Consider the following 53,710-nt stretch of genomic DNA (forward strand, 5'->3'; position numbering starts at 1 on the left):
TGGCCTGGGCCAGCATGGCCGTACCGGCCTGCTGCAGGATCTGGGTGCGGGTCAGCTCTGCGGTTTCCTTGGCGAAGTCGGTATCGCGGATGCGGCTGCGCGACGCCGACAGGTTCTCCGTGGAGGTCTGCAGGTTGGCCACAACCGAGGTGAAGCGGTTCTGGATGGCACCGAGGTCGGCGCGGGTGTTGTTGATCGAACCCAGCGCCTTGTCGACGATTTCCAGCGCCTGCTGTGCGCCCAGCACCGAGCTGACATCCAGCTTCTGTGCATTGGCATCGGTGGCGGTGCCGGCGGTGTACGCGCTGGTGGCCGCAGCGGTGCTCCAGTCGGTGGTCGCCGCCTGGTAATTGCTGCGGGTCAGTGCGATGTCTGCGGCAACGACAGCCTTGCCTTCCTTGACCGACGACAGCTTCAGCGTGCCGTCGGTGTTGGCTTCGGCGTAGATGCCGGCTTCGCCGATCTTGCCGTTGATCGCGGTGGCGATCGCCTTGGCGGCGTCACCGACGGTGGCGCCATTCTTGACCTCGACCGTGCCGATATCCACGCCCATCACCTTGCCGCCGAAGCGCACGTCGGTGGCGACCGCGGCAACGGCAGCCGTGGCGCCGGTGGCGAAGGTGCTGGTGCCCAGGGACTCGACGCGGGCATCCACGACCTTGTCGATGGCGATCGCCTGGCCGGCGTTCGCGCCGACCTGGAACAGCTGGCTGGAGAACGAACCGTCCAGCAGCTTGGTGCCGTTGAAGTCGGACTGCTTGGCGACGCGGTCGATTTCGCTGACCAGCTGGGTCACTTCCGCCTGCAGGGCCTTGCGGTCGCTGGCCGAGTTGGTGGCGTTGGACGCCTGCACGGCCAGTTCACGGACGCGCTGCAGGTTGTTGCCGATTTCGGTCAGCGAACCTTCGGCGACCTGGGCCAGCGAGATGCCGTCGTTGGCATTGCGGATGGCCACGTCGGTGCCGCGGATCTGGGTGCCGAAGCGCTCGGAGATCGCCAGGCCAGCCGCGTCGTCCTTGGCGCTGTTGATGCGCGAGCCGGACGACAGGCGCTGGATGGTGGTGGCCAACGAACTGCCGGAGGTGCTCAGGTTGCGCTGAGCATTCAACGACATCGTGTTGGTGTTGATGACTTGTGCCATGGGAGTTCCTTCAGGCGTGGGTGGAACACGGGACGTCGGGGTCGACGCCGGTCAGACCGGCGCCGACGCGGCAGGCGTGGATCAGCGCAGCAGGCTGAGCACGTTCTGCGGCACCTGGTTGGCCTGGGCCAGCATGGCCGTACCGGCCTGCTGCAGGATCTGGGTGCGGGTCAGTTCTGCGGTTTCCTTGGCGAAATCGGTATCGCGGATGCGGCTGCGCGATGCGGACAGGTTCTCCGTGGAGGTCTGCAGGTTGGCCACGACCGACGTGAAGCGGTTCTGGATGGCACCAAGGTCGGCACGGGTGTTGTTGATCGAGCCCAGCGCCTTGTCGACGATCTCCAGTGCCTGCTGCGCGCCCTTGACGGTGCTGACATCCAGGTCGCTGGCGAACTTGTTGGCCGGTGCGGCGGTCGCCAGGGTGGCGACAAACGTCGGCGCCGTGGCGCCGCCGGTCCAGGTGCCCGGAGTCGCGGTGATGGCCTTGAAGGTGCCGTCGGTGTTGACGCTGTCCTTGACCGAGGTCAGGGTTACTGCGGTGCCTGCACCGTTGACCTCTGCGAATACGCCCGTTTCACCGATCTTTGCATTGATCGCGCTGACCACGGCTTCACGCGAGGCTTTGCCGGTGGCCGCAAGATCGGCACCCTGCTTGACGTCGATGTCAGCGATGTCGACCCCATTGATCTTCATGCCCGTGATCTTGAAGTCCGCATTGGCAGTCGGATTTGCCAGCGCCAGCGAGTTGCTGTCGAACTTTGCGCCGCCCAGCGCGTTGGCCTTGGCATCCACCACCTTGTCGATGGCGATGGCCTGGCCGGCGTTGGCACCGACCTGGAACAGCTGGCTGGAGAACGAACCGTCCAGCAGCTTGGTGCCGTTGAAGTCGGACTGCTTGGCGACGCGGTCGATTTCGCTGACCAGCTGGGTCACTTCCGCCTGCAGGGCCTTGCGGTCGCTGGCCGAGTTGGTGGCGTTGGACGCCTGCACGGCCAGTTCACGGACGCGCTGCAGGTTGTTGCCGATTTCGGTCAGCGAACCTTCGGCGACCTGGGCCAGCGAGATGCCGTCGTTGGCATTGCGGATGGCCACGTCGGTGCCGCGGATCTGGGTGCCGAAGCGCTCGGAGATCGCCAGGCCAGCCGCGTCGTCCTTGGCGCTGTTGATGCGCGAACCGGACGACAGGCGCTGGATGGTGGTGGCCAGCGAGCTGCCGGAGGTGCTCAGGTTGCGCTGAGCATTCAGCGACATCGTGTTGGTGTTGATGACTTGTGCCATGGGGTTTCCTTCAGGCGTACGTGGAGCGTGTTGCGGTGGAAGCGGCGCCGGTTGCCCGGCGCCTTCGGATCAAACGGGATCAGCGCAGCAGGCTGAGCACGTTCTGCGGCACCTGGTTGGCCTGGGCCAGCATGGCCGTACCGGCCTGCTGCAGGATCTGGGTGCGGGTCAGCTCTGCGGTTTCCTTGGCGAAGTCGGTGTCGCGGATGCGGCTGCGCGAAGCGGACAGGTTTTCCGAGGAGGTCTGCAGATTGGCGACGACGGAGGTGAAGCGGTTCTGGATGGCGCCGAGGTCGGCGCGCACGCTGTTGACCGATTCCAGTGCCTTGTCGACGATTTCCAGGGCCTTCTGTGCGCCGACGTAGGACGAGACGTCCAGGTCCTGCACGAAGCTGGAGGTCGCGGTGGCGGCAACCGAGCTGGGCGCGGCGGCGGTGGAATCGGCCAGGCCGAGCTGGGCGGCGCCGTCGATGACCAGGTCGCGGTCGGCCTGGACCGAGGTCAGCTTCAGGCGGTGGGTGTCCGGGGTGCCGGCGGTGGTGACCACTTCGGCATAGACACCGGCTTCGCCGATCTTGCTGTTGATCTGGGCGGCGGCGGAGGCGGCAAAATCGGCGGTGGTCTTGCCGGTAATGGTGCCGATGGCCGCGCCGTTGATGGTGACGCCGGCCAGGTCGGTGATGGTGCCGACGTCGGCGGTGCTGTCGACCGGTGCGGCAAACTTGGCGTTGCCCAGCGAGCTGGCCTTGGCATCGACGACATTGTTGATGGCGATGGCCTGGCCGGCATTGGCGCCGACCTGGAACAGTTGGCTGGTGAAGCTGCCATCCAGCAGCTTGGTGCCGTTGAAGTCGGACTGCTTGGCGACGCGGTCGATTTCGCTGACCAGCTGGGTGACTTCGGCCTGCAGGGCCTTGCGGTCGCTGGCGGAGTTGGTCGCGTTGGACGCCTGCACGGCCAGTTCGCGGACGCGCTGCAGGTTGTTGCCGATTTCGCTCAGGGAGCCTTCAGCGACCTGAGCCAGCGAGATGCCGTCGTTGGCATTGCGGATCGCGACATCGGTGCCGCGGATCTGGGTGCCGAAGCGCTCGCTGATGGCCAGGCCGGCGGCGTCGTCTTTCGCGCTGTTGATGCGCAGGCCCGACGACAGGCGCTGGATGGTGGTAGCGAGCGAGTTGCCGCTGGTGCTCAGGTTGCGCTGAGCGTTGAGCGACATCGTATTGGTGTTGATTACCTGTGCCATGGGTCGTCTCCCTTAATGGAATCCCGGTGCTGAATGGAACGAAGCGCCGCCGTTTTTTTGTTTTTGGCTGTGTGCTTCGCTGTTGCCAAATCAATAACGGCGCTTTGTCAACAACCTTTAGGCGGAGATTCACGCGGATTTGCAGGGGAGCGGGAGGCGCCTGGCTTTCAAGGGTCGCAGCGGGGCCGGGCGGGGCGTTCGGCCGCCGCAGGTCTGGAAATGCCGGGCAGGTCTCCCGCGGAGACCGGTGCCAAGGGCGTTCCGGCAGTGCCACGGGACGCCGGGCAGGCGGCGCGCCCGCCCCAGAACGCAAAAAGGCCGCGATGCTCAAAGCATCGCGGCCTTCAGGCCAAACCAGGTTGTAGGAGCGATCAGCGGATCGTGTTGAACAGCGACATCGACTGCATCTGCGAGAACAGGGTCTGCGCCGCCTGCAGGGCGGTCTTCTCCAGCTGGTACTGGCTCAGTGCGTCCGCGTAATCCAGGTCGCGCATCTGCGAGAGCGTGGTCTTGAGCGTGACGACGTTCGATTCGCGCATGTCGGACGCGTTGTCCAGCGCCTTGAGCTGGGCACCGCCGGCGGCGCGCGAGTCGATCATGCGCTCCGAGGCACGGGCCACGTCGCGCAGGCCGCTCTGCAGCAGGTTCTGCTGGGCCGCCTGCTGGGCGGGGGTGCCGGTATCCATCTTCAGTGCGCCGATCAGTGAATCCAGCGTGCCGAAGATGTCGCGGCTGGCGGCCGGACTGACCTCGAAGGTGTCGCCCGCCGCCGGCGCACCGTCGATATGCAGGCGCACGCCGTTGACCACCACGTCGTCGCCGGCCTTCAGGGTGCCGCTGGACACCACGTTGCCGCCCGCATCGAGCAGGTCGTAGGCATCGGCGGCGGTGAAGCGCACGCTGAAACCCTCGCCGTTCCAGCTGCCATCGCTGTCGCGGGTGACGTTGGTCAGCACGCCGCTGCCGGTGTTGCCAGTGCCGGCCTTGCCGTCCACATGCCCGTCGCCGGTGACGATGCGCATGAAGATCTCGCTGCCGGGCAGGGCATCCTGCACGTAGGTGTCCGGACCGACTTCGACCTGGCGCTGGTTCTGGTCGCCGTTGTAGACGACGCGACCATCGACCTGGCTGAACGGCGGGCTGCCATCATCCGTACCACCGAACAGATAGCGGCCGGTGCCGTCGGTACTGTTGGCCACCGCGAGAAGATTGCCGCGGATCGCCTCGATTTCCGTGACCAGGGACTGCTTGTCGGCCGCAGCCAGGCCGGGGTTGTTGGCGTAGATGGTCAGCTCGGTGATGCGGCCCATCATGTCGCCGACCTGGGCCAGCGCGTTTTCCTGCAGGCCGAGCCGGTTCTGCACGTTGCCGGCATTGAGCTGCATGCGGTCCAGCGAGGCCAGGGTGCGGTCCAGCCCCACTGCGCTGCCGGCCGAGACCGGATCGTCCTTGGCCGACACGATCTTGCTGCCGGTGGCGATCTGGCGCTCGAGGTGGCTCATCTTCGCCTGCGAGGCAAGCATCAGGGACACCGACTGATTGAACATCATGCCGGTGGAAATGCGGTTGTTCATCGCGAGACGGCTCCGAGGATGGTCTGGAACATGTTGTCGGCGGTGGAGATCAGCTGCGAGGCGGCCTGGTAGGCCTGCTGCAGGCGGAGCATGTCCGAGGCCTCTTCATCCAGGTTCACGCCGGAGATCGAGTCGCGTGCGGCCTGGGCCTGGTCGGTGATCACCTGCTGTGCCTGCAGGGAATACTCCGCGGAACGGGCGGCCGCACCGACCTGGGTGGTCAGGCCGCCCAGCGCGCCACTGAGCGTGACCGTGCCGTCATTGAAAGTCTTGGCCTGCTCGACCTTGGCCAGCAGCAGGGCGTTGCTGTTGTCCGAGGAGCCGGCCGGGGTCGGCCCGATGTTGAAGGTGTCGCCCAGCTTGGGCGCGCCATCCAGGACGAAGCTCCAGCCGTTCGCGGTGATGGTCTGGCCGGCGGTGTAGGTGTTCGGGCCGACCCCGTTGATGGTGTATTCGGTGGCACTGGTGAACACGATCGCCGCCGGAGTGCGCAGCGCGGCGTTGTCGGGATCGGTCACCTTGACGCCGGTCAGCTTGCCGCTGCCGGTGTTGGCCATCGCGGCGGTGCCCTTGATCGGGGCGGCCGCGGCGATGCGGGAGGTGTCGGTGATCGCCACTTCCATGCTGCCGGCCACGCCTGCGGTGGGCTGCAGCAGGAAGCGGTCATCCTTGGCCGGCGTGCCGCTCATGACCAGCGAGACGCCATTGAGGACCAGCGGGTCTGCCGCGGTGCCGCTGCCGGTCATCGGAATGCTGGCGCCGGTGTCGGCGCGGGTGGCCTGCCACTGGGTGCCATCGAACTTCATCACGATGTTCTGGCCGTCCAGCTTGGACAGATCACCGAAGCTGGCGCTCATGCTGGCCGTGCCGGTGTTGGCGCTGTTGGCGGTGATGCGCGGGTTGCCGATGGTGAAGAAGTCACCGCCCATGTTGCCGTACAGATCCGCGCCCTGGCGGTGGACATCGTTGAAGCTGCTGGCCATGCCGATCGCCAGCTTGCCCAGCTCGGCCTGGGCCGGGGTCAGCACCGTGTCGCGGAACTCCAGCAGGCCGCCGATCTGGCCGCCGAGCGTCTTGCCCTCGATGGTGATCTTCTGGCCCTGGCTTTCCAGCGCCAGCTGCAGCCGCTCGGGCTGGTAGGGGTCGGTGACGGTGGTGACCTTGGAGGCCGTCGTGCCGACCACCAGCGCCTGGCCACCGGCGGTGTAGACGTTCATCAGCCCGCCGTCCTGCATCACCGCGGTGCCGCCGGTGTAGCCGACGAGATTGGCGATCAGCTGGTCGCGGCGGTCGAGCAGGTCCGGTGCGGCGGTCGCCGCATTGCCCCCGATCGCGCCGTTGAGCTGGGCGATTTCCTGGGCCAGCCGGTTGATCTCGGTGGCACCGGCGATCAGGCCGTTGTTGACCTCGCCGTTGAGGTTGTTGAGCTGGGTATTGAGCTGCTGGAAGCGGTTGGCCAGGGTCTTGCCGCTGTCCAGCATGTTCTGCCGGTCGGCGCTGCCGGAGGCATTGGAGGAGAGCCCGCTGACCGAATCGAAGAAGTTCGACCAGACCCCGGCGACGTTGGTGGCTTTGTCCGAGAACATCGCATCGACACGGTCGGCCATGGTGGAGAGCTGCTTCAGGCGCGCGAGTTCGCCGCTGCCATCGAGCAGCCGCGAGATCGCCAGCTGATCGGCGACGCGGCGGACATCGGTGATGCGGGTGCCATTGCCCACGTCGCCGTACCCGTAGTTCTGCGGGTCGGCCGTGGCGAAGTCCACCTTCTGCCGGCTGTAGCCCGGCGTTTTGATGTTGGCGACGTTATGGCTGGTGGTCGCCAGCGCCCGCTGGAAGGCGAGCAGGGCGCTGGTGCCGGTGGAGAGTACGCTGGACATGGATTACCTCAACGACGGATGACACCCAGCCCGGTCGGACTGGCGGTGCTGGCAAAAGTGCGGCCCAGGCGCTGGCCGGCATCGCTCACCGCCGCGACGGCGCGCTCGATGGTCGGGCCGCCGGCGATCGCGGCGATCTTGGCTGCGTAGGTCGGGTCGGTGGCATAGCCGGCGCGCTGCAACCCTTGGGCGAAGCTGCGCACGTCGCTGCCGGCCTGCAGGGCGTTCTGGTAGCGCGGGCTGGTTTTCAGCAGGCGCACGTAGTCGGCGAAGCTCTCACCCACCGAGTTGTAGGCGCGGAAACTTGCGGTTTCGTTGCGGCGCACGCCGTTGACGTACTCGTGGGTGCCGCTGGTGGCGCGCTCGCCCTGCCAGCCATTGGCCTTGATCCCGAACAGGTTGTGCGAACTGTCGCCACCACTGCGGCGGACCAGCTTGCGGCCCCAGCCGGTTTCCAGTGCGGCCTGGGCGACCAGCGCCTTGGCATCCACGCCCAGTTCGCGCGCGGCCTGCTGGGCGTGACCCCAGATGCTGGCGACGAAGCCGGCCGGGGTGTGCGGACCGAGTTCAGCGGCCGCGGTGGAGGCGGCCAGGCTGTCGACCGCACTGGGGCCGGCCGTCGCGGTGCGGTTGACGCCGCTCCAGCGGTCATCGGCCATCGCCCAGTCGGCCGCGGCCGGATCGGTTTCCGCGACCGCCGCGTACGGATCATTGCGGCCGATGGCCTCATGCATCTGGCTGCTTTCCCGGCCGGCAATCAGGTCCAGGGCGCGTTCCATCGGCTGCAGCACGGCGGAAGGCTCACCGCCACCCAGTTGCTGCAGCAGATCGACCTCGCGCGGCACCGACGGCGCGGCGCTGGCCGGCAGCGGCATGGCCGCGGCGGGTGCATTGAGGCGGTAGGCGCGCAGGGCGGCGGCCGGGTTGAGCGTGGTGTCGACCGGCTTGGCCGCGTCGCCTTCGGCGCCGCCCAACTGGCGCGCGATCATGCTCGACAGGCCGAGGCCACGGCCGCGGGTCATCGCGTCGGCGATCTTCTGGTCGTACATCTCGCGGAACATGGTGTTTTCGCCGGGGAACAGCGAATCGCCGAAGCTCGCCTCGCGCATGCTCTTGATCAGCATCTGCGCGAACTGGCCCTCCAGCTGGCGGGCGACCTTGTCGACCTTGGCCGGGCTGTTGGGCTGGGCGGGATTGAGTTCCAGGGCCGGTTGGATGCGCATGTCAGATCACCTCGAGTTCGGCGCTGAGCGCGCCGGCCTGCTTGAGGGCTTCCAGGATGGCGATCAGATCGCCCGGGGCGGCGCCCACGGCATTCACCGCGTGCACGATTTCATCCAGCGTGGTGCCGCCGTTGAACTTGAACATGCGGCTGCCATCGTTGGTCGCGGTGATGGTCGACTGTGGCGTGACCGCCGTCTGGCCGCCGCTGAACGCTCCCGGCTGGCTGACGTTGAGGTTCTCGTTGATGGTCACCGTCAGCGAGCCATGCGAGATCGCGGCCGCGCCGACGCGCACCTGCGAACCGATGACCACCGTGCCGGTCCGCGAATTGACCACCACCTTGGCCGGCGCGCTGCCGGGGGTGAGTTCCAGGTTTTCGATACGGGCCAGCAGACCGATGCGGGCGCCCGGATCGGACGGCGACTGCACCGACACGGTGACGCCATCGATGGCGCGCGCAGCGCCGTCGCCAAAGGCATTGTTCAACGCCGCCACCATCCGCGAGACCGTGGTGAAGTCGTTCTTGTGCAGGTTCAGGGTGATGTCGCCGCCGCCGCTGAACACATCCGGCAGGGCACGCTCCACGGTGGCGCCGTTGGGAATGCGGCCGACGCTGGGCACGTTGACCGAGACCCGCGAGCCATCCTTGCCCTGCACCCCGAAGCCGCCGACGATCAGGTTGCCCTGGGCGATCGCATAGACCTGTCCATCGGCACCGCGCAGCGGCGCCATCAGCAGCGAGCCACCGCGCAGCGAGACCGCGTTGCCCACCGATGAGACGGTGATGTCGATCGGCTGGCCCGGCTTGGCGAAGGGCGGCAGTTCGGCGTGGATGGCCACGGCCGCCACGTTCTTCAGCTGGGGATTGACGTTGGCCGGCACATTGACGCCCAACTCGCCGAGCAGGTTCTTCAGGCTCTGCACGGTGAAGGGCGCCTGGCTGGTGCGGTCGCCGCTGCCATCCAGACCGACCACCAGGCCATAGCCGACCAGCGCGTTGCCGCGCACGCCGCCGACCTGGGCCAGGTCCTTGATGCGCTCGGCGGAAGCAGGCGCAGCCAGCGCGAACACGGCCAGCAGCGCCAGCACCGCCCGCGTCGTGTTGTAGCGCGACGCCATGCGTCGCTGCCCGAACAGGGAGAGAAAGAAAGTCATGTCAGGCTCAGTACGGCGACAAGGCCGAGTTGAAGAAGCGGCTCAACCAGCCCATCGCATTGGATTGGGCGATCGCGCCGCGGCCGCCGTAGACGATGCGGGCATCGGCAACACGGCTGGAGGGAATGGTGTTGTCCGGGAAGATGTCCGCCGCGCGAACGATGCCCTGCACCTGCACCAGCTCATCCCCACGGTTCAGGCGCAGGTTCTTGGCGCCCTGCACGACGAGGTTGCCGTTGGGCAGGCGCTGGATCACGGTGACGGTCACGCTGCCCTGCAGGCGGTTGCTCTGCGCGCTGGTGCCCTTGCCGGTGAAATCGCGCGAACCGGCGGCACTGGCGCTGAGGATGTCCTTGCCGCCCAGCGTCACCGGTGCACCGAAGATCGTCGGCGTGCCGATGCTCAGCTCCGACTCTTTCGAGGTGGAGGTGTTGGCGGTGGTCTGCGCGGTGGTGTTCTCGGTCAGGGTGATCGTGAGCAGGTCACCGACATCGCGTGCGCGACGGTCCGAGTACAGCTGCAGGCCCGGGCCGGCGGCGTAGATCGCGCCGGCCGTGGCTTGGGCCGACGGTGGCATGACCGGTTCGACCGGGGCCATGGCCGGGTAGGGACGCACATCGCCGGCGATCACGCAGCCACTCAGGGTGGCGACGATGACGGCGGCGGCGAGCAGGCGGAGGGTAGGGGCAAGACGCGACATGGCAGGTTCCCGGGTCGACCGATCAGACGTTCTGGTTGAGATAGCCGAGCATCGCGTCGGTGGTGGAGATCGCCTTGGCGTTCATTTCGTAGGCGCGCTGGGTTTCGATCATCGAGACCAGCTCTTCCACCACGTTGACGTTGCTGCCTTCCAGCGCGCCCTGCACCACGGTGCCGAGGCCGTTGAGGCCGGGATTGCCGTTCTGCGCGGGGCCGGAGGCGGTGGTTTCCAGGAACAGGTTTTCACCACGGGCCTGCAGGCCCGCGGGATTGACGAAATCGGTCAGGGTCAGCGCGCCGATTTCCACCGAGGCGGCGTCATCGGCCATCTTCACGCTGATGGTGCCGTCGGTACCGATGGTCAGCGACTGCGCGCCTTCCGGAATCTGGATGCCCGGCTGCACCGGGTAGCCGCTGTTGGTGACCAGCTCGCCATCCTGGTTGCGCTGGAACGAGCCGTCACGGGTGTAGGCCGAGGAACCGTCCGGCATCTGCACTTCAAAGAAGCCGCGGCCATTGACCATCACATCCAGCGCGCGGCCGGTCTGCTGCTGGCTGCCCTGCTCGAAATTCTTGGAGGTGGCCACCACGCGCACGCCGGTACCCAGCTGCAGGCCCGAGGGAAGCTGCGTCTGCGCCGACGAGGCACCGCCCGGCTGACGGACCTGCTGGTACAGCAGGTCTTCGAAGCTGGCACGGTCCTGCTTGAAACCGGTGGTGTTGGTGTTGGCGAGGTTGTTGGAAACCACCGACATGCGCGTCTGCTGCGCATCCAGTCCGGTCTTGGCGATCCACAATGCCTGGTTCATGGCGTCATTCCTGTGTTGTAGCGGATGGCCGCGTGGTGCGGCCCTTGCGAAGGGCAATGCATGGCGCGTGCCACAACTGCGCCGGGATTACGTCACCGGGGCGATCAGCTGCCGAGGCGCAGCAGGCTGTTGGCGCTGCGGGCGTTGTCGTCGCCGTGCTTGATCACCTTCACCTGCATTTCGTACTGGCGCTGCAGCTGGATCATCTGCACCAGCGCACCGGCCGCATCGACGTTGCTGCCTTCCAGCTGGCCGCTTTCCAGCGACTTGCCCTGGGCCTGTACGAACGCCTGCTGCGGGTCGGTGTTGCGCATCAGCCCGTCCAGGCCGCGCTCCAGTCGCGCATCCTCGGCCTGCACCACGCGGATGCGGCCGATGTTGGCCATCGTCTGCGGGCCTTCGCCCAGCGGAATGATCGAGATCGTGCCGTCGTTGCCGATGTCCATCGCCTGGTGGGGCGGGATCGCGATCGGGTTGCTGTTCTCATCCAGGACCGGATGGCCGCCGGCGGTCACCAGCTGGCCATTGGGCGTGATCGAGAGGGCCGCACCGCGGGTATACGCTTCGCCGCCATTGGCGCCGGGCGCCTGCACGGCCAGCCAGTTGCCGGCCTGCAGGGACAGATCCAGCGGGTTGCCGGTGATCTGCTGTGCGCCCATGCGCCGGTTGAAGCCGGCGTCCACGTGCAGGGCATCCACGCGCGAGGCGTAGCCGGTCCCCTTGATCGGGAAAGCCTCGGTATTGGCGAGCGCCTCCTTGAAGCCGGGGGTGTCGGTGTTGGCCAGGTTGTGCGACAGCGTGCCCTGCGCCTGCAGGGACGCACGTGCACCGGTCATCGCGACGTAGAGTGCCTTGTCCATCGGTGTTTTCCCGTGTTGCGGTCAGTGGCTCATCAACGCAGGTTGATGATGGTCTGGGTGATCTGGTCCTGCGTGGAGACCATCTGCGAGTTGGCCTGGAAGTTGCGCTGGGCGGTGATCATGTTGACCAGCTGCTCGGTCAGGTCGACCGTGGAGGCTTCCAGCGAACCGGCCTGGATCTTGCCCAGGTTGGAGCTGTCCGGCGAACCGGTACGCGGCGTGCCGGAGGCGAAGCTCTCCGTCCACAGGTTGTTGCCCTTGGCTTCCAGGCCCTGCGCGTTGTTGAAGGTGGTCAGTGCGACCTGGCCCAGCGGCTTGTCGTCGCCATTGGAATAGCGCGCGTAGACGATGCCTTCCTCGGAGACGGTGATCTCGTTGAGCTTGCCCGCCGCGTAGCCGTCCTGCTGGGTGTTGCGCAGCGCGAACTTCTCGCCGTACTGGGTCGAACCACTCAGGTTCAGCGACATCGACAGCACGCCGGCGCCGGTGGTCGGGGTGAACGGATCCATCACGATCTGGCCGTTGGCCGGGCTGGTCAGTGCGCCGCCGTCGGAGAACTGCAGCGTGGTCGGGGTACCGGCCGCCTTGCCGTCCACATAGTTGTAGACCTGCCACTCGTTCGGGTTTCCGGTCTTCACGAAGTAGGAGGTCTGGGTGTGGCTCACGCCCAGCGAGTCATACACGGTGATGCCGCCGGTGGAGTGGTTGTAGCTGTTGGAATCGGTCGGGTCGAAGGTGTCGACCGTCGGTTCCTTGGCGTTGGCCGGCAGGGTGAAGCTGACATCGACCTTGCCGGTCTGCTTGGGCGGGCTGTCGGTGGTCAGCAGCTGCAGGTCGGTCAGGCGGCCGGCATCGAAGTTGGTGCCGTCGGCGTTCGGGGCGAACACCTGCAGGCGCGCACCCTGCGGGTTGGTCACATAACCGGCCTGGTCGGTCTGGAAGTTGCCGGCACGCGAGTACACGCGCGCACCGTTCATGTTCAGGGTGAAGAAGCCCTCACCGGAAATGGCCATGTCCAGGCTGCGCCCGGTCTGTTCGTTGTTGCCCTGCGAGAACTGCTGGGCGACGTTGGTCAGGCGCACGCCCGAGCCGACCGCATTCTTGGAGAGGCCGTAGCTGGTGGCCGAGAACAGATCGGCGAACTCGGCGCGCGACTGTTTGAAGCCGGTGGTGTTGACGTTGGCGATGTTGTTCGCGGTGACGTTCAGATCGGCATTGGCTGCGTTGATGCCGGACAACGAGACGTTGAAGCCCATGGGATGCTCCTGTGGATGCGGGTGGGGCGGCTCAGCTGATGCGGAGCACGTAGTCGATCGGGGCCGTGCCCAGACCCTTGAGGTTGAGGTACAGGCCGTCCGTACCGACCGTGACGCTCTCCACCGGGGCCTGCACGTAGGTGTTGAGCTTGGTCTTGGTGCCGGCGGTATCGGTGTGCGAGGCCGCGATGGTGTAGGTGCCTTCGGCCATGCGGTTGCCGTTGGCATCCTTGCCGTCCCAGTCGAAGGTGACTTCGCCGGAGGCCTTGGCTTCCACGCTGATCTGGTTGACCTTGACGCCGTTGGCGTCGGTGATGTCCACCGTCACGAAGCCGGCGCCGGGCGCGGCGACCATGCCGGTGACATCGCCTTCCTTCTCCAGCGCGAGCTTCTCCGACGGCACCAGCACTTCGTGGCCGACCAGGGCCGCGCCGCGCAGGATCTGGTCGCTGGACATCGAATCCTGGAAGCCCTTGACCGTGTTGTTGAGGTCGGTGATGCCCTGGACCTGCGACAGCTGCGCCATCTGCGCGACCATCTGGGTGTTGTCCATCGGCTTGAGCGGATCCTGGTGGCGCAGCTGCTCGGTCATCAGGCGCATGAAATCGGCCTGGTCCAGGGTGCTCTTCTTCTTGCTGGTATCGCTGTTGGGTGCGTTCAGGCCCAGCGCGGTGTAGATGTCGCTGCTGTTCTGGCCAACGCCGTTGGTGCTGCTCATGGGAGTGGATTCCTGCGGTAAGAGGGTCAGCGACCCATGGTCAGCGTGGCCAGCGCCAGTTCCTTGGCGGTGGTCAGCATTTCCACGCCCGCCTGGTAATTGCGCGAGGTCGAGATCAGGTTGACCATCTGCGCGACCGGGTCCACGTCGGGCTGGTAGATGTAGCCGTCGGCATCGGCCAGCGGGTGGCCGGGCTCGTAGCGCTGGATCGGCGCGGCGTTGCTCTGGCTGATCTCCTTGACCTGCACCGTGGTGATGTTCGGGTCGGTGCGGCTGGTCACCGACTGGAAGATCGGCTCCAGCGGCTTGTAGACCGCATCGGCCGAGCCGGCGACGGTATCGGCGTTGGAGAGGTTGGAGGCGATGGTGCTCATGCGCACGGACTGCGCCTGCAGCGCGGAGCCGGCGATATCGAAGATGGGCAGGTTGCTCATGGCTTATTGCCCCGTGATCGCGGTGAGCATGGAGCGCACCTTGGATTCGACGAAGCTCAGCGAAGCGCGGTATTCCAGCGCGGCGCGGCCGTAGGCGGCACGTTCGGCATCCGGGTCGACGGTGTTGCCGTCGATGCTCGGCTGCACGCCGTCCTTGGCGATCTGGAACGGGTTCAACCCGCCGCCGATCTCATAGTGCTTCTCGCTGGTGGTCTTCATCAGACCATTGGCATCCAGTCCCTGGGCGTTGCGCAGGGCGGCATCGAAGTCCAGGTCCTGGGCCTTGTACCCGGGGGTGTCGGCGTTGCTCAGGTTGCTGGCGATCAGCTTCATCCGCTGCTCGCGCAACGGCATGGCCTGGGCATGGACACCCAGATAGTTCGAAATCAGATTGGGCATGACGCACTCCCACGGGACGATGCCTGGGGCAGTGCAAGCGGCGTGCCAGAGGGGAGGGGCCGGGTAAATCCACGCCAAGCGTGGATGACGCAAACCAACCGGGGACGACGGACCGACGGCCAGTCGACCGCCGGTTACGCCGCCATCGCCACCTTGCGCAGGCGGTCCAGCAGGAAGTCCGCCAGCTCATGCGGGGAGTACTTGGCCACGAAGGCGTTCGCCCCGACCCGCTCGACCATCGCGTTGTTGAACACGCCCGACAGGGAGGTGTGCAGCAGCACGTACAGGCCGGCCAGGCCGGGGTGACGCCGGATTTCCGTCGTCAGGGTGTAGCCATCCATCGCCGGCATCTCGATATCGGAGATCACCATGGCGTAGCGCTCGGCGGGGTTTTCGCCCGACGCGTGGATCTGCAGCAGGTGGTCCAGCGCCTGCTTGCCGTCCGAGAGCAGGGTCGCCCCGACCCCCAGCTGGTCGAGCACGCTGCGGATCTGCTGGCGGGCCACGCGCGAATCGTCCACCACCAGCACCTGCATCGGCGGGGCGTCGGCGGGCAGGGCCATGGAGGGGTCCAGCACTGCCTCGCCGCGGATCTCGGCGATGTCGGCCAGCACGCTTTCCACGTCGATCACCTGGATCAGTTCGCCCTGGAAGCGGGTGACCGCGGTCAGGTAGCTCGATTCAGCGCCCAGTTCCGGCGGCGGGTGGATGTCCTCCACCGCGATGTTGACGATGCGTTCCACACCGCTGACCAGGAATCCCTGGATCGAACGGTTGAACTCGGTCACCACCAGATAGCCCGGCGCCTTGTCGGCATCGGGCTCACGCTCGGGGTGGCCGATCGCCAGGCCCAGGTCCAGCACCGGCACCGAACGGCCACGTACATCGGCCACACCGGCGAACTGGCTGGGCAGTCCGGGTACCTGGAACAGGCCCGGACGGCGCAGGACTTCCTGCACCTTGAAGACATTCACGCCAAAAAGCTGACGTCCACCCAGCCGGAACAGCAGCAGGGCCAGACGATTGTGGCCGGCCAGTCGCGTACGCTGGTCGATGCGGTTGAGCAGGTCATGGGACATGGGCTTGGTATCGGCGGCGGTGGCGATGACTTGAGCGCGGCGTGCGCCCCGGTTCGGCATGCGGCTTGCATCGTGCTGCGCATGTTCCTTGCCCTTGGAGTGCCCATGCGTTCTCTTGTCTTTGCCGCGCTGCTGCTGGCGGCACCCGCCTGGGCGGCCGGTGCCTGGCAGCCCGTGGACAGCATCCGCCAGGCGGCGCTGGGCACCTTGCCGGCCGGCAGTGAAGGCGACACCACGCTGGACTCGGCCTTGCGCCTGCCCGCCTGTGGCCAGCCGCTGGCAGCCCAGCCGACCGGCACCAGCACCGTGGAGGTCAGCTGCCCCGATGCGGGCGGCTGGCGCCTGTTCGTGCCGGTCAAGGTGCGCCGCAACCAGACCGTACTCATTCTCAACCGGGGCGTGGCCGCTGGAGAAACCCTGTCGGCGGCCGATATCACTACCGGCCAGCGTGATGCGGCCCGGATCGCCGGTGCTGCGTTGGCCGATCCGGCCGCCGCCGTCGGCCGCGTGGCGCGCAGGACCCTCAGCGCCGGCAGCCTGCTCTCGGCCAATGATCTGGTCGCGCAGCGGCTGGTGCGCCGGGGCGACAGTGTCGCGCTGGTGTCGCGGCGGGGCGGGGTGGAGGTCCGGGTAGCCGGACGCGCCATGGCCGATGCCGGCGAGAACGAGCGGGTCTCGGTCGAGAACCTTTCCTCGCGCAAGATCGTGCAGGGCACCGTCGCGGCCAGCGGTGACGTTTTAGTGACGCGCTGAACACGATTGTGAATACGGGCCACATTTCCCGTAAAACCTGCAATATTCCCCTAAAGATGGCGCCCGACCGGCCGTTATCCCTTGTGAACCGCATTCCCAGGACAACTCCATGAGCCAGAAAATCGACGGCAACCTGCAGGCCACCGCCCATCTGCGCAGCGTCGCTCCGGGCAACAAGCCGAGCGTCAGCACCGATGCACCGGCCCGCCCGGTGGAAGCCGCTGACAGCCTGCGCCTGACCGGCGAAGCCACCAGCCTGCAGGCGATGCAGCGCGAACTGTCCACGGCCCCGGCGATCGACGCGGCCCGTGTCCAGGCCGTGCGCGATTCGCTGCAGAACGGCACTTACAAGATCAACCCCGACGCGATCGCGTCGCGCATGCTTGAGCTGGACCAGCAGCTGCAGGGATGAAGCTGGCGATGAGCGAGCCGCTGCAGCGCCTCAGCGATGCCCTGGACGTCGAACGCCAGGCATTGGTCGAGCATGATGTGCAGGCCCTGATCCGCGCGACCGGCGCCAAGCTGGAGGCGCTGCGGGCCCTCGAGGCGGCCCTGCCGCTCGGCCAGGCCGAGCGCGTGCAGGAGCTGGCCGAGCGCAACCGCGCCAACGGCGTGCTGCTCTCGCGGCGCCGCCGTGAGGTCAACTGGGCGCTGCGCCAGCTCGGCCGCAGCGAAGATGCTGCGGCGTACGATGCCAAGGGCCAGTCGCACACGCTCAACACCCGGCGGCCGCTCGCGGTCGCCTGATCTCCCCCGTCTGGCGGCCCCGTGCTGCCGATGTGAACGTCACCGCGTATATTGAGCGCCTGTTTCCTGCTGCCTCGATGTGACCGTGACCGTAACTTCCGCCCTTGTCACCGCGCCGTTGCCTCCGCATCCGGTCCTGCTTGCCCTGTTTGAACGGATCAAGGAGGGCGTGCTGCTGTTCCGCGAAGACGGCAGCGTGGCCCTGGCCAACGCCGCGGTCAGCGAAATCCTCGGCCAGGCCGAGCGCGACGCCGAGCTGACCCCGGCGCAATGGCTGCGCCAACTGCTGCCGCCCGACGCGCTGGAACAGGCGCGCCTCAACGGCCACTGGAACGGCAGCCTGCCGGTCGGCGAGCGGATGGTCATCGCGCATGTCTACCATCACGACGATGGCGGCCAGCGGCATTACCTGGCGCTGTTCCGGCGCATCGAAGGCCAGGAAGACTACGAGCGCGAGCTGCAGCAGCGCCATGCCGAGCTGCGCCAGGCCTACCTGCGCCTCAATGGCACCCAGGAAAAACTGCTGCAGTCGGAGAAAATGGCCTCGATCGGCCAGCTCGCCGCCGGCGTGGCGCACGAGATCAACAACCCGATCGGTTACGTGCACTCCAACCTGGGCAGCCTGCAGGAGTACCTGCGCAGCCTGTTCACCGTGATCGAAGCCTACGAGCGGGCCCTGCGTGCGCCGGACCCGAAGGCGCTGATCCCGGAAATCGACGACATCCGCCAGCGCTTCGACATCGACTTCATCAGCCGCGACCTGCCGCAGCTGATGGCCGAATCGCGCGAGGGCATCGAGCGGGTGACGCGCATCGTGCGCGACCTGAAGGACTTCTCGTATTCCGGCCGCGATGAGTCGTGGAAGCTGGTCGACCTGCATGCGGGCCTGGAATCCACGATCAACATCATCTGGAACGAGCTCAAGTACAAGGTGACCCTGCACCGCGAGTTCGGCCAACTGCCACTGGTGGAGTGCCTGCCGTCCGAGTTGAACCAGGTCTACATGAACCTGCTGCTCAACGCCGGCCACGCCATCGCGGACCGCGGCACGATCAACGTGCGCACCGGGGTGGACGGCGATACGGTCTGGGTGGAGTTCGAAGATACCGGCGGCGGCATCTCGCCGGACCTGCGCCAGCGCATCTTCGATCCGTTCTTCACCACCAAGCCGGTCGGCAGCGGCACCGGGCTGGGCCTGTCGATCTCCTACAGCATCATCAACAAACACCACGGCCGCATCGACCTGGACAGCACGCCAGGCGTGGGTTCACGGTTCCGGCTGGTGCTGCCGATCAAGCAGCCGCGCTGATAAGACACGGGTAGTGCCGGCCGCTGGCCGGCTCCTCGCAGACATCGGAGATCGCCTGGAGCCGGCCAGCGGCCGGCACTACCATCAGATCGCCTGGAGCCGGCCAGCGGCCGGCACTACCCGGGTTGCGCGCACCTTTCAGTCGGCGGTCGGTGCGGCCGCCACCGGGGCGGTGTTGGCACGCCGCTGTTCTTCGTGCGTGCGGAACGCCTGGTGGATGTGCTTGCGCAGTTCGTCGTCGTTCCACGGCTTGGTCAGGAAGCGATAGATCGCGCCGCGGTTGATCGCGTCGGTCACCGTGTTGAGGTCGGTGTAGCCGGACAGCACCAGCCGGATCGTATCCGGATAGAGCATCTTCACCCGGCCCAGGAACTCGGTGCCGCTCATGTCGCTCATGCGCTGGTCGGACAGGATCACCTGCACGTCGTTGATCGCCAGCAGGTCGAACGCATCGCGCACGTTGCCCGCGGCCAGGATCCGGTAGCCATCGCGACGGAACAGGCGTACCAGTGAGCGCAGCACGTTCTCTTCGTCGTCCAGCAGCAGCAGCGTCCGGTCCGGACGCGTCTCGGCGAAGGCCTCCGGGCGCAGGTAGCGCCGGCGCAGGGTCATGCCGGCCGCATCGGCCGACATCGGTTCACCGAACAGATAGCCCTGGAACACATCGCAGTCGTTGCGGCGCAGGAAACCGAGCTGTGCCTGCGATTCCACCCCGTTGGCGATCACCGTCATGCCCAGCTGGTGGCCCATCGCGATGATCGCGCGCGCGATGGCCGCTTCGCGGTTGCCGGCGGGCGCGCTCTTGATGAAGCTGCGGTCGATCTTGAGCTTGTCCACTGGATAGCGGACCAGCGCGCTGAGGCTGGAGTCGCCGGTGCCGAAGTTGTCCAGGCTCAGGCTGATGCCTTCATTGCGCAGGTTGACCAGGGTTTCGTGGACGAAGTTGACGTTGTTGGTCAGCGCGCTTTCGTTGATCTCCAGCGTCAGCATCTGCGCCGGGACGCCGGCGGCCTGCATCAGCGACATCACCTCGGCGAAGAAGTTGGGCCGCAGCAACTGCAGGGTGGAGACGTTGACCGCGATGGTGAAGTCATCGAAGCCCTGGTCGCGCCACAGCTTGGCCTGCTTGAGCGCGCCTTCCAGCACCCAGGTGCCGATCTGCACGATGATGCCCAGGCGTTCGGCGGTGCGCATGAAGCGCTCCGGCACCAGCATGCCGAGGGTCGGGGACTGCCAGCGCAGCAGCGCCTCCATGCCGACCACGTGGCCGTCGCGGGCACTGACCAGCGGCTGGTAGCGCAGCTTGAGCTCGCCATTGGGAATGGCATCGACAATCTGGCGCGCGATGATGCTCTCGCTGTGCGCGCTGGAGGGCGTGTCCACCGCATGGATGCGCACCGCGTTGCCGCCTTCGCGCGCCGCCTGGTACAGCGCGTCCTCGGCATGGTCGAGCAGGCGCGACACCCCGGTGGCATGCTCAGGGCACAGGCTCACGCCCAGCTTGCCGGTCATGAACAGCGTGTACGGCAGCACCGAGAGCGGCAGCTCCAGCTGCTGGCGGATCTCCTCGGCCAGGTCCTCCGGCAGTGGCATGTCGGCCGTGCGTGGTACCGCCAGCAGGAACTCGTCGCTGCCATGCCGCCATAGCTTGCCGCGGCCGCGCAGGTGGTGCTGCAGCCGCTGGGCGACCAGCACCAGTGCCTGGTCACCGACCTCGGCGCTCATGTTCTCGTTGACAGAGGCGAAGTGGTCGATATCCACGTGCATCAGCATCAGCGGCGTTCCGCCCGAGGCGGCTTCGGTCACCATCGCCTGCAGTTCGGGATTGCCGGCCCCCAGGCGGGGCGGGGCATCTTCGATGCTGACCAGGGGCAGAGAAGGGTTCCACATGAGCTCAGTGTTCCAGTGCGTCGTGAGCCGTCGCGCCGGTGGCGCGGTACGGCAGGTAAAGGTCGATCAGGGTACCGGCACCATGCGCCGATTCGATGCGCAGCGTGCCACCCACGCTCTGCGCGCGTTCGCGCATCACGATCAGGCCCAGCCCGCGCGGGCCGTCCGGGTCGAAGCCCTCGCCGTCGTCGCGCACCTGCAGGTGCAGGCCATGGTCGTCGACATCGCGCAGGTGCAGGTTGACCTGGCTGGCGCGTGCGTGGCGCAGTACGTTGGTGAGGCTTTCCTGGGCGATGCGGAAGCAGGCCTGTTCGATGTCGCCGGCCGGCCGCCGCGGGAGTGACTGGATATCCGGCAGCAGCTCGATCGCCGCCGAGCGGAACAGCACGCCGGCCTGCCAGCGCAGTGCCGCTTCCAGGCCCAGCGCGTCCAGCTGCGGTGGGCGCAGCAGGGTGGAGATGTCGCGCAGCTTGCCGACGGTGGCGTCGGCCAACTGGATGATCTGGGCCAGGTCCTCGTCGCGGCGGGCGGCATCCTGCTCGTCCTGCGCGGCATATGCGGACAGTTTCATCGCGGTGATCGCCTGGCCGATGTCGTCGTGCAGATCGCGCGAGATGGCCCGGCGCTCGTCTTCCTGCAGCGAGAACAACCGCCCGGCCATGGCCTGCAGCTCGCGGTTGCTGGTTTCCAGCGCCTCGCGGATGCGCTCGGGCTCGCTGAGGTCGCGCACGATCAGCAGCTTGCAGTCGCGCCCGCCGTAGCGCACGTCGCCGACCGCCAGCCCGGCCTGGAAGGCGTGGCCGTTGAAGCGCCGCATGCCGATCACCTCGCCAGCCCCCGCGCTCTGCGGCGGCAACTGCGCGAACAGCTGGGCGCGCACGCGGGGCAGGTCATCGGCGGTGACCAGTGCGGCCAGTGGCTCGCCCAGCAATGTGTTGTGGCCATAGCCGAACTGGGTGGCCGCGCACGCGTTGGCATACAGCACGTGCTCTTCGGACAGGATCACCACGCCGTCGGGCAGCACCCGTACCAGCTCGCGGAACTGTTCTTCGCGCTCGCGCAGCAGGCGCCGCGACTGCTCACGCTCGGTGACGTCCTGCAGCGTGCCCAGCACGCGCGGGCGCCCCGCATCATCCTGGCCGCTTTCCGCGCGCAGGTGCACCATCAGGGCGCGCCCGTCCATCGCCAGCAGTGGCAGCAGCACATCGATCTGCACCGGCTCGCCGGAGCTCATCTCCTGCAGCAGCTGTTCGCTGAGCGCCGCCGTGGCCGGATCGGCCGGGACCAGCAGCTCGTCGAAGCGGTGCCAGCGCCGGGCCTCGGGCGGGCGCCGGCCGAGCAGGCGATAGACCTGGTTGGCGTAGCGGCCCAGGCCCGTGGCCGGGTCGATTTCCCAGGCACCGATGCGCGCCATTTCGTGCGCTTCCTCGACCCGGGCCAGGGCCTGGTCGCGGCGCAGCAGGGCCTGGTCTTCGCGGGTGCGGTCGATCGCGATCAGCAGGCGCGCGGGGCGGCCACCGTAATCGATGAAGTTGCTGCGCATCTCCATGCGCCTTGTGCTGCCATCGCTCAAGCGCAGATCGGCGGTGATCACGCACAGCTGCTCGGGATGGGCGCGGATATGCTCCAGCTTGGCTTCGAGCATCGCCTCGTGGCCGGGCGGCCACAACGCGGTGATCGGCATCGCGGTGAAGGCCTCGCGGCTGAAACCGAAGAACCCTGCGGCAGCCGGATTGACGTCCAGGATCGCCAGCGATTCCAGGTCATAGACCAGGATCGGGCCGGGGTTGCCCTCGAACATCTGCCGGTGGCGCGTTTCCGAATGCTCCAGCCGCGCGTGGGTATGCAGCACGTGCTGGGCCAGCGGGCGCAGCAGCAGATAGATCAGTGCGGCGCTGGCGACCACGAAGAACGTGCCCTTGATGGTCTGCCACTGCGCGGCCGTCTGCAGATTACCGGCCACCATCTTGACCGCCGCGTCGCTGCACAGGATCCAGACCAGGGCCAGGACCAGGTAGGCCACGACCACGCGCCACCGGTCGCGGCGCAGATCGCGGGCGAGAGGGGGTTCGGCAGCGCGTTCGGAAGGGCCTGGCAAAGGGGTGGACATGGGGCAGGGCGGGGCCAATCGGACAAGGCAAGCGTCATCTTACCTGCCCCGGGTGAGGATGCAGGGCGCGAGGGAACTCAATAATCCGCGGCGCCCGCCGTTAACGATTGCGTTCCCCGGTTGTCGGGTGCGTTATCGGAGTTACAGGGCGTGGACCAAGGGATTATCGCGAGTCTGCTGCAGCACCCATTGGCCTCGGCGCTGGTGATCCTCGACCGTGCCGGTCGTCCGATCGCCGCCAACCCGGCCGCGCGCGAGCATGGCCTGCCGGCCACGATTGCTGCATACGGCGAGGTACTGGAAGACCTGCGCCTGCTCGCCGCCGACGGCGGCCTGGTGCCCTGCCAGCTTCCCGGTGGGCCCGGCGGCCGGTTCGATGGGTGGATGCGCGCCGTGCACGATCCGGATGGGCACCTGCTGGCCTTCACCCTGAGCGTGCCCGAGCCGGTCGCCGCCTACGCGGGCAGCCGCTGGGAAGTGGCGCTGGACCATGCCGGGCATGGCCTGTGGGACTGGGACCTGCCCAGCGACAGCGTGCGCCGCTCACGACGCTGGGACGGCCAGCCCGTGGAAGACTCCCATGTCCGCGCCGAGGGCGTCAGCGCGCTGCTGGAGAACGTCCACCCGGATGATCAGCCGACGGTGCGCGTGGCGATGGACGCGCACCTGCGCGGCGAGAGCGACGCCTATACCGCCCAGTTCCGCGCGCGCCACCCGGACGGCGGGTGGCGCTGGGTCCTGGACCGCGGCCGGGTAGTGACCCGCACCGCCGACGGGCAGCCGCTGCGCATGGTCGGCACCCATACCGACATCCAGGCCCAGAAGCAGATGGAAGCCCAGCTGCGCGAGCAGCAGGTGCACCTGCGCGAAGCCCAGCGCATCGCCAGCATGGGCAGCTGGTCGTGGGATCCGGAAGCACGCCGGTTCTGGTGGTCGCCCGAGTTCCGGGCGCTGCTGGAGATGGGCGAAGATTCCATGCACGGCCGACGTCACTGGCTGCGGCAGCTGGAGCCGCAATCGCGTGGCCGGCTGCGCGGCGCCTGGCGCCGGATGTGGCGCGATGGCGCGGCGACCACGCTGGAGCTTGAGCTGGTCCGTGGCACGGGCGCGCTGCACCTGCGCGTGTGGATGCAGCCGCTGATCGGCCCCGACGGACGCATCCAGCGCCTGCTGGGCCAGGTCCAGAACATCACCGAACAACACCAGACCGACGCGCTGATCCGCTGGCGCACCGAGCTGCTCAACCGGGTCTCCGCGCTGGGCCGCATTGGCGGCTGCGAGATCGAGGTCGGCACGCGCCACATGCAGTGGACCGAGGAGTGCTACCGCATCCATGGGCTGCGCAAGGAGCCGATCAGTCTGGACCAGGCGCTGGGCCTTTACACCCAGGACTCGCGCGACGCCTTCGAGGCGGCCCTGCTGCGTATCGCCGACGGCGGGCTGCCCGAGCAGCTGGACCTGTGCTTCTACCGCCAGTCCGGGCTGCGCATCTGGGTCCAGGTGCTGATCGAACTGGACAGGCGCGATGGCCTGCCGACGCGCTTCGTCGTGTTGTTCCGTGACATCACCCGCGAGCGCGAGGCCAACGAGCGCATCGAACTGCTGGCCCATTACGATCTGCTCACCGGCCTGCCCAACCGGATGCTACTGCGCGAGCAGACCGCCGACGCCATCGAGGAAGCCCGCGATCGCGGCAGCCCGCTGGCGATGCTGTTCATCGATCTGGACGGCTTCAAGACCATCAACGACACCTTCGGCCACGCCACCGGCGATGCGCTGCTGAAGGCGGCTGCCTCGCGCCTGCACCAGAGCCTGCGCAACAACGATCTGTTCGGCCGCTTCAGTGGCGACGAGTTCATCGTCGTGCTGCGTGACCTCGCGGCGCCGGAAGATGCAGGCCACGTGGCACGCAAGCTGATCGCCTCGCTGGCCGAGCCGCTGCACCGCGGGGAAAGCACGCTGAAGGTCGGTGCCAGCGTCGGCATCGCGATGCTCGACGACAGCCGCCAGGATTTCGAATCACTGCTGCGCGCCGCCGATGCGGCGATGTACGCGGCCAAGGAAGCCGGGCGTAATACCTACCAGTATTACAGCCAGGACGCGCTGGCCAAGATCCAGCGCAAGCTGGAGATCGAGCACGCGCTGCTGGGCGCGATCGAACGCGAAGAGTTCACCCTGGCCTACCAGCCGTTGCTGCATGCCGAGAACGACCAGCCCCCGGCGATCGAGGCGCTGCTGCGCTGGCATCGTCCCGGCATCGGCTACTGCAGCCCGGCCGAGTTCATTCCGATTGCCGAGAAGTGCGGCGAGATCGTGCGGATCGGCGACTGGGTGCTGGCCGAAGCCTGCCGCCAGGCCGCCGCGTGGGACGCCGCCGGCCTGAAGTTCGACCGCGTGGCGGTCAATGTCTCGGCCGTGCAGCTGCGCGACCGCGGCTTCGCCGAGCGCGTGATCGATATCTGCCACGCCCACGGTTGGCCACCGCAGCGCCTGGAGCTGGAGCTGACCGAGTCCGCCCTGATCCGCGACACCGATGTGCTGCGGCATTGCTTCGATGTCCTCGAGCGCCACGGCGTGCCGCTGGCGGTGGACGACTTCGGCACCGGGTTCTCGAACCTGCACTACCTCAACCGCTTCCCGGTCGGTCGCCTGAAGATCGACCGCAGCTTCGTCCAGGGCATGCTGCACGACGCCGGCACCGCCGAAGTCACCCAGGCGATCGTGCACCTGGGCCACGCGCTCGGCATGAAGGTAGTCGCCGAAGGCGTGGAGACCGAGCAGGAAGAGGCGATGCTGCGCCGCCAGGGCTGCGACGAGATCCAGGGCTACCTGTACTCGCGTCCGCTTGCGCCGCGCGATCTGGCGCAGTGGTTGAAGCTCGGTACCCAGACGCCCTCGCGCGAGAGCTATGTGGCGGTGACGCAAAGCGTCTGAGGATGGCCCGCGTCGCCTCCTGACGGGCCATGCGCCTGGCATGGCACTGCCGGCCAGGCGGGGGCGGCGCCAAGGGTGTCGCTAGCCCCGTTGAGGCGCCCTCGGCCGACCTGCGCGCTTCCTCAGGGCAGCGTCATCGAGCGTGGTACAGCCATTGAACCTGGCGAAGCGCTGGAGCTCATTGGCGAGATGCGGCAGGACCTCATTCCGATCCGCGGCCGCTTCCCAGTGTGCGCTGATCACCTCGAACCGCGCTTCTCCGCGATGGGCCTTGCAGTCGACCCGCGCCACCAGCCTGTCTCCGAACAGGACGGGCAGGCAGAAGTAGCCGAACGCGCGTTTAGGGGCGGCGGTGTAGCACTCGATCCGATAGTCGAAGCCGAACAGCGCACTGAGGCGATCACGGTGGATGACCAGGTTGTCGAAGGGCGAGAGAATCGTCACCTCCTCGCGGGAGGCAGGTGCGGATTCCAGCACAGCACTGTCGACGTAGACGTCCAGACCCTTGAGATCTTTCAGCCGTTGGATGCTGCCTGCAGTGATCCGATCATGGACAACGTCGCGCATGGCGACGCGGAGCGTCTTGCCGCTCCGGAGATGCAGCAGTTGGGACGGGGTGAAGACGCCGTGTGCCCTGAGCGTGGTATCGAAAAGATGGGTGGCGTACTCGTGATCATCGGGGATGCTCAGGTCCAGATCATCCGGCAGGCAGCGCTCTGCAAGGTCGTAGCGCTTCTCGGCGCCGCGGCGCTCGCAGACCATCAGATCGCCGCGCATGAAGAGCGTTTCGACGGCACGACGGCCCGGGCCGGTGCTCCACCAGCTGCCGCTGCTGGTGTCACCCGTCTCAAGGTCCCGCAGCCTGAGCGGACCCTCTGAGCGGATCCGCGCCAGGATCTCCTTCATCAGGCGTGGATCGCCGTTGCAGAAGTAACGGCTTTCCCCCGTGCGTATCGAGGACATTCGCGGCAGCGCGAAGCGATAGTCGTGCATCGGCAGGTACGCAGCGGCGTGGAACCAGTACTCGAACAGCTTTTTCTCGCCGATGAGCTGGTTCAGGCATGCCGGGTCGTAGCCAGGAACCCGATTCCACAGCACGTGGTGATGCGCGCGCTCGATGACCGACAGGGTGTCGATCTGCACGTAACCCAGATGCGAGACGGCCTGAAGCGCGCCATCGATCCCCGCACTGAAGCGAGAGGAGGATCCCAGTCCCTGGGCGTGCACTGCTAGCCGTCTCAGCCGAACCTTCATACGCTCTCACCCGATGCAGGGCTGGAGGATATCGGGTTGTCGTGCCTCAGCGCGCAGCCGCGTCCAGATCATCACCGCTCAAGCCCAGGTCCCACGCCAGGCCGGCGATGGCGGGATCGATGGCGGAGGGCAGGGTGGCAACAGCGTGCGAGGGATGCCTGGCCAGCTGCGCCAGTTCCTTCAGCGCAAGCTGCTCCAGCCGTTCAATCAGGGCGCGCCCCTGCAGCGGGGTGGCCGGCACCGCGGGGGCGTCAGGCAGGGCGACGGGAATTGCGCCGTCACTGCTCTGCACCGCCGGTTCCAGCTCGGCGGGGACAACGGATGCAACGGACAACACGGACGCATTCAACATCGGACCATCATCTGCAGCCAGGGCGGGGAGTGCAAGCGCAACGGCCCCGGGGGTACCGGGGCCGCAGGGTGTGCCGCGTGCGGCACGTTACCGCTGGATCAGAACAGTTCGACCGCGCCTGCGGCCATGCTCTGCTGGGCGACCGCCTTGTGCGGCGGGCGCTCCCACTCGGTGCGCATGTCGCGCAGGCGGGCGCCGGTGCGCTGCAGGGCGGTCACGACCTCTTCGTCGAACACGCCGCCACTGCGGTGCAGCAGTTCCTGCAGGGCCACGGCTTCGCGGTTGATCGCGGTCAGGCGATCCAGGTGGGTATGCACGCCGCCCAGGGCCTGGGTCGCGATGTCCTCGAACTGCAGGGCGCGGACCGCTTCGGCGACGCTGCTGTCGATGGCACGGCCGCACTCGGAAATCTCGCGCATCCCATCGCCCAGCGAGGCGTTGATCTGGGCCACGTTGTCCAGCATCTGCGCGGCTTCGTGGCGCGCTTCGCGGGAACGGTCCATATCGCGGGAGGCCATGTGCGAAACCGTCTCGCGGACCTTGGCGATGGCGTCCTTGGAGCTGTGCGCCAGCTTGCGGATCTGCTCGTTGAAGGTGGTCGAGCGCTCGGACAGGTTGCGGACCTCGTCGGCAACCACCGCGAAACCGCGACCGGCTTCACCGGCACGCGCTGCTTCGATGGCGGCGTTCAACGCCAGCAGGTTGGTCTGGTCGGCGATCGACTTGACGTCTTCCAGCAGCGCGAAGATGCCATCCAGGTGCTGCGCCATCTGGTCGATGTGCTGCACGGTGTTGCTGCTCTGGCCGCTGACCTGCTCCAGCGCTTCGACCAGCTGCTCCATGCGCTGGCTGGCATGCTGGGCGAAACGGGCCACGTCCACGCCGGCACCGCCGTCTTCACCGGCACGGTCGACGATGCGGGCCAATGCCTGGCTCTGCTGGCGCGACTTGCGGTTCATGGCATCGAAGCTGCTGCCCAGGCCGCTGACCGCGTGGCGGATCAGGTCGCGGGCACGTTCGACTTCGCCACGCGAGCCGTCGATTTCGTTGCCGACGAACGAGCGCAGCTCGGTCAGCAGCTGGTCCTGCTCGCGCAGGATGCGGGCCTGTTCAGGCGAACGCTGGGTCTGGGCGCGGGCCGACCACCAGGCAAACCCGAGCCAGCTGAGCGTCATCGTGGTCAGGATCGCCCAACGCAGGGCGGCTGGCCACTCGAAGCCGATGGCAAACGGAAGCAGAAGGGTCAGGACCAGGGGGGCGGCCAGGCGGATGAAGAGGCGTGAGTACATGGACGTTCTCGGGGAGGTGCACGGATGCTGTATCGGCCGTACCCCGGTTTGCTTTAGTCCTGCACCACACATTCGATCAAAAACCGCACGTTCCGGCCCCCATGTAGAGCCACCCCATGGGTGGCTGCACAGGTCAGCGCAGCTGGCGGGCGATCGCTTCCAGCATGGTCTTGCGGGAGAACAGGAAATCCCAGTACTGGCCGCCGGTCTGGCGCCAGAGCACCGCCGAACGGACCGCGGCGAGCAGCAGGGCGCGGATCTCGGCAACCACGCCGGCCTGGCCCAGGTAGTGCGGGTTGCCCTGGACCATCACGCGCGGCTTGAGGTTGCTGATGGTGTCGGCGTACAGGCCGCCCAGCGCGGCGAGCACGTCGGGATGGGCGCTGTCGCCCAGCTCGCTGGCCTGCGCCTGGGCACGCTCGATGCCGGTGCTGACCTTGGCCACGATCTCGTGCTCACGCACGAAGCGGCGCTCCAGCTGCAGGACCGAGAGCGCCAGCCGCGGCACGTGCTCGTCCTGGCCCTGGCTGCTCAGGTAGTTGTGCAGCAGGCGCAGGCCCGGGGCGACATTGCTGGCGCTGCCGTAGATCTCCTGCGGGCTGGCCGCGTCGATGCGGAACACACTGTCCACCGCGGTACGGACCACGGCGGCTTCGGAGTGGCCGGTTTCGGCGATGCGGCGCACCTGCTGCAGGGCCTGGGCGATGCCGGCCAGAGCAAGAACGCGGTCGTCGACGGAAAAACTCATGCAGCAGATACCTCGAAAGGAGAAGGGGTGGCGCGCAGGCGCTGTTCCAGTGGCGCATCGGTGGCGGCGATGACGGCGCCTCCAAGGCAGACCTCCTCGTCATACAACACCAGCGATTGACCAGGGGTGACGGCACGCTGCGGCCGGGCGAAGCGCACCTCCAGGGTGCCATCGTCGCGCACGGTGACCGTGCACGGTTCATCCGGCTGGCGGTAGCGGGTCTGGGCGGTGCAGTCGAACCGGCGCGCAGGCGGAGCGCCGGCGATCCAGTGGGCGACTTCAGAATGCAGCCGGGTCGACTGCAGCCAGGGGCTCTCGCGGTCCTGGTCGACGTACAGCACGTTGCTGGCGACATCCTTGCCCACCACGTACCACGGCGCGGCCGGCCGGCCACGCACGCCGCCGATGTTCAGGCCCTCGCGCTGGCCCAGCGTGAAGTAGAACACGCCGGGATGTTCGGCGATCAGGGCGCCATCAGGATCGCGGATCTCGCCCGTCTTCGCCGGCAGGTAACGGCCGAGGAACTCGCGGAAGTCGCGTTCGCCGATGAAGCAGATGCCGGTCGAATCCTTTTTCGCATGGGTCGGCAGCCGCGCGTCGCGGGCGATCCGGCGCAGGTCGTTCTTCTGCAGGTCGCCGATCGGGAACAGCGTGGCGGCCAACTGTTCCTGGCCCAGCTGGTGCAGGAAGTAGCTCTGGTCCTTGCTGCGGTCGGCACCGCGCAGCAGCGCCCAGCGCCCGCCGACCTGTGCGATGCGGGCGTAATGCCCGGTCGCGATGCGCTCGGCGCCGAGCTCACGCGCGGCGTCGAGGAAATGCTTGAATTTCACTTCGCGGTTGCACAGCACGTCCGGGTTGGGCGTGCGCCCGGCCGCGTATTCGGCCAGGAAGTGCTCGAACACGCCCTGCCAGTACTCGCCGGAGAAATCCCGGAAGTGGAACGGGATGCCGAGCAGGCCACAGACCGCCACGGCGTCGCGACGGTCATCTTCGGCGCGGCAGTCGCCGCTGCCGTCGTCGGCCCAGTTCTGCATGAACAGGCCGGCCACCGGCTCGCCCTGCTGGACCAGCCGCCAGGCCGCGACCGAGGAGTCCACGCCGCCGGAGACGCCGACCATGATGCGTGGGGTGCTCATGCGACCTCCTTCACGAGCGACAGCGGATGGCGCTGGCCGGCGAGGTAGTCGGCGACCACCTGCCATACCAGCGGGCTGCGCAGGCGGGTCGGATCGGCCTTCAGCTCGGCCGGGGTCAGCCAGAGCGCGCGCAGGATCCCGGCGTCGAGGCGACGCGCGGGATCGTGCGAGAGCGCTTCGGCCGCGTAGGCAAAGCGCAGGAACGGCGTGCCGTCCGGGGCGGTCCACTGGTAGGTGCCGATGAAGGCGCTCAGGCGCACCGTCCAGCCGGTTTCCTCCAGCGTTTCGCGGACCGCGCCAGCGGCCAGGCTTTCGTCCGGCTCCAGGTGCCCAGCAGGCTGGTTCAGCACCTGGCGACCGTCGATCGCCTCCTCGACCAGCAACAGACGCCCGTCATGGGCCACCACGGTGGCCACGGTGACATGGGGCGTCCAGCGCGGTTCCTGCACGGCGCTCACCTCAGTACTCGTCCTGCTCGGTCAGCTCGAGCTCCATCGCATCGGCGGTGCGGACCGCGGCATCGATCGCGTCGCTGAGCGCCTCCGGCGTGGCGTTGGCGTCGACCTTGACCACGAACATCGCCAGCTGGTCCTGCTTCACCCAGGCGCCCATCTTGGCGTCCTGGGAATCCTCGAGCAGCCGGTTGGCCACCGCGGCCGGGAACTGCTTGCCCGGCGCGTTGTAGGCCGGCGACCAGATCTCACGGATCGTGTGCTTGCCGAACTCCTCGACGGTGGAGCGCACGAAGGCCAGCTGGCTGCGGCCATCGTCCATGTCGAAGACCATCTTGTAGTCGCCGTCCTCGTCCACCTCGTAGGTGTAGTCGAGCGTGTCCAGTGCACGCCCGACGGCCTTGTCCGGCTCGGCCGCGTTGGCGCCGGTGGCAGTCACGGCCAGCAGCAGTGCGGCAGCAATCCTTTTCATGAAATCCCTGTGAACGTCGGTTGGAGAGTGCAGATTGTGAAGGGCCGCAGGGGGCGACGTCCAATCCGGGGGAGCGGGGCCCTATAATGTGGGGATGCCCCGCGAGACTTCCCACGAAACTCATCACGACCACGGCGTGCTGCTTGAGCCTGCACGTCCCGAGGTCGCGCCGCCGCCGCTTTACCAGGTGATGCTGTTGAATGACGACTACACCCCGATGGATTTCGTGGTGACCGTCCTGCAGCACTTCTTCTCCATGGACCTGGACAAGGCCACCCAGGTGATGCTCCACGTGCATACCCGCGGCCGCGGCGTGTGCGGGGTGTTCACCCGCGAGGTCGCCGAATCCAAGGTTGCCCAGGTCAACGAGTTCTCGCGCATGAACCAGCATCCGCTGCTGTGCACGATGGAAAAGGCCAGCGGCTGAGGCCGGAAGCCCTCCGCTACAGCCGCTCGAGCGCCATCCGCGCCACGGCCAGATCGACCTGCGCCGGATCGCCGTCGCCCAGGAACCACACCGCCGACAGGCCTGCGCTGGCCGCGATCCAGCGCAGCAGCCGTGTCCTGTCGAGCCCGCCGAGCGTACTGACCTGGTGGACCCGGCGTTCAAACAGGTCCTCCCGCACGGCCACGTGGATGCCGGGCCCGCACAGGTCCGGATTGGTGAACAGCGTGGTGTAGTCGAAGGCGCGGTCGCCCTGCAGGCGCTTGGGGTCGATCGCCAACCAGCCACGTGCGCCGAATGCCAGCACATTGTCGTGGTGCAGGTCGCCATGCAGCGGGCGCTGCTCGCGCTGATCGGCCAGCAGCCCCTCCGCCAGCGATCTGCACTGTTCCAGCAATGGCGACAGCGTCACCGTCGGCGCCAGCAGCTCCCTGAACCATTGGTGCAGCGGCACCAGGCCTTCCGGTGGGTCCGCGCGGGGCCGATGGAGCTTTTCCAGCACCGCGCACAACACGGCCGTCGCCTCCATGTCGCGCCCCTCGATGGACATCGCGCGCAGGGAATCGCCCGGTACCGCGCGCTCCATCAGCAGGGCGTCGCCCTCATGGCCCAGGGCCCGCGCGGCGCCGTCGCCGTCCCACCAGTCCAGCAGCAGGTGGCCGTTGGGTTCTTCGGCATGCGTGCTCATCTTCAACATCGCCGGGGTGCCGTCAGGCAGGCGTACCGGCCAGAGCCGGCCCCGCGGGGTCTTGATGACATCGCCGTCACGGTGAAGCTGCCATTTCGTGGCCGGAAGTTCGTGCATGATGGAGGCTCGTCGAATGGAGGGGCGCGATCGGCGGAGTGCTAACGCCGTATGAACGCACTGATCCGCTAGGGTGATGGAAATCGTGATGGTTGGCCGCATATTGTTCCCAACAGCCGCCGGAGTTAATCATGTTCAGTAAAGACCTCGAACACACCATCGGACAGTGCTACAAGCGCGCCCGTGAGGCCCGGCATGAATTCATGACGGTGGAACACCTGCTGCTGGCCCTGCTCGACAACCCGTCCGCCCAGGCTGTCCTGAAGGCCTGCGGCGCGGATGCCGAGCGCCTGCGCCAGGAACTGGAACAGGCCATCGAAGCCTCGGTCTCCCGCCTGGCCGAAGATGACGGGCGCGATACCCAGCCGACCCTGGGCTTCCAGCGTGTGCTGCAGCGCGCCGTGTACCACGTGCAGTCCTCGGGCAAGAAGGAGGTCACCGGCGCCAATGTGCTGGTGGCGATCTTCGGCGAGAAGGACTCGCATGCGGTGTACTACCTCAACCAGCAGGACGTGACCCGGCTGGATATCGTCAATTACCTCTCCCATGGCATCGCCAAGCTGGGCGAGGAGGGCGAAGTGCCGCCTGCCGCCGATGGCGAGGGCCGCGCCGAGGGCGCAGAAGGCGAGGGCAAGGGCGATGCGCTGGCCGAGTTCGCCAGCAACCTCAACGACCAGGCCCGCAACGGCAAGATCGACCCGCTGGTCGGCCGCGCCGATGAGATCGAGCGCACCATCCAGGTCCTGTGCCGCCGCCGCAAGAACAACCCGCTGTACGTGGGCGAGGCCGGCGTGGGCAAGACCGCGATCGCCGAAGGCCTGGCCAAGCGCATCGTGGAAGGCTCGGTACCGGACGTGCTCGCCGATGCAGTGATCTATTCGCTGGACCTGGGCGCCCTGGTCGCCGGGACCAAGTATCGCGGCGATTTCGAAAAGCGCCTGAAGGGCGTGTTGACCGCGATGAAGAAGCTGCCGAACGCGGTGCTGTTCATCGATGAGATCCACACCATCATCGGCGCCGGCTCGGCCTCGGGCGGCACCATGGATGCCTCCAACCTGATCAAGCCGGCCCTGGCCTCCGGCGAGCTGCGCTGCATCGGCTCGACCACCTTCCAGGAGTACCGCGGCATCTTCGAGAAGGATCGGGCGCTGGCCCGGCGTTTCCAGAAGATCGACATCGTGGAACCCACCGTGGGCGAGACCTACGAAATCCTGCAGGGCCTCAAGCCCAAGTACGAAGCGCACCACGGCGTGACCTACGCCGATGACGCGCTGCAGGCCGCGGTGGATCTGTCGGTCAAGCACATCAACGACCGCCTGCTGCCGGACAAGGCGATCGATGTGATCGACGAAGCCGGTGCCCGCCAGCGCCTGCTGCCGGACGGCGAGCGCAAGGAACTGATCGACATCGAGGAGATCGAGACCATCGTCGCCAAGATGGCGCGGATTCCGGCCAAGCAGGTCAGCGCGACCGACAAGGACGTGCTCCAGCACCTGGAGCGCAACCTGAAGATGGTGATCTTCGGCCAGGACCCGGCCATCGAGACCCTGTCCTCGGCGATCAAGCTGGCCCGCTCGGGGCTGGCCAATCCGGAAAAGCCGATCGGCAACTTCCTGTTCTCCGGCCCGACCGGCGTGGGCAAGACCGAGGTCACCAAGCAGCTCGCGCTGCAGCTGGGCATCGAGCTGGTCCGCTTCGACATGAGCGAGTACATGGAATCGCATTCGATCAGTCGCCTGATCGGTGCGCCTCCGGGCTATGTCGGCTTCGACCAGGGTGGCCTGCTGACCGAGAAGATCGTCAAGACCCCGCACTGCGTGCTGCTGCTGGACGAGGTGGAGAAAGCCCACCCGGACATCTTCAACATCCTGCTGCAGGTCATGGACCGCGGTGTGCTGACCGACACCAACGGCCGTGAGGCGAACTTCAAGAACGTGGTGCTGGTGATGACGACCAATGCCGGCGCGGCGCAGGCCTCGCGGCGGTCGATCGGTTTCACCCGCCAGGACCATGCCACCGACGCGATGGAAGTGATCCGCAAGAGCTTCACGCCGGAGTTCCGCAACCGTCTGGATGCGATCGTGCAGTTCCAGGCACTGGGCTTCGAGCACATCCTGCGCGTGGTGGACAAGTTCCTGATCGAGCTGGAAATGCTGCTGCAGGAAAAGCACGTCAGCCTGTCTGCCACGCCGACCGCGCGCGACTGGCTGGCCCACCATGGCTTCGACCCGCTGATGGGTGCCCGCCCGATGGCCCGCGTGATCCAGGACAAGATCAAGCGTCCGCTGGCTGACGAGCTGCTGTTCGGCAAGCTGGTCAACGGCGGTCGGGTCAGCATCGACGTCCGCGACGACCAGTTGTTCGTCGAGACCGAGGCCGAGCCGGAGCGCCTGTTGCCGGCCACCGTGTGATCGCGCGGCCGGCGCTGTCGAGATGAATCGAAAAGCCCCCGCAAGGGGGCTTTTCTGTGCGCGGACCGGGCGCCTGCTCAGCGGCGGGCGCGGGCCTTGCGGTTGAACTGCTCTGCGGTGAGAGGCTCCACCGCGGCCACGTCACAGCTCTGGCTGTTGGTGTGCAGCTTGCTCACGCCGCCACCGCACAGCTGGCCGTCCTGGCCCGGCGTGGCGAAGTCGAGTTTGGACGACATGGCGGCGCTGCTGCAGGAGCGGTCAAAACGGACGAGATAGTGCTGGTCGCCGTTGCGCAGCAGCACATCGCGGTCGGCACGGTTGCGCACCACCTGCTTGTCCGGGGACAGGGTGATGCAGTCGGCGGGCGCGGCCGGTTCGGCGGCCTGAACGGACGCGGCGGCCGCGAGGCAGGTGGCGAGCAGGAACAGGGAGGTCGGGCGCTTCATGGCGGGGGCCATCGGGTCGGGATCCGGATTGGATCGAGAGCCAGAGTGGACCGTTGCGTGCCAGGGCGAATCTGCATCAAGGCATCCTGACCGACGTCAGGGTGCACTGGGTCAGGGTGCCGCATGGCAGGGTGGGGGCTGTCTCCTGAATGCCGCCCACGCGAAAAGGCCAGCACCTGGCTGGCCTTCTGGCGGGAACAACCCCCGGACCGCTTACTTCATGCGGTAGGTGATGCGACCCTTGGTCAGGTCGTACGGGGTCATTTCGACCTTGACGCGGTCGCCCGTCAGGATGCGGATGTAGTTCTTGCGCATGCGGCCGGAGATGTGGGCGATGATTTCATGCCCATTTTCCAGTCGTACGCGGAAAGTGGTGTTCGGCAGCGTCTCGCTGACGGTGCCCTCGAACTCGATGGAGTCGTCTTTCGACATGTAGTCCTGTGCAGTTCTGTAACCGGCCGAGCTGGCCTGAAGAGCGGGCATTTTACGCGGGTCGGGCGTTTGATGCAAAGTTTTGGTTAAGGCGCGCCAGGATCGGCCAGGGCGGCGGCGGCCAGCTTACCGAACAGATCGCTCCAATCGCCTGCGGCAGCTGGCTGTTGGACCTGTTCACGCACCAACGCGAGGAAGCGTTGCCGCGGCCAGTGTTCGGCGCCCATGCGCAGCAGGTGGTCGTTTTCCACCTGCGCATCGATCAGCGGCCAGCCCCAGCCGGCCAGCCGATGGGCCAGGCCGGCCAGGGCGACCTTGGAGCCGCCGGATGCTGCGCTGAACATGCTCTCGCCGAAAAACACCCGCCCGATCGCCACCCCGTAGATGCCGCCGACCAGCCGCGCGTCGTCGAACACCTCCACCGAGTGCGCGAAGCCGAGCCGGTGCAGGTGGACATAGGCATCGCGCATGTCCCGCGTGATCCAGGTGCCGTCCTGGCCCGGGCGCAGGCTGGCCGCGCAGGCATCGATCACCTGCTCGAAACAGGTATCGGCCCGCAGCGTCCAGGTGCTCTGCCGCAACGAGCGACGGAAGCGGCTGGACAGGTGCACGGCGTCGGTGCGGAACACCATGCGCGGGTCCGGCGACCACCACAGCAGCGGCTGGCCCTCGGAGAACCACGGGAAGACGCCCCCCGCGTACGCATTGAGCAGCCGCACCGGGGAGAGGTCGCCGCCGAGCGCGAGCAGGCCGTCGGGATCGCGGAGAGCGGTCTCCGCGGGCGGGAAGGGGGCGTCGGATGCATCGTCCAGGCGCCAGGGCAAGCGGCGGCTCATGCCGGGTCGACCTTGTCGGCCTTGAACGGGCTGTGCGCCGCCAGCACCCGCGCATAGTGGGCGACCTCGGCGCGTTCCTGTGCGCACCACGCCACCAAGGCTTCGGCAAAGGCGGGCTCGGCGATCCAGTGGCGGCTGCGCACCGTGTGCGGCAGGAACCCGCGGGCCAGCTTGTGCTCGCCCTGTGCGCCCGGTTCGAAGCGGGCCAGGCCTTCGCGCAGGCAGTAGGCGATGCCCTGGTAATAACAGGTCTCGAAGTGCAGCCCGGGCAGGGTGGCGCCGCCCCAGTAGCGGCCGTACAACGTATCCGCGCCACGCAGGCACAGCGCGCCGGCGACCGGCTCGCCGTCGAGCAGGGCCAGGAAGATCACCAGCGCGCGCGGCATCGTGCGGGCGAGGTGCTGCAGGAACGGGAGCGTCAGTGCGGGCGAGTTGCCGTACTCGGCGAAGGTCTGCAGGTAGAAGCCGTGCATGGCGCGCAGGTCGGCTTCGGTGGCCTCATCCCCCTGCACGATGCGATACGTGACGCCGCTGCGCGCGAGCTTGGCGCGCTCCTGGCGGATGTTCTTGCGGTGCTTGTGATCCATCGCGCCGAGGAAGTCGTCGAAGGTCTGCCAGCCACCGGGGTTGTGCCACTGGAACTGGATGTCCTCGCGCAGCAGCCAGTCCGGGCTGAAGCTGGCGTCCTCGTCGGCAGGATGGAAGTTGACGTGGGCCGAGGACCAGCCCAGGCGCGCCACTTCGCCCGCCAACAGTGCCAGCAGGGCGCCCCTGTCTTCGGTCGTGCGCGCAAGCACGCGGGGGCCGGTCACCGGCGAGTACGGCACCGCGCCCAGCCACTTGGGGAAGTACTCCAGCCCATGCTGGGCATAGGCGTGGGCCCAGGCGTGATCGAACACGAACTCGCCGTGCGAGTTGTCCTTGAGGTAGCCGGGGATCGCCGCCACCAGGGCGTCGCCCTCCCACAGGGTGAAGTGGCGCGGCCGCCAGCCCCATTCCGGGCGCAGGCAGCCGTGTTCTTCAAGACCGGCGAGGAAGGCGTGCGACAGGAACGGGTTGCGTCCGTCGTGCAGGGCGTCCCAATCGTCGGGAGGGATTTCCTGCAGATTGTGAAGGAAGCGGCTCGTTGGCATGTTGCAAGGATAGGTCAGGATCGCTGGCGCGTGTGCGTTCCAAGCCCCCGTCTATCAAGGGTCAAAGTGCGATCGGAACTACGTCTTGGGTTCAATGGCGCACTGAGACGTGATGCTTGGAACGATGTCCCGCGGGTGAGGAAGCTTGGTGGTGTCGCCAACGTGGCGGCAGAAGCACCAACCTGAGGGGAAGGCATGAAGTGCATAAGCAAAGCACTAGTGGGCGGCTTTTGCGCTCTGTTTCTTCTTGTACCCGCTGCGTCGGATGCGCGCGGACTGCCCTCGCGAGCGTCTGTCGATATCGAAGCGGAGATGGCCTTTGATGCTTTGTTGTCCAGCGTTGCTCAGAAAACGCTCGACCAGTACAGGATGAAGGCGGGCTCTCAGGCGCCAGATCAGGCCGTCGCCCGGTTTGATGTATCGACTGGTAGTGTAACGGTCGAACTCAGAGGGTGGTTGCCGGAAACGGGAGGGGCAGAGCTGGAAGACCTTCAGGGCCAGTTGATGAATGAAGTCCTTGATCAGGCTCGCCTCATCTATCCCGCTTCCGGCATTGAGTTCCGTTACACCGGGAGAAGTTTCGAAGAACACTATCCCGAAGAGGCGGCTGCCGACGGGGTGAGATCCCCCCTCCGCTGGACCTCGCCGGTAAGGGCGCGCAGCAGCGTGGCGCGCGCGCCCTCGTTGCAGGCCAGCAGGCGCGGCCCGGTCACCGGCGAATACGGCACCGCGCCCAGCCACTTCGGGAAATGCTCCAGCCCGTGCCGCGCATACACGAATTCCCCATGCGAGTTGTCCTTCAGGTAACCGGGGAGGGCCGCCAACAGAGAACCGCCGTCCCACAGGGTGAAGTGCCGCGGCCGCCAACCCCATTCCGGTCGCAGGCAGCCGTGTTCTTCAAGACCGGACAGAAAGGCATGGCTTACGAAGGGGTTGCTGCCATCGTGCAGGGCATCCCACGTGGCGGACGGCACATCTGAGAGACGGTGCAGGAAGCGCGTATCGGGCATGGGGAAAGGACAGGGCACGGTGATGGGTAGTCGGGCGCCAGAGGGATCATCAATGCAGTTTCCAGGTTCGATCAAATCGCAGGCCCAGTGCTGCCCGCGATTGTGCGTCAGTGCAGCCCCGCCAACGGGTGCCGGAAGCAAACTTGCGTGACGCGCCTCGTAGCGTTCCCTCCATCATCAGGTAAGGGTCATGAAGATAGACCGTTTTGGGCGAAGTGCTTTTTTTGCTCTACTTGCATTCTGCGGTTTTGCCTCCGAATGGGTGGCCGCCAAAGAGGCGGCACTACCGGCCCTGGCGGAGACCGATGCGTCGCTGGATTCTCTGCTGACCCGTGAAGCGCAGCGGCTGCTTGATGCGGACCGCCTCAGGTCCTCAAAGACGCCAAGCGTCACCGTGCGAGTAAAGGCGGACATCGCAGAGAATCTTCTGGTTATTGATTTTGGTGCTGGATTTCTGCCTGCCGAGCAGGATCACTCCACGGAAGAGATTGTGCAGTACATCAGTAATACCTTGGCTGCCTATGCTGGGCAGGCAGGCCTTCACGAGGTGCAGGTGCAGGTTTTGTACGAAGGCAAGCCGTTCGAGTTTTACTTTCCATGGCCATATGATCCAGACCACCGCGCAGAGACAGCGCGTGTGCTGAATGGGATCGTCCTGGTCTCGGCGGGCCATGGGTTGGTCCGGGTCCACCCGGGTGGGGAATGGGAGTACCAACGCCGCGTGTATCACGGAGTACGGGAAGATCTGATAACGCCTGGATATGCGGATGAGCTCCAACAGTTGATGCAGGACCGCAGTCAAGTGGTGGTGCATCGAGCCCGGCGTGACGGCGTCGAGCCTCATCCGGAAGCACTCCAGCCGTGGGAACAGATGTCCTCGCGCTATCACCTGAAGGCACTGCTGCCTGAGCGGGTCGACATCTGGAACCACTTTGCAGGCAGCACTGCGCGAGATCGGGAGGTGCTCGACGATATCAGGGCAAGGCCCTACTTTGCGAACCATCTTGGTGCCGAGGGCATGATCAGCATTCACACGAATGGGGACGACAGTGGGGTGGCGCGCGGCAGCCGGGTGTATTTCCATCGAGGAAAGCCGCAAGATCGTGAGCTGGCAGCAATGTTGCTCTGCTACATGAAAGAGCTGATCACCGCGGAGGACGGTTACTCGGAGTTCCCTGTTTCGACGTCGCCCTCCAGCGGCAACCACGGTGAAAATGGGTTCGCCACCATGCCTGCGGCCGTGGTTGAAGTCGCCTTTCACACGAATGCAGCTGACGCTATGGCGCTGCAGGATCCACTTTTTCGTACAGCAGCCATGAAAGGAGTGGAGAAGGGCTATCGCCTCCATCGCGAGGGCAGGGACTGCGCACCTCTCAAAGCGGGCCCGATAAGGGGCCTCCAGTTACCTCAAGGTATGTCCGAAGAGGTGGATGTCCCGTTCGAGGGCTATCCGCAATACCCGATCGAGCTGGTTACCACCAACATCGCGTGCCCGCCAACCTGGACGTGCCGGGACGGTCTGGTCCGCATCCATGCACCGGGCGACCAGCCGTACAGGATCACGATTCGGTGCGAGAACGTCGGCACCGCCCCCGTCATCTGGCACACCTCGGTGGTGGATGCCGACGGGGTGAAATCTCCCCCCGTTCGGCACTCCGTTGTGTGCATCCGCAATACCGGACGGGCCGATCTGGACGTATCTGTCGCGGCGGGGGGCGCTGTCGCTGGCTAGGCGGCCCACGGAGCTGCCTGCGCATCCTGCGGATGGGCTCCACGCGAACGCACGACGAAAGGGCCAGCGAAACCTCGCCGGCCCTTTCTTCTCTACCCAGGCCCGGCCTGCCTTAGTCCAGCTTGCCCTTCGCGTCCAGGTAGCGCTCGGCATCCAGCGCGGCCATACAGCCGAAGCCGGCCGAGGTGATCGCCTGGCGATAGTGCTGGTCGGCCACGTCGCCGGCGGCGAACACGCCTTCCACCGAGGTCTGGGTGGCGTTGCCGCCCAGGCCCGAACGGATGTCCAGGTAGCCGTTGTTCATGGTCAGCTGGCCATCGAACAGACTGGTGTTGGGGTGGTGGCCGATCGCCACGAAGAAGCCGTGGGCCTCGATGTCGCGGGTGCTGCCGTCCAGGGTGGACTTCACGCGCACGCCGGTCACGCCAGCGTCGTTGCCCAGCACTTCCTCGACCTGGTGGTGCCACACGGTCTCGATCTTGCCGGCTTCGACCTTGGCGAACAGCTTGTCCTGCATGATCTTTTCCGCCTTGAGGGTGTCGCGGCGGTGGACCAGGTAGACCTTGCGGGCGATGTTGGACAGGTACAGGGCCTCTTCCACGGCGGTGTTGCCGCCGCCGACCACGACCACGTCCTGGTCCCGGTAGAAGAAGCCATCGCAGGTGGCGCAGGCCGACACGCCGCGGCCCTTGAAGGCCTCTTCGCTGGGGATGCCCAGGTACTTGGCAGTGGCGCCGGTGGCGATGATCAGGGCGTCGCAGGTGTACTCGGCGCTGTCACCGATCAGCTTGAACGGGCGTTGGGAGACATCGGCGGTGTGGATGTGATCGAAGATGACCTCGGTCTCGAAGCGCTCGGCGTGCGCCTGCATGCGGGTCATCAGGTCCGGGCCCATCAGGCCGTGCGCATCTCCAGGCCAGTTGTCCACCTCGGTGGTGGTCATCAGCTGGCCGCCCTGCTGCAGGCCGGTGATCACGACGGGCTTGAGGTTGGCGCGCGCGGCGTAGACGGCGGCGGTCCAGCCGGCCGGGCCGGAACCAAGGATCAACAGGCGGGAGTGCTTGGAGTTGCTCATGTAAGCTCGCAATAGAAGGTAGGACGGGGTGCCTGCACAGTGATTGCGCGGCATCCGAGCGAAGTCATAGAGTGGCGGCAGGGGCGGGGCGATTCAAGGCGCGCAGTGGAACGCGGCGACCCGCCGAGCGCGACTGACCTCCCTGCGCCGGTGTTTTGACGCGGGCCGTGCCGGCCGGCGGCCGACACCTACCGGGGTAGGGTCCAGTCGTTTATTATCAAGCACTAACAGTGCATTCCCAAGGTGTGGTCTAAGGTGGCGAAACAGGTCCCGGAACGAGCCAAGGCGTCCGACAGCAAGGCAGCGCCGCGCAAACCGGCCAGCGTGGACAATCCGCGCCGGCAGCGCCTGTGGCGCGATCTGGGGTTGATCGCGGTCGCCCCGGCATTGCTGTATCTGGTGGCCAGTCTGTTCACCTACTCGGCCACCGATCCGGGCTGGTCGCATACCGGCAGCGTGGTCGCGCCGGTCCACAACATGGGCGGCCGCGCCGGCGCCTGGATCGCCGACGTGCTGCTGCAGCTGTTCGGCTACATGGCCTTCGTGCTGCCGATCGTGCTGGGCGCACTGGCCTGGATCGCGATGTTCGGCCTCAAGCGCGAGGCCAAGGGCGAGCATGATCTCGATCCCGCGCTGCGCCTGGTCGGCCTGGTCGGCTTCCTGATCGCCGGCACCGGCTTCCTGCACCTGCGCCTGTTCGTCGCCGATGTGGCCCATGCCGGCGGCATCCTCGGCAAACTGGTGGGCAGCTCGCTCAGTGTCGGTTTCGGCGCCTTGGGCGCCAATCTGTTCGTGCTGGTGCTGCTGCTGGCCTCGATCACCCTGGCGACCGGTATTTCCTGGTTCGTGGTGATGGAGAAGATCGGCAACTGGGTGCTGGCATTGCCGCCGCTGTTCAACAAGAAGAGAGAGCAGGCCACCGAGTGGCAGCAGACCCGCGCGATGCGCGAGGAACGCCAGGAAGTGCGCAAGGTCGACGCCGAGGTCCGCGCCAAGCGCGAGCCGGTCAAGATCGAGCCGCGCCCGGAGCCGGTGCTGGAGAAGAGCGACCGCGCCAAGCGCGAGACCCAGATTCCGATGTTCCGCGGGGTCAACGGCGATGGCTCGGACGTGCCGCCGCTGGCGCTGCTGGACGATCCCAAGCCGCAGCCCAAGGGCTATGACGAGGGCACGCTGGAGACGCTGTCGCGCCAGATCGAGTTCAAGCTCAAGGATTTCCGCATCGACGCCCGGGTGGTCGGTGCGTATCCGGGCCCGGTGATCACCCGCTTCGAGATCGAGCCGGCCCCGGGCATCAAGGTCAGCCAGATCAGTTCGCTGGACAAGGACATCGCGCGCGGGCTGTCGGTGAAGTCGGTGCGCGTGGTCGATGTGATCCCGGGCAAGTCGGTGGTGGGTCTGGAGATCCCCAACGTGACCCGCGAGATGATCTATCTCTCCGAGCTGCTGCGCTCCAAGGAATACGACAAGTCGGCCAGCGTGCTGACCCTGGCGCTCGGCAAGGACATCGCCGGCCGCCCGACCGTGGCGGACCTGGCGCGCATGCCGCACCTGCTGGTCGCCGGCACCACCGGCTCGGGCAAGTCCGTGGCGGTCAATGCGATGGTGCTGAGCCTGCTGTACAAGGCCTCGCCGAAAGACCTGCGGATGCTGATGATCGACCCGAAGATGCTCGAACTGAGCGTCTACCAGGGCATCCCGCACCTACTGGCGCCGGTGGTCACCGACATGAAGGAGGCCGCCAACGGCCTGCGCTGGTGCGTGGCCGAGATGGAGCGCCGCTACAAGCTGATGAGCGCGGTGGGCGTGCGCAACCTGGCCGGCTTCAACAAGAAGGTCAAGGACGCCCAGGACGCCGGGCAGCCGATGATGGACCCGCTGTTCAAGCCGAATCCGGAGCTCGGCGAGGCCCCGCGTCCGCTGGAGACGCTGCCGTTCATCGTGATCTTCATCGACGAATTCGCCGACATGATGATGATCGTCGGCAAGAAGGTCGAAGAGCTGATCGCGCGCCTGGCGCAGAAGGCGCGTGCGGCCGGCATCCACCTGATCCTGGCTACCCAGCGTCCCTCGGTGGACGTGATCACCGGTCTGATCAAGGCCAACATCCCGACCCGCATCGGCTTCCAGGTCAGTTCCAAGATCGATTCGCGCACCATCCTCGACCAGTCCGGCGCGGAAACCCTGCTCGGCCACGGCGACATGCTGTACCTGCCGCCCGGCACGGCGCTGCCGGACCGCGTGCATGGTGCGTTCGTCTCCGATGAGGAAGTGCATCGGGTGGTGGAGCACCTCAAGGCCAGCGGCCCGACCGATTACATCACCGGCGTGCTGGACGAAGTGCAGATGATGGGCGATGGCGTGGTGGTCGGCCCCGGCGGCCTGCCGGAGGCGGGCGGCGGTGGCGGCGATGAGTCCGATCCGCTGTATGACGAGGCCCTGCGCATCGTTACCGAAACCCGTCGCGCGTCGATCTCCGGCGTGCAGCGCCGCCTGAAGATCGGCTACAACCGCGCCGCGCGCCTGATCGAAGCGATGGAAGCAGCGGGCGTGGTCAGCCCGCCCGAGCACAACGGCGACCGCAGCGTGCTGGCGCCGCCGCCGCCCAAGTAACGCCGGCCTCGGACTGGCTGCATGGCACCCGGGCGCCGCCCGGGTGTTGCCGAGCACAAGGAACCTGCAATGAAGCCGATGATCTGGACGATGCTGGGCGCCATGACGCTCGCGCCGGGAGTGGCGTGGGCCGATGCCCAGCCCGTGCCGCCACCCGCGACACCCGTGGCCCCGACCACCCCGGGCGGGCAGGGCGGCCCGGCCGCGGGCGCTGACGCGCAGGCCAGCAACAATTTCAGTTTCGTCCGCTATCGCGCCGATTACGTGGTGCGCCCGGATGCGGGCAACACGCAGACCGAAGAGTACGAGATCCTGCTCAAGACCAAATCGGCGGTCGAGCAGTTCAGCCAGGTGCGGCTGAGCTACAGCGAGAAGATGGAAACGCTGGAGGTGCTGCAGGCCTACACCCTGACCGCCGACGGCCAGCGTCGGGACGTGCCGGCCGACCGTATCTACACCCAGGAAAGCTACTCCAGCGCAGCCGCGGCGATGTATGCCGACCGCAAGGTGCGCGTGGTCGTGTTTCCGAATCTGGCGCCCGGCACGCGGGTGGTCTACCAAACCCGCCGGACCCAGAACACGCCGTACTTTCCCGGTTACTTCGGTCTGTGGGAAACCTTCAGCGTGTTCACGCCGTACGACGACGCGCGGGTGACGCTGACCGCGCCGGCCAGCCTGCCGATGCAGGTGGAGCAGCGCGGCGTGCAGGGCAGCACGACACCGCGCATCCGCAACGGGCTGGCGCGTTGGGAGTGGCAGTACCGGCGCAGCGAGCCGCTGAGCGCGCAGAACTGGTCGGCCGCGCCGTGGGAGTACAGCCCGGGGATCATGGCCAGCACGTATCGGGATTGGGCCCAGGTGGCGCAGGCCTATCAGCGCAAGGGCGGCGAGGCGGCAACGGTGACTCCGCAGATCCAGGCACTGGCCGAAGATCTCACCCGGGGCATCACCGACCGCCGCGAGCAGGCCGCCGTGCTCTACCGCTGGGTGTCGCAGAACATCCGTTACGTCGCCGTCTACCTCGGCAACGGCGGGCTGGAGCCCAATCCCGCGCAGAGCATCCTCGACAACCACTACGGCGACTGCAAGGACCACGTGGTGATCCTGGAAGCGCTGCTGGCCGCGCGCGGCATCGAGAGCACCCCGGTGCTGATCGGCGCAGGAGGCGGGCCGACCCTGCCGGCGATTCCGCTGCTGGGCCGCTTCAACCACGCGATCACCTACCTGCCCGAGTTCGACCTGTACCTGGATTCGACCACCGCCTATGCGCGGTTCGGCCAGTTGCCCGATGGCGACCTGGGTGCGCCGGTGCTGCACACTCGGCAGGCGAAGGTCGCGCGGACGCCTGCCAACGACGCCACCCGCAACGGCACCGGCCTGGAGGTGGATTTCCGCTTCGACGCCGCCGGCAACCTGGTCGGACAGACCGTGCAGCAGCCCAGCAGCGTGGCCGAGATCGGCATGCGGGCGGCGTTCGCACGGCTCAACGCGCAGAACCGGGCGCGGGCCGAAGAGTCGATGATGGCCGCCTCCGGCTTCGATGGCAGTGGCGCGCTGACGCTGCTCGGCGATCCGCAGGACCTGACCCGGCCATTCAATTTCCGCTACGACTTCCGGGCCAGCGATTACGTCGATTTCGGCGTGGTCGGCGGTATGGTGCTGCCCGACGCACCGGGTGGCGACTCGTTCCGAGACCTCTACGCCAGTACCTCGGCGCCGGACAACGCCACGCCGTTCTACTGCAACGACAGCCTGCGCGATGAGCGCTACCAGCTCACCTTCCCGGCCAACGTGCCGATTGTCGCGATCCCGCGCAGCCAGCGCTTCGACAATGCCGCCGGCGAGTACCGGGTGGACTGGTCGCGCGAAGGGCAGGTGGTCACCGTGCAGCACCGCCTGCACCAGCGCGCCGTGCGCGGGGCGGATGCGCTGTGCCAGCCGCAGGATTACGCCGCCTTCCGCGCGCTGTACCAGCAGGTCCGGCGCGGCTTCCGCGGGCAGGTGGTCTATGGCGACCTGAAGATGGTCCAGGCGGGGCCGTGACGGGCGTTCGGACCCGCTGGTTCCAGCGCATAATGTGCCCCTGATCGCCCATTCAGGATTGAATGGGCACACTCCCTTTCATCCTTCCCATTCGCCTGGATACCTCGCATGCACACCACCTTCCGCCGCTCCCTGCTTGCCGCCACCCTGGTCGTGGCCAGCGTTGGTTCGGCTTCGGCCTGGGCGGGCGCCCGTGATGAGCTCAACCGTTTCACCCAGGGCCTGAAGGGCCTGGACGGACAGTTCAGCCAGCAGGTGTTCGACAGCAAGGGCAAGGTCAAGGAAACCACCAGCGGCCGTGTCGCGCTCTCCGCGCCGCGCCTGTTCCGCTGGGAGTACATCAAGCCGCACGAACAGCTGATCGTGGCCGATGGCAAGAAAGTCTGGGTCTACGAGCCGGACCTGGAGCAGGCCAGCGTGCGCCCGCAGGGCCAGGAAGAGCAGAACAGCCCGCTGACCGCCCTGATCAATCCGGCGCTGCTGGACAAGCAGTACGACGTCAGCGAAGAAGCCGCCGTTCGCGATGGCCTGCAGTGGCTGGCGCTGAGCCCGAAGCGCGATACCGATACCGCCTTCCAGTACGCCGCGCTGGGCTTCAATGGCCAGGGCCTGGCCCGCATGGAAGTGGTCGATGCCGTGGGTCAGCGCACGGTGATCAACTTCACCGGCTGGAAGCGCAACCCGAGCTTCGCCTCGGGCACTTTCAGCTTCACCCCGGCCAAGGGCGTGGACGTCATCGGCGAATGACGGTGTAGTGCCGGCCGCTGGCCGGCATCCCCCTGCAATCTGCCGCGATACAATAGACACGTGGCCAGAAACCGAACGACTTTCAATGGGCCTGATCTGCTGACCGTGGATCGGGACAACATGCGTCCGCTCGCCGAGCGGATGCGCCCGCAGACGCTGGATGAGATGGTGGGCCAGAAGCGCCTGCTCGCACCGGGCAGCGCGCTGCGCCGCGCGGTCGAGTCCGGCCATGTGCACTCGATGATCCTGTGGGGGCCGCCGGGCTGCGGCAAGACCACGCTGTCGCTGCTGCTCGCGCATTACGCCGATGCCGAGTTCCGCGCGATCTCGGCGGTGCTGTCGGGCTTGCCCGAGGTACGCCAGGTGTTGGCCGAAGCCGCCCAGCGTTTCGCCGAGGGGCGACGCACGGTGCTGTTCGTCGACGAGGTGCACCGCTTCAACAAGGCCCAGCAGGATGCGTTCCTGCCGCACATCGAACGCGGCACGATCGTGTTCGTCGGCGCCACCACGGAAAATCCGTCCTTCGAACTGAACTCGGCGCTGCTGTCGCGCTGCCGTGTGCACGTGCTGGAGTCGGTGTCGCCAAGTGACATCGTCGAGGCGCTGGAGCGTGCGCTGCAGGACACCGAGCGCGGTCTGGGCGGCGAGCATCTGCAGGTCGCGCCGGAGGCATTGCTCGAGATCGCCACCGCCGCCGATGGCGATGTGCGCCGTGGACTGACCCTGCTGGAGATCGCCGCCGAACTGGCGACAGGCGACGGCGGGCGGATCAGCCCGGAGATGCTGGTGCAGGTGCTGGCTGACCGCACCCGTCGTTTCGACAAGGGCGGCGAGCAGTTCTACGACCAGATATCGGCCCTGCACAAGTCCGTGCGCAGCTCCAATCCGGATGCCGCGTTGTACTGGCTCACCCGCATGCTCGATGGCGGCTGCGACCCGTCCTATCTGGCGCGGCGCCTGACCCGGATGGCGATCGAGGATATCGGTCTGGCCGATCCGCGCGCGCAGTCGATGGCGCTGGAGGCCTGGGACATCTACGAGCGGCTGGGCAGCCCCGAAGGCGAGCTCGCGTTCGCGCAGCTGGTGCTGTACCTGGCCAGTACCGCCAAATCGAACGCCGGCTATGCCGCCTTCAACAGGGCCAAGCAGGAAGTGCGCGACACCGGTACCCAGGAGGTGCCGCTGCACCTGCGCAACGCGCCGACCAAGCTGATGAAGGAGCTGGGGTACGGCAAGACCTATCAATACGATCACGACGCCGACGGCGGGATCGCGCTGGACCAGACCGGCTTCCCGGATGCGATGGGCGAGCGGGTGTATTACGAGCCGGTGCCGCGCGGGTTGGAAATCAAGCTGAAAGAAAAGCTGGACCGCCTGCGTGCGGCGCGCGCACAGGCACGCGCGGACAAGGGCGCGGAGTGATGGACGGCATCGGCGTCTGGTGGCAGCAGCTCGGCCTGGTGATGGCGGGCGGCGCGCTGGGCGCTGCGCTGCGTTTCATGGTCGGCGATGCGATGCTGCGCCAGTTCGGCCAGGGCTTCCCGTGGGGCACGCTGACGGTGAACCTGATCGGCGCCTTCGTCGCCGGATACGTGATGATCTGGCTGCAGAGTCGCGGCAATGCGGCGGTGTACTGGCGCGCGTTCCTGATCGTCGGCATCGTCGGTGGCCTCACCACGTTCTCGTCGATGATGCTCGAATCGCTGGTGTTCACCCGCACGGATCGGAGCCTGATGGTGCCGCTGTACCTCGGCGTCAGCCTGGTGGGTGGCATGCTGCTGGTGTGGGCGGGAGCACGCGCGGCGGAGGCGCTGCGCTGAGTCCACGCTGCGCAAACGCAGAAATCCGCTGAAAACGCTGGATTAAAGTGATGTCTCACGATATCGTGCGCGCCCCCGTTTGCATCCTCGTCCGTCATGCGCGATGAACAAGACCCCGGAACACTGGAACTGACGCTGCCGCGCAAGCGCGGCCGTCCGCCCACGTTCGGCTACGCGATGACCGATGCACAGCGTGCTGCCCGCTACCGTGCGCGCCGCGCCGGCCAGGCCGGCCATGCGGACGTGCGCAACTGCAGCGACATGGTGCTGCTGGACAAGATCCGCGCATCGATCACCAGCAAGGACCCGGAACTGACCGGATTCCTGGTGCACGTGCTGTGGCAGCGCTACCCGCTGCAGCTCAAGTAATCGCGCCCGCACGTTCCTGGTCGATCAGGCCGGACAGCCGCGACGCCAGCGTTTTCACCAGCGGGTCGGCCGTGGCGCGGTGAAGCAGGGCGATCTCGAAGCTGTCGATCGGCTGCAGTCCCTGTTCGATGCCCAGCACGGTGTGCTCGCGGCTCAAGGCGCGCGCCGGCAGCAGGCTGATGCCCATGCCATCGGCCACTGCGCCCTGGATGCCACTCAGGCTTGAACTGGTGAAGCTGATCCGCCAGCGGCGGCCCATGCCCTCGACGGCATCGATGATGTCATCGCGGTAAAGCCCGCGGGGAGGAAAGGTCACCAATGGCACCGGATCCAGGTCGATGCTCGGGTGGCGCGCACTGTCGATCCAGACCATGGTTTCCGGCCAGCACCTCACTGCGGCACGGCTGCTGCGCCGCTGCTTGACCAGCACCAGATCCAGCTCGCCATGATCGTAGGCATTGGCCAGGTCACGGCTCAGTCCGCTGGTGACTTCCAACTTCACCTGCGGGTGGTCACGGTTGAAGGCGCCCAGCAGTTGGCTGGTGGCCTCGCTGACGAAGTCTTCCGGAACGCCCAGCCGTACCGTTACCGCGACGGTGGTGCCGGCCAGCGCTTCCAGCAGCTGGTCGTTCAGCGCGAGCAGCTGGCGGGCATGGCCGAGCACCAGCTGCCCCGCGTCGGTCGGGTGCACGTCGCGGTTGCCGCGGACCAGCAGCGGATGGCCCGCCATCTCTTCCAGCCGGCGGATTTTCTGGCTGATGGTGGATTGGGTGGAGTGCAGGCGCGCCGCGGCGGTGGTGAAGCTGGTGCAGTCGGCCACCATCACCATCGCGCGCAACAGGTCCAGGTCGAATAGGGTGCGATTCGGTTTTTCACTGGCAGTCATGCTGCCATTGTGAAGCGCGATGGCGAGGTCCGCCATGGCGACGCCGGGCGGCTAAGCGCTCCCGGGGATCGGCGCGGCCTCGGCAGCATGATGTGTCAGGCTGCGGGCCACGCGTTCGCCGGTCTCGCGAAGCCGCTCGATCAGTGCCGGCGGGCCCACTACCTCGAACTCCAGGTCCATGGCCAGCAGCCAATAGATCACCGAGCCCATCGGATTGGCGCCGCAACGCAGCAGGCAGCGCTGGCCATCGACCACTTCCAGCACGCCGGCCGACGCGGGAATGCGCTGGCGCAGCGCGGCCAGCGGTGCATGCAGGATGATCCGGGCCTCATCGGGGTACTGCCCGAGCGACAGCGAGCGGGCGACCCACCGGCGCAGATCGCCATCGCCTGGGCCCGTCCGGGGCGCGAAGTGCGCGCCCACTACCGGTGCGCTGGCGATGCGGTCGATGCGGAAGGTGCGCCAGTCCGCCCGCAGGCAATCCCAGGCCACCAGATACCAGCGTCGATCGGTGTGCACCACGCCCTGCGGCTCGACCTGGCGGGAACTGGGCTGGCCTTCGCGATCGATGTACTCGAACGCGAGCTGCACCTGGTCGCGGCAGGCGGCGGCCAGTGTGGTCAGCCGGCCGGCATCCACCAGCGGGCCGATTTGGCCCGTCGGCAGGATCGCCGAACGCAGCGCCTCCAACCGTGGTCGCAGGCGTGGCGGCATGGCCTGCTCGATCTTGACCAGCGCGGTGATCGCGGTCTGCTCGATACCGCTGATGGTGCCGGTCACCGCCGTGCGCAGGGCGATCGCCGCCGCCAGGGCTTCCTCGTCATCGAGCAGCAGGGGCGGCAGGGCACGCCCCGCGCGGAACGCGTAGCCGCCGGCCACGCCGGTGCTGGCGTGGATCGGATAGCCGAGCTGGCGCAGCCGGTCGATGTCGCGGCGCAGGGTGCGCGGATGGATCTCCATGCGCTCGGCCAGCGTGGCGCCGCTCCAGTGGGGGCGCGACTGCAGCAGGGACAGCAGACTCAGCAGGCGAGCGGAGGCGGTCAGCATGGGCAAAGCGTAGCAGCCATTGCGGGCGGGTTCTGTCCGCAAGGGTGGCTAGCCTTGAGGCGACGGTGCAGGACCGCTCCGGTCGCACCCCTCACCACCCTCAAGGAGTTTCCGATGTCCCTCGTCTTCTATTGGCACCCGATGTCCAGCGCCACCCCGATCGCCTGCGCCCTGGCCGAACTGGCGGTCCCCCATGAGCGCGTCAAGATCGACATCCGCGCCGGCGAGCAGCGCACCCCCGAGTACCTGGCGATCAACCCCAACGGCAAGGTGCCGTGCCTGGTGGTGGATGGCACGCCGCTGTTCGAAGGCCTGGCGATCCACCTGTGGTTGGGCGAGCACTACGGCGTGGCCAAGGGCCTGTGGCCGCAGGACGGAACACCGGCGCGGCTGGAGGCGATGTCCTGGTGCACCTGGGCGTATGTCACCTATGGTGCCGTGATCGGGCGGGTGTGGTTGGCCACCATGGACGACGGGCTGCGCAGTGCCGACCATGCGGCGGCCGGCATCCGCGCCGCCAACGCATTGTTGGACCTGCTGGAGGCGCGCCTGTCGCAGCAGTCCTGGATGCTTGGTGACGCTTACTCGCTGGTGGATCTGGTCGTGGGCCAGGTAGTGGGTTACGGCACCTACATGGGTGCGGCGGTGGACGCGCATCCGGCCGTGGCGGCCTGGTTGCAGCAGGTGCAGGCACGGCCCGCGATGCAGGGCGAGGTCTGACGCATCGCCTTGGATCGGGAATGTGCATGACGCGCATTCCAAAATTTAACTGGTGAATGCACCGGGCCCGACCGTAAGGTGGCCCGGTTCTTCATTTTCCGGTGCACTGCCCATGTCCCTGCGTCTTGCCATTCCGGTGCTGCTTGCACTGGCCCCCGCCGCGTTCGCGGCCGAGCAGGCCGATCTGATGATCCGCCATGCCACCGTCGTCGACGTGGAGCACGCCACCACGCGGGCCGACCAGACTGTCGTCGTGCGGGGCCAGGACATCGTCGCGGTGGGCAGTGACCGGGCCATGCGCAAGGCATGGCAGGCCAGGCAGCAGGTGGACGGCAAGGGGCGCTACCTGATCCCCGGGCTGTGGGACATGCATGTGCACTTCGGTGGTGGGCCGGCGCTCATCGAAGAGAACAAGGCGCTGCTGCCGCTGTACATCGCCCATGGCATCACCACCATCCGCGACGCCTCGGGCGATCTGCCCGAGCAGGTGCTGCAGTGGCGTGGCGAGATCGCCAGCGGCCAGTTGGCCGGCCCGCAGCTGTTCACCTCGGGCGCCAAGATCGAAGGGATCAAACCGGTCTGGAAGGGCACTCTCGAAGTGGGCTCGCAGGCCGATCTGGATGCGGCCTTCGTGCGCCTCAAGCGCGACCGCGTCGACTTCGTCAAGATCACCGACAGCACGCTGACGCCGGAGCTGTTCCTGGCCGCGGTACGCGGAGCGCGTGCCAACGGCCTGCGGGCGTCCGGGCATATTCCGATGGCGCTGACCGTGCAGCAGGCCGTCGATGCCGGCATCAGTTCCATCGAGCACCTGGACTATGCCTACAAGGCCGGGGTCAAGGATGAAGCCGGCATCGCCGCGGACTTCGCGGCCAAGCGCATTGATCGCGCGCAGGCCACCGCACGCCTCGATGCCGGCTTCGATCCCGATACCGCCATGGCCGCCTACCGTGGCTTCGCGGCCAAGGGGGTGTTCGTGACCCCGACCCTCAATGGCGGCCGCATCCTCGACTTCCTCGACCAGGACGATCATCGCGACGATCCATACCTGGCCTACATCGGACCGAAACTGCAGGCGACCTATGCCTGGCGCGTCGAGCGCGCGGCCAAGGCGACGCCCGCGCAGATCCAGGCCCGCCACCAGGAATACCACCAGGTCGCCGCCGTGCTGCCGATGCTGCAGCAGGCCGGCGTCACGATCATGGCCGGTACCGATGCCGGCTTCCTCAATTCGTTCAACTATCCGGGTATCGGCCTGCATGACGAGCTGTCGCTGTTCGTCAAGGAAGGGCTGACCCCGGCGCAGGCCCTGTCAGCGGCCACGCGCGCTGGCCCGGCCTGGTTCGGCACGCTGGATCGCTACGGCGCGGTCGCGCCCGGCAAAGCGGCCGACCTCGTGTTGCTGGAGCGCAATCCGCTGGAGGACATCGACGCCACGCGCAGCATCCAGTACGTGGTGCTGCGCGGCCAGGGTTATGACCGCAAGGCACTGGATGCGCTGCTGACGCAGACGAAAGAGAAGGTCGCGGCGTGGAAGGCAGGTGAAGTAGTAACGGATCGTTGAACTCAGGCTGGGCCGTACACGCGGATGAAGAGGCGGGGCGCCAAAGGTCCGCCCGCCGAGGCGGTGCACGCGATCGTTAGACAAGCGCCGAGGACTGACGTGGCCGCGCTGCTCAATTGCGTGTACGAAACTGTTTGTTCGTGACTGCTGTCGGGAGTGGAGCCGGGGAGGGCTGGCTGCCGCTTGAGTTTCGTGGCATCGTTTTGTCGTGCGAGAGAAATTTCAGTTTCATTGGATCTGCATCAAGGAGGGCTGATGAAGAGTTCCAGTAGACAGGCGACTAAAACGTCTGCCAAGAAGGTTGCGAGGAAGGCGGTAAAAAAGGCAGCTGCGAAGAAGGCAGTTGCGAAGAAGGCAGTTGCGAAGAAGGCAGTTGCGAAGAAG

General features: G+C 67.0%; 49 protein-coding genes and 1 pseudogene. 16 read left to right on the plus strand and 34 right to left on the minus strand.

Going from position 1 to position 53,710, the window contains the following annotated elements:
* From AB9O74_RS17625 to AB9O74_RS17695, 15 genes are all read right to left on the minus strand, one after another.
* Window positions 1-1,141 (minus strand): flagellin (locus AB9O74_RS17625; protein ID WP_369350086.1); only part of this gene is annotated, 1,141 nt, incomplete at its 3' end.
* Window positions 1,142-1,222: 81 nt separating this feature from the next.
* Complete coding sequence (locus AB9O74_RS17630) at window positions 1,223-2,419, minus strand: flagellin (RefSeq protein WP_369350087.1); 1,197 nt, start codon at window positions 2,417-2,419, stop codon at window positions 1,223-1,225.
* A 79-nt stretch (window positions 2,420-2,498) separates the two neighbouring features.
* Entirely contained in the window at window positions 2,499-3,662 is a 1,164-nt protein-coding gene (locus AB9O74_RS17635) for a flagellin (protein WP_369350088.1), read from the minus strand.
* Between the two features lie 371 nt (window positions 3,663-4,033).
* Entirely contained in the window at window positions 4,034-5,236 is a 1,203-nt protein-coding gene (gene flgL, locus AB9O74_RS17640; RefSeq protein ID WP_369350089.1) for a flagellar hook-associated protein FlgL, read from the minus strand.
* The gene (gene flgK / locus AB9O74_RS17645) at window positions 5,233-7,113 is read right to left on the minus strand and encodes a flagellar hook-associated protein FlgK (RefSeq protein WP_369350090.1); all 1,881 of its coding nucleotides are present in this window, start codon (window positions 7,111-7,113) and stop codon (window positions 5,233-5,235) included. Before flgK ends, flgL begins: the two co-directional genes overlap by 4 nt.
* 8 nt (window positions 7,114-7,121) lie before the next feature.
* Window positions 7,122-8,336, minus strand: coding sequence for a flagellar assembly peptidoglycan hydrolase FlgJ (gene flgJ, locus AB9O74_RS17650; protein ID WP_176989017.1), 1,215 nt, complete (start codon window positions 8,334-8,336; stop codon window positions 7,122-7,124).
* Between the two features lies 1 nt (window position 8,337).
* Window positions 8,338-9,456 carry a flagellar basal body P-ring protein FlgI gene (locus AB9O74_RS17655; protein ID WP_369350109.1) on the minus strand — a complete coding sequence of 373 codons (1,119 nt, stop codon included), beginning with the start codon at window positions 9,454-9,456 and terminating at the stop codon, window positions 8,338-8,340.
* 43 nt (window positions 9,457-9,499) lie between these two features.
* Window positions 9,500-10,192: a flagellar basal body L-ring protein FlgH gene (gene flgH, locus AB9O74_RS17660; RefSeq protein WP_176989016.1), complete on the minus strand. Its 693-nt coding sequence runs from the start codon at window positions 10,190-10,192 to the stop codon at window positions 9,500-9,502.
* Window positions 10,193-10,214: 22 nt separating this feature from the next.
* Complete coding sequence (gene flgG, locus AB9O74_RS17665) at window positions 10,215-11,000, minus strand: flagellar basal-body rod protein FlgG (RefSeq protein WP_102788470.1); 786 nt, start codon at window positions 10,998-11,000, stop codon at window positions 10,215-10,217.
* Between the two features lie 104 nt (window positions 11,001-11,104).
* Window positions 11,105-11,860 carry a flagellar basal body rod protein FlgF gene (locus AB9O74_RS17670; protein WP_176989015.1) on the minus strand — a complete coding sequence of 252 codons (756 nt, stop codon included), beginning with the start codon at window positions 11,858-11,860 and terminating at the stop codon, window positions 11,105-11,107.
* Between the two features lie 32 nt (window positions 11,861-11,892).
* The gene (gene flgE, locus AB9O74_RS17675) at window positions 11,893-13,116 is read right to left on the minus strand and encodes a flagellar hook protein FlgE (protein WP_176989014.1); all 1,224 of its coding nucleotides are present in this window, start codon (window positions 13,114-13,116) and stop codon (window positions 11,893-11,895) included.
* Window positions 13,117-13,147: 31 nt separating this feature from the next.
* A complete protein-coding gene (locus tag AB9O74_RS17680) occupies window positions 13,148-13,834 on the minus strand; it encodes a flagellar hook capping FlgD N-terminal domain-containing protein (protein ID WP_176989013.1) in 687 nt (228 codons plus the stop codon).
* A gap of 26 nt (window positions 13,835-13,860) precedes the next feature.
* Window positions 13,861-14,268: a flagellar basal body rod protein FlgC gene (flgC, locus tag AB9O74_RS17685; RefSeq protein WP_088435081.1), complete on the minus strand. Its 408-nt coding sequence runs from the start codon at window positions 14,266-14,268 to the stop codon at window positions 13,861-13,863.
* 3 nt (window positions 14,269-14,271) lie between these two features.
* Complete coding sequence (gene flgB, locus AB9O74_RS17690; protein ID WP_176989011.1) at window positions 14,272-14,667, minus strand: flagellar basal body rod protein FlgB; 396 nt, start codon at window positions 14,665-14,667, stop codon at window positions 14,272-14,274.
* Window positions 14,668-14,801: 134 nt separating this feature from the next.
* A complete protein-coding gene (locus AB9O74_RS17695; RefSeq protein WP_176989010.1) occupies window positions 14,802-15,746 on the minus strand; it encodes a chemotaxis protein in 945 nt (314 codons plus the stop codon).
* A 105-nt stretch (window positions 15,747-15,851) separates the two neighbouring features.
* On the opposite strand from AB9O74_RS17695, the gene flgA reads away from it, so the two are divergent.
* From flgA to AB9O74_RS17715, 4 genes are all read left to right on the plus strand, one after another.
* Window positions 15,852-16,499 (plus strand): flagellar basal body P-ring formation chaperone FlgA, encoded by a 648-nt coding sequence (flgA, locus tag AB9O74_RS17700; RefSeq protein ID WP_176989009.1) that lies wholly within the window; start codon window positions 15,852-15,854, stop codon window positions 16,497-16,499.
* A gap of 109 nt (window positions 16,500-16,608) precedes the next feature.
* On the plus strand, window positions 16,609-16,911 hold the full coding sequence (gene flgM, locus AB9O74_RS17705) for a flagellar biosynthesis anti-sigma factor FlgM (RefSeq protein WP_088435084.1): 303 nt from the start codon (window positions 16,609-16,611) through the stop codon (window positions 16,909-16,911).
* A gap of 2 nt (window positions 16,912-16,913) precedes the next feature.
* The gene (locus AB9O74_RS17710; protein WP_172407607.1) at window positions 16,914-17,246 is read left to right on the plus strand and encodes a flagellar protein FlgN; all 333 of its coding nucleotides are present in this window, start codon (window positions 16,914-16,916) and stop codon (window positions 17,244-17,246) included.
* 85 nt (window positions 17,247-17,331) lie between these two features.
* Window positions 17,332-18,555: an ATP-binding protein gene (locus tag AB9O74_RS17715; RefSeq protein WP_176989008.1), complete on the plus strand. Its 1,224-nt coding sequence runs from the start codon at window positions 17,332-17,334 to the stop codon at window positions 18,553-18,555.
* A 138-nt stretch (window positions 18,556-18,693) separates the two neighbouring features.
* Here AB9O74_RS17715 and AB9O74_RS17720 read toward each other — a convergent pair whose 3' ends face one another.
* Window positions 18,694-20,445 carry an EAL domain-containing protein gene (locus AB9O74_RS17720; protein WP_176989007.1) on the minus strand — a complete coding sequence of 584 codons (1,752 nt, stop codon included), beginning with the start codon at window positions 20,443-20,445 and terminating at the stop codon, window positions 18,694-18,696.
* Window positions 20,446-20,449: 4 nt separating this feature from the next.
* Window positions 20,450-22,555: a PAS domain S-box protein gene (locus AB9O74_RS17725; protein WP_369350091.1), complete on the minus strand. Its 2,106-nt coding sequence runs from the start codon at window positions 22,553-22,555 to the stop codon at window positions 20,450-20,452.
* 150 nt (window positions 22,556-22,705) lie between these two features.
* Between AB9O74_RS17725 and AB9O74_RS17730 the strand changes: the two genes are divergently transcribed.
* The gene (locus AB9O74_RS17730) at window positions 22,706-25,489 is read left to right on the plus strand and encodes an EAL domain-containing protein (RefSeq protein WP_369350092.1); all 2,784 of its coding nucleotides are present in this window, start codon (window positions 22,706-22,708) and stop codon (window positions 25,487-25,489) included.
* 81 nt (window positions 25,490-25,570) lie between these two features.
* On the opposite strand, the gene AB9O74_RS17735 is transcribed toward AB9O74_RS17730, so the two are convergent.
* The 7 genes from AB9O74_RS17735 to AB9O74_RS17765 all read right to left on the minus strand — a co-directional run bounded on the left by AB9O74_RS17735 (window position 25,571) and on the right by AB9O74_RS17765 (window position 31,192).
* Window positions 25,571-26,743, minus strand: a complete 1,173-nt coding sequence (locus tag AB9O74_RS17735) for a winged helix-turn-helix domain-containing protein (RefSeq protein WP_369350093.1) — start codon at window positions 26,741-26,743, stop codon at window positions 25,571-25,573.
* A 46-nt stretch (window positions 26,744-26,789) separates the two neighbouring features.
* Window positions 26,790-27,095 carry a hypothetical protein gene (locus AB9O74_RS17740; RefSeq protein WP_369350094.1) on the minus strand — a complete coding sequence of 102 codons (306 nt, stop codon included), beginning with the start codon at window positions 27,093-27,095 and terminating at the stop codon, window positions 26,790-26,792.
* A 98-nt stretch (window positions 27,096-27,193) separates the two neighbouring features.
* Window positions 27,194-28,384: a methyl-accepting chemotaxis protein gene (locus AB9O74_RS17745; protein WP_369350095.1), complete on the minus strand. Its 1,191-nt coding sequence runs from the start codon at window positions 28,382-28,384 to the stop codon at window positions 27,194-27,196.
* 133 nt (window positions 28,385-28,517) lie between these two features.
* Entirely contained in the window at window positions 28,518-29,132 is a 615-nt protein-coding gene (hflD, locus tag AB9O74_RS17750; RefSeq protein ID WP_176989000.1) for a high frequency lysogenization protein HflD, read from the minus strand.
* Complete coding sequence (mnmA, locus tag AB9O74_RS17755; protein WP_369350096.1) at window positions 29,129-30,268, minus strand: tRNA 2-thiouridine(34) synthase MnmA; 1,140 nt, start codon at window positions 30,266-30,268, stop codon at window positions 29,129-29,131. Before mnmA ends, hflD begins: the two co-directional genes overlap by 4 nt.
* Window positions 30,265-30,726 (minus strand): NUDIX hydrolase, encoded by a 462-nt coding sequence (locus tag AB9O74_RS17760; RefSeq protein WP_369350097.1) that lies wholly within the window; start codon window positions 30,724-30,726, stop codon window positions 30,265-30,267. Before AB9O74_RS17760 ends, mnmA begins: the two co-directional genes overlap by 4 nt.
* Window position 30,727: 1 nt before the next feature.
* On the minus strand, window positions 30,728-31,192 hold the full coding sequence (locus tag AB9O74_RS17765; RefSeq protein WP_369350098.1) for a hypothetical protein: 465 nt from the start codon (window positions 31,190-31,192) through the stop codon (window positions 30,728-30,730).
* 94 nt (window positions 31,193-31,286) lie between these two features.
* On the opposite strand from AB9O74_RS17765, the gene clpS reads away from it, so the two are divergent.
* Window positions 31,287-31,619 (plus strand): ATP-dependent Clp protease adapter ClpS, encoded by a 333-nt coding sequence (gene clpS, locus AB9O74_RS17770; RefSeq protein WP_176988996.1) that lies wholly within the window; start codon window positions 31,287-31,289, stop codon window positions 31,617-31,619.
* 16 nt (window positions 31,620-31,635) lie between these two features.
* Here the strand turns inward: clpS and AB9O74_RS17775 are convergent, their stop codons facing one another.
* Window positions 31,636-32,442, minus strand: coding sequence for an APH(6)-I family aminoglycoside O-phosphotransferase (locus tag AB9O74_RS17775; RefSeq protein WP_369350099.1), 807 nt, complete (start codon window positions 32,440-32,442; stop codon window positions 31,636-31,638).
* 131 nt (window positions 32,443-32,573) lie between these two features.
* Between AB9O74_RS17775 and clpA the strand changes: the two genes are divergently transcribed.
* Window positions 32,574-34,853, plus strand: a complete 2,280-nt coding sequence (clpA, locus tag AB9O74_RS17780) for an ATP-dependent Clp protease ATP-binding subunit ClpA (protein WP_346479142.1) — start codon at window positions 32,574-32,576, stop codon at window positions 34,851-34,853.
* A 77-nt stretch (window positions 34,854-34,930) separates the two neighbouring features.
* Here clpA and AB9O74_RS17785 read toward each other — a convergent pair whose 3' ends face one another.
* The 6 genes and pseudogenes from AB9O74_RS17785 to AB9O74_RS17810 all read right to left on the minus strand — a co-directional run.
* Window positions 34,931-35,311, minus strand: a complete 381-nt coding sequence (locus AB9O74_RS17785; protein WP_176988994.1) for a hypothetical protein — start codon at window positions 35,309-35,311, stop codon at window positions 34,931-34,933.
* 201 nt (window positions 35,312-35,512) lie between these two features.
* Window positions 35,513-35,731, minus strand: a complete 219-nt coding sequence (gene infA, locus AB9O74_RS17790; RefSeq protein WP_005409596.1) for a translation initiation factor IF-1 — start codon at window positions 35,729-35,731, stop codon at window positions 35,513-35,515.
* An 86-nt stretch (window positions 35,732-35,817) separates the two neighbouring features.
* Window positions 35,818-36,567, minus strand: coding sequence for a leucyl/phenylalanyl-tRNA--protein transferase (gene aat, locus AB9O74_RS17795; RefSeq protein ID WP_369350100.1), 750 nt, complete (start codon window positions 36,565-36,567; stop codon window positions 35,818-35,820).
* Window positions 36,564-37,700 carry a GNAT family N-acetyltransferase gene (locus AB9O74_RS17800; RefSeq protein ID WP_369350101.1) on the minus strand — a complete coding sequence of 379 codons (1,137 nt, stop codon included), beginning with the start codon at window positions 37,698-37,700 and terminating at the stop codon, window positions 36,564-36,566. Before AB9O74_RS17800 ends, aat begins: the two co-directional genes overlap by 4 nt.
* A gap of 216 nt (window positions 37,701-37,916) precedes the next feature.
* Complete coding sequence (locus tag AB9O74_RS17805; protein WP_369350102.1) at window positions 37,917-38,291, minus strand: hypothetical protein; 375 nt, start codon at window positions 38,289-38,291, stop codon at window positions 37,917-37,919.
* A 47-nt stretch (window positions 38,292-38,338) separates the two neighbouring features.
* Window positions 38,339-38,710 (minus strand): annotated as a pseudogene (locus AB9O74_RS17810) (peptidogalycan biosysnthesis protein); the annotation flags it as partial.
* Between the two features lie 190 nt (window positions 38,711-38,900).
* Here AB9O74_RS17810 and AB9O74_RS17815 point away from each other — a divergent pair.
* A complete protein-coding gene (locus tag AB9O74_RS17815) occupies window positions 38,901-40,442 on the plus strand; it encodes an N-acetylmuramoyl-L-alanine amidase (RefSeq protein ID WP_369350103.1) in 1,542 nt (513 codons plus the stop codon).
* 112 nt (window positions 40,443-40,554) lie between these two features.
* Here the strand turns inward: AB9O74_RS17815 and trxB are convergent, their stop codons facing one another.
* Complete coding sequence (gene trxB, locus AB9O74_RS17820) at window positions 40,555-41,517, minus strand: thioredoxin-disulfide reductase (protein WP_176988990.1); 963 nt, start codon at window positions 41,515-41,517, stop codon at window positions 40,555-40,557.
* A gap of 255 nt (window positions 41,518-41,772) precedes the next feature.
* Between trxB and AB9O74_RS17825 the strand changes: the two genes are divergently transcribed.
* The 6 genes from AB9O74_RS17825 to AB9O74_RS17850 all read left to right on the plus strand — a co-directional run bounded on the left by AB9O74_RS17825 (window position 41,773) and on the right by AB9O74_RS17850 (window position 49,109).
* Window positions 41,773-44,130: a DNA translocase FtsK gene (locus tag AB9O74_RS17825; RefSeq protein ID WP_176988989.1), complete on the plus strand. Its 2,358-nt coding sequence runs from the start codon at window positions 41,773-41,775 to the stop codon at window positions 44,128-44,130.
* Window positions 44,131-44,208: 78 nt separating this feature from the next.
* Window positions 44,209-46,173 (plus strand): DUF3857 domain-containing protein, encoded by a 1,965-nt coding sequence (locus AB9O74_RS17830; RefSeq protein ID WP_369350110.1) that lies wholly within the window; start codon window positions 44,209-44,211, stop codon window positions 46,171-46,173.
* Between the two features lie 108 nt (window positions 46,174-46,281).
* Window positions 46,282-46,920 carry an outer membrane lipoprotein chaperone LolA gene (gene lolA / locus AB9O74_RS17835; protein WP_176988987.1) on the plus strand — a complete coding sequence of 213 codons (639 nt, stop codon included), beginning with the start codon at window positions 46,282-46,284 and terminating at the stop codon, window positions 46,918-46,920.
* Between the two features lie 120 nt (window positions 46,921-47,040).
* Entirely contained in the window at window positions 47,041-48,342 is a 1,302-nt protein-coding gene (locus AB9O74_RS17840; protein WP_369350104.1) for a replication-associated recombination protein A, read from the plus strand.
* Window positions 48,342-48,740, plus strand: a complete 399-nt coding sequence (gene crcB / locus AB9O74_RS17845) for a fluoride efflux transporter CrcB (RefSeq protein ID WP_346479136.1) — start codon at window positions 48,342-48,344, stop codon at window positions 48,738-48,740. Before AB9O74_RS17840 ends, crcB begins: the two co-directional genes overlap by 1 nt.
* Before the next feature lie 96 nt (window positions 48,741-48,836).
* Window positions 48,837-49,109, plus strand: coding sequence for a hypothetical protein (locus AB9O74_RS17850; RefSeq protein ID WP_019184750.1), 273 nt, complete (start codon window positions 48,837-48,839; stop codon window positions 49,107-49,109).
* On the opposite strand, the gene AB9O74_RS17855 is transcribed toward AB9O74_RS17850, so the two are convergent.
* Window positions 49,102-49,995, minus strand: a complete 894-nt coding sequence (locus tag AB9O74_RS17855) for a LysR family transcriptional regulator (protein ID WP_369350105.1) — start codon at window positions 49,993-49,995, stop codon at window positions 49,102-49,104. The two genes, AB9O74_RS17850 and AB9O74_RS17855, sit on opposite strands and share 8 nt — an antisense overlap.
* 51 nt (window positions 49,996-50,046) lie before the next feature.
* Window positions 50,047-51,042: a helix-turn-helix transcriptional regulator gene (locus tag AB9O74_RS17860; RefSeq protein ID WP_369350106.1), complete on the minus strand. Its 996-nt coding sequence runs from the start codon at window positions 51,040-51,042 to the stop codon at window positions 50,047-50,049.
* 114 nt (window positions 51,043-51,156) lie between these two features.
* Here AB9O74_RS17860 and AB9O74_RS17865 point away from each other — a divergent pair, with 114 nt between their 5' ends.
* Both AB9O74_RS17865 and AB9O74_RS17870 read left to right on the plus strand, forming a co-directional pair.
* Window positions 51,157-51,762, plus strand: a complete 606-nt coding sequence (locus AB9O74_RS17865; protein ID WP_369350107.1) for a glutathione S-transferase family protein — start codon at window positions 51,157-51,159, stop codon at window positions 51,760-51,762.
* 112 nt (window positions 51,763-51,874) lie between these two features.
* The gene (locus tag AB9O74_RS17870) at window positions 51,875-53,326 is read left to right on the plus strand and encodes an amidohydrolase family protein (protein ID WP_369350108.1); all 1,452 of its coding nucleotides are present in this window, start codon (window positions 51,875-51,877) and stop codon (window positions 53,324-53,326) included.
* Window positions 53,327-53,710 lie beyond the last annotated feature (384 nt).

The organism is Stenotrophomonas sp. JAG2, assembly GCF_041080745.1.
GTDB classification, from domain to species: Bacteria; Pseudomonadota; Gammaproteobacteria; order Xanthomonadales; family Xanthomonadaceae; genus Stenotrophomonas; species Stenotrophomonas maltophilia_AA.

What these genes read in the sequence shown, in the direction of transcription:
- flgJ (WP_176989017.1), bottom strand. Translation starts at nt 8,336, where the DNA reads ATGCGCATCCAACCGGCCCTGGAACTCAATCCCGCCCAGCCCAACAGC.
- AB9O74_RS17815 (WP_369350103.1), top strand. Translation starts at nt 38,901, where the DNA reads ATGAAGATAGACCGTTTTGGGCGAAGTGCTTTTTTTGCTCTACTTGCA.
- AB9O74_RS17850 (WP_019184750.1), top strand. Translation starts at nt 48,837, where the DNA reads ATGCGCGATGAACAAGACCCCGGAACACTGGAACTGACGCTGCCGCGC.
- lolA (WP_176988987.1), top strand. Translation starts at nt 46,282, where the DNA reads ATGCACACCACCTTCCGCCGCTCCCTGCTTGCCGCCACCCTGGTCGTG.
- aat (WP_369350100.1), bottom strand. Translation starts at nt 36,567, where the DNA reads ATGAGCCGCCGCTTGCCCTGGCGCCTGGACGATGCATCCGACGCCCCC.
- flgH (WP_176989016.1), bottom strand. Translation starts at nt 10,192, where the DNA reads ATGTCGCGTCTTGCCCCTACCCTCCGCCTGCTCGCCGCCGCCGTCATC.
- clpS (WP_176988996.1), top strand. Translation starts at nt 31,287, where the DNA reads ATGCCCCGCGAGACTTCCCACGAAACTCATCACGACCACGGCGTGCTG.
- flgG (WP_102788470.1), bottom strand. Translation starts at nt 11,000, where the DNA reads ATGAACCAGGCATTGTGGATCGCCAAGACCGGACTGGATGCGCAGCAG.
- crcB (WP_346479136.1), top strand. Translation starts at nt 48,342, where the DNA reads ATGGACGGCATCGGCGTCTGGTGGCAGCAGCTCGGCCTGGTGATGGCG.
- AB9O74_RS17720 (WP_176989007.1), bottom strand. Translation starts at nt 20,445, where the DNA reads ATGTGGAACCCTTCTCTGCCCCTGGTCAGCATCGAAGATGCCCCGCCC.
- AB9O74_RS17745 (WP_369350095.1), bottom strand. Translation starts at nt 28,384, where the DNA reads ATGTACTCACGCCTCTTCATCCGCCTGGCCGCCCCCCTGGTCCTGACC.
- AB9O74_RS17725 (WP_369350091.1), bottom strand. Translation starts at nt 22,555, where the DNA reads ATGTCCACCCCTTTGCCAGGCCCTTCCGAACGCGCTGCCGAACCCCCT.
- AB9O74_RS17855 (WP_369350105.1), bottom strand. Translation starts at nt 49,995, where the DNA reads ATGACTGCCAGTGAAAAACCGAATCGCACCCTATTCGACCTGGACCTG.
- AB9O74_RS17655 (WP_369350109.1), bottom strand. Translation starts at nt 9,456, where the DNA reads ATGGCGTCGCGCTACAACACGACGCGGGCGGTGCTGGCGCTGCTGGCC.
- AB9O74_RS17680 (WP_176989013.1), bottom strand. Translation starts at nt 13,834, where the DNA reads ATGAGCAGCACCAACGGCGTTGGCCAGAACAGCAGCGACATCTACACC.
- flgC (WP_088435081.1), bottom strand. Translation starts at nt 14,268, where the DNA reads ATGAGCAACCTGCCCATCTTCGATATCGCCGGCTCCGCGCTGCAGGCG.
- flgK (WP_369350090.1), bottom strand. Translation starts at nt 7,113, where the DNA reads ATGTCCAGCGTACTCTCCACCGGCACCAGCGCCCTGCTCGCCTTCCAG.
- AB9O74_RS17765 (WP_369350098.1), bottom strand. Translation starts at nt 31,192, where the DNA reads ATGAAAAGGATTGCTGCCGCACTGCTGCTGGCCGTGACTGCCACCGGC.
- AB9O74_RS17785 (WP_176988994.1), bottom strand. Translation starts at nt 35,311, where the DNA reads ATGGCCCCCGCCATGAAGCGCCCGACCTCCCTGTTCCTGCTCGCCACC.
- flgM (WP_088435084.1), top strand. Translation starts at nt 16,609, where the DNA reads ATGAGCCAGAAAATCGACGGCAACCTGCAGGCCACCGCCCATCTGCGC.
- AB9O74_RS17695 (WP_176989010.1), bottom strand. Translation starts at nt 15,746, where the DNA reads ATGTCCCATGACCTGCTCAACCGCATCGACCAGCGTACGCGACTGGCC.
- AB9O74_RS17740 (WP_369350094.1), bottom strand. Translation starts at nt 27,095, where the DNA reads ATGTTGAATGCGTCCGTGTTGTCCGTTGCATCCGTTGTCCCCGCCGAG.
- AB9O74_RS17635 (WP_369350088.1), bottom strand. Translation starts at nt 3,662, where the DNA reads ATGGCACAGGTAATCAACACCAATACGATGTCGCTCAACGCTCAGCGC.
- infA (WP_005409596.1), bottom strand. Translation starts at nt 35,731, where the DNA reads ATGTCGAAAGACGACTCCATCGAGTTCGAGGGCACCGTCAGCGAGACG.
- flgE (WP_176989014.1), bottom strand. Translation starts at nt 13,116, where the DNA reads ATGGGCTTCAACGTCTCGTTGTCCGGCATCAACGCAGCCAATGCCGAT.
- clpA (WP_346479142.1), top strand. Translation starts at nt 32,574, where the DNA reads ATGTTCAGTAAAGACCTCGAACACACCATCGGACAGTGCTACAAGCGC.
- AB9O74_RS17735 (WP_369350093.1), bottom strand. Translation starts at nt 26,743, where the DNA reads ATGAAGGTTCGGCTGAGACGGCTAGCAGTGCACGCCCAGGGACTGGGA.
- AB9O74_RS17630 (WP_369350087.1), bottom strand. Translation starts at nt 2,419, where the DNA reads ATGGCACAAGTCATCAACACCAACACGATGTCGCTGAATGCTCAGCGC.
- AB9O74_RS17840 (WP_369350104.1), top strand. Translation starts at nt 47,041, where the DNA reads ATGCGTCCGCTCGCCGAGCGGATGCGCCCGCAGACGCTGGATGAGATG.
- flgL (WP_369350089.1), bottom strand. Translation starts at nt 5,236, where the DNA reads ATGAACAACCGCATTTCCACCGGCATGATGTTCAATCAGTCGGTGTCC.
- flgB (WP_176989011.1), bottom strand. Translation starts at nt 14,667, where the DNA reads ATGCCCAATCTGATTTCGAACTATCTGGGTGTCCATGCCCAGGCCATG.
- AB9O74_RS17870 (WP_369350108.1), top strand. Translation starts at nt 51,875, where the DNA reads ATGTCCCTGCGTCTTGCCATTCCGGTGCTGCTTGCACTGGCCCCCGCC.
- flgA (WP_176989009.1), top strand. Translation starts at nt 15,852, where the DNA reads ATGCGTTCTCTTGTCTTTGCCGCGCTGCTGCTGGCGGCACCCGCCTGG.
- AB9O74_RS17670 (WP_176989015.1), bottom strand. Translation starts at nt 11,860, where the DNA reads ATGGACAAGGCACTCTACGTCGCGATGACCGGTGCACGTGCGTCCCTG.
- AB9O74_RS17775 (WP_369350099.1), bottom strand. Translation starts at nt 32,442, where the DNA reads ATGCACGAACTTCCGGCCACGAAATGGCAGCTTCACCGTGACGGCGAT.
- hflD (WP_176989000.1), bottom strand. Translation starts at nt 29,132, where the DNA reads ATGAGTTTTTCCGTCGACGACCGCGTTCTTGCTCTGGCCGGCATCGCC.
- AB9O74_RS17860 (WP_369350106.1), bottom strand. Translation starts at nt 51,042, where the DNA reads ATGCTGACCGCCTCCGCTCGCCTGCTGAGTCTGCTGTCCCTGCTGCAG.
- mnmA (WP_369350096.1), bottom strand. Translation starts at nt 30,268, where the DNA reads ATGAGCACCCCACGCATCATGGTCGGCGTCTCCGGCGGCGTGGACTCC.
- AB9O74_RS17800 (WP_369350101.1), bottom strand. Translation starts at nt 37,700, where the DNA reads ATGCCAACGAGCCGCTTCCTTCACAATCTGCAGGAAATCCCTCCCGAC.
- AB9O74_RS17865 (WP_369350107.1), top strand. Translation starts at nt 51,157, where the DNA reads ATGTCCCTCGTCTTCTATTGGCACCCGATGTCCAGCGCCACCCCGATC.
- trxB (WP_176988990.1), bottom strand. Translation starts at nt 41,517, where the DNA reads ATGAGCAACTCCAAGCACTCCCGCCTGTTGATCCTTGGTTCCGGCCCG.
- AB9O74_RS17830 (WP_369350110.1), top strand. Translation starts at nt 44,209, where the DNA reads ATGATCTGGACGATGCTGGGCGCCATGACGCTCGCGCCGGGAGTGGCG.